Genomic DNA, 54,937 nt, shown 5'->3' with positions numbered 1-54,937 from the left:
TCACGCCGTTCCGGATCTGGGCGCCGAAAGCCGCGTTCGGCCCGGTCATGGGCGCGGCGACGCCGATCTTCACCGGCGCGCCGCCCTCCTGACCTTGCGCCGCGGTCATGAACAGCAGCCCGGCCAGGCCGGCCATCAATAGTCGCGTCATCTTTCCCCCAAGATGTGGCCGGACAGATCGCCGACGAACGCTGAATTCGGATAGATCAACGCGGATCCCCGCGCGTCGAGTCGCAGATCACCCGGCGCGATCCTGTCGCTCACCTTCACCGGGGTCAAGGTTTGGGGGTGGGCCGAGACGGTCGCCGGCGCGGGCGCGCGATCGGCCGGCGGGCGTTCACGGAGCCGTGCGGCGGCCCGAAGGCCCGACGGGTCGGGATGGCGCCGATGATGCATCGGGCCGGCGCATCCGCAGCAGCCCGCCGTGACCGATGACCGCCTCCCGTCCCCGCCGCACCCCCAGCCCCGGCCGACCGGGCCCGCGTCCGGGACGCGGCTGATGGGGCCGCGCGCGGACGAGGATCGGGACGAGGATCGGGACGAGGATCGGGACGAGGATCTGGACAGGGATCGGGGCGAGGGTCGAGACGCGTCGGTGGACTGGGCCGAGCGCCGCCGGATCGCCGAGCAGGGACGGGGCGACCGGGCGTGGTCGCTCTGGGGCCCCTACCTCAGCGAGCGGCAATGGGGGACCGTGCGGGAGGATTACAGCCCCTGCGGCAACGCCTGGGCCGCCCTGACGCACGAGGACGCCCGCTCGCGCGCCTATCGCTGGGGCGAGGATGGGCTGGCCGGCATCTGCGACGAGCGCGGCAACCTGTGCCTGGCCCTCGCCCTCTGGAACGGGCGCGACCGCATCCTCAAGGAGCGGCTGTTCGGCCTGACCAACCAGGAGGGCAACCACGGCGAGGACGTGAAGGAGGTCTACCACTACCTCGACGCGGTCCCGAGCCACGCCTACCTGAAGATGCTGTACCGCTACCCGCAGGCGGCTTTCCCCTACGCGGACCTCGTCGACGAGAACGGGCGGCGCGGGCGGGAGCAGCCCGAGTACGAGATCGAGGAGACGGGCGTCTTCGACGGGGACCGGTTCTTCGACGTCACCGTGGAGTACGCCAAGGCCGACGCCGACGACGTCCACGCGGTGATCACCGCGCTGAACCGGGGGCCCGAGCCCGCCGACCTCCACCTCGTCCCGCAGCTCTGGTTCCGCAACACGTGGTCGTGGGAGGCCGGGCAGGCGCGCCCGCGGATCGCCCGCGCGCCCGACGGGGGCGCCGTCTGCACCCACGAGCGGCTCGGGCCGTACCGGCTCGCCTTCGACGGGGCGCCGGACCTGCTGTTCTGCGAGAACGACACCAACCTGCGGCTGCACGGCGGGCAGCCGGACGCCGCGGGGCCGTTCAAGGACGGTCTCCACGCGGCGATCGTCGACGGCGATCCCGCTTCGGTGCGCCGGGACGCGGGCACCAAGCTCGGCCTGCACTACGCGCTGCGGCTGGCGCCCGGGGAGACCGCCCGGATCCGCCTGCGGCTGTCGGCGGGCCTGCGCGCCCAGGCCGTCGACGACGGGTCCCTGGTCCGCCGCCGGGTGGCCGAGGCGGACGCGTTCTACGAGGAATTGCAGGACGGCATCGCGAGCGCGGATTCCCGCGCGATCTTCCGCCAGGCCGCCGCCGGCCTGATCTGGTCGAAGCAGCTCTACAGCTACGACGTGCGGCGCTGGCTGGAGGGCGACCCGCTCCAGCCGCCGCCGCCCCGGGGGCGCGCGGGCGGCCGCAACGGCCAGTGGCGCCACTTCGCGGCGGCCGACGTGCTGTCGATGCCCGACACCTGGGAATATCCCTGGTTCGCCGCCTGGGACCTCGCCTTCCACTGCCTGCCGCTCGCCCTGCTGGACCCGGACTTCGCCAAGAAGCAGCTACTGCTGCTCACCCGCGAATGGTACATGCACCCGAACGGCCAGCTCCCGGCTTACGAGTGGGAGTTCGGCGACGCCAACCCGCCGGTCCACGCCTGGGCAGCCTACCGGGTGTTCGAGATCGACCGGGACCGGCGGGGCGGGCGGGGCGACCTCGCCTTCCTGGAAGGCGTGTTCCACAAGCTACTGATCAACTTCTCCTGGTGGGTGAACCGCAAGGACGCGCAGGGCCGTAACGTGTTCCAGGGCGGCTTCCTGGGGCTCGACAATGTCGGCGTGTTCGATCGCTCGCGCCCGCCCCCGGGCTTCGGGGTGGTGCACCAGGCCGACGGCACCGCCTGGATGGCGATGTACGCGCTCAACATGATGCGCATCGCCCTGGAGCTCGCCCTCCACAACGACGTCTACGAGAGCACCGCCTCCAAGTTCTTCGAGCACTTCCTGCTGATCGCCGAGGCCATGACCGACATGGGCGGGTCGGGCGGAGACGGGCAGGGCTACGGCCTGTGGGACGAAATCGACGAATTCTACTACGACGAGGTCGACATCCCCGGCGGCGGGATGCTGCCGCTGCGGGTCCGCTCGATGGTCGGGCTGGTCCCGCTCTTCGCCGTCGAGGTGATCGAGCCCTCCGTGCTCCACCGGCTGCCGGACTTCGCCCGGCGCCTGAACTGGGTGCTGGAGAACCGGCCCCACCTCGCCCGCTTGGTCTCCCGCTGGACCGAGGGGGGCGTGAAGGACCGCAAGCTGCTGTCGCTGCTGCGCGGCCACCGGATGAAGGCGCTGCTGCGCCGCATGCTCGACGAGGCCGAGTTCCTCTCGCCCTACGGCGTGCGCTCCCTGTCGAAGGTGCACCGCGACGCGCCCTACGTGCTCAACGAGCTCGGAGCCTCTTTCACGGTCCGGTACGACCCGGCCGATTCCACCTCGAACATGTTCGGCGGCAACTCGAACTGGCGCGGCCCGGTCTGGATGCCGATGAACTTCCTCATCGTCGAGGCGCTGCGGCGCTTCCACACCTATTACGGCGACGACTTCCTAGTGGAGTATCCGACGGGCTCGGGCGCGATGCTGACGCTCAGCGCCATCGCGGACTCCCTCGAGGACCGCCTGATCGCGCTGTTCGCCAAGGACGGGACCGGGCGCCGGCCGGCCTTCGGGACCCGGCCGCCGATCGCCCCGGCGCCGGGTGCCGAGGAGGCGCTGCTGTTCCACGAGTTCTTCGACGGGGATACGGGGCGGGGCCTCGGCGCCGCGCACCAGACCGGCTGGACGGCCCTGATCATCAACCTGCTGCGTGACCGGGCACGCCCGCGATAGGCGCGCCCGGCCGGGAGCCGGCCGATCCGGTCAGCAGCTCAGCCGCCGGCCCTCGCGACGCCCGAACACTTTGTAGTGGGCGGCGCCCGATTCCATCTGGCCGTTGGCCACGGCGCGGCGGACATCCGGATTGCAGCGCAGGTACTCGCGCTCGTCGAACCCGTAATTGGCGCGGCCGCGGTAATCGTCCCGGTCGCGGTAGCCGCGGTCCCGGTAATCGTAGTCGCCGCGGTCGCGGTAGCCCCGGCCGCCGTAATCGTCGTAGTCGGGGCGCGGCTGCGCGGAGACCGGGCCGACCACGCCCAGAATGCCGAGGCTCACCGCGGCCGCTGCCAGAATCGCCTTCATCGTACCAATCCTCCCTTGTCGGTGGCCAGAAACGCGTCGGGGCGCGGATGGTTCGATCGCCTCGGACGTGGCACCCCCGGCCAGCCCGAGCCCAGCCCCCGCGATGCGGGAAGCCCGCCTCGCGGCTCTGCCCCGGCCCGCGCCGGGGCGGACGCAGCCCCGGCGCGGATGCGCGTCACATGCGGCGCATCATCTCGCGACGCATCTCGCGGTGGCGCATCTCGCGGCGCATCTCCCGATGCATCATGTGGCGCTCCATCCGGTGGCGCATCATCCGGCGCTCCATGCGACGGCGCATCATGTGGCGCTCGACGGGATCCATCTGGACCGTCGAGACCATGCCGGCGGGCGCCGACACGCCCGTGCCGGGGCCGATCGGCGCGGCGGAGGCCGGGATCGCGACGGCGGAACCGAGGGCCGCCAGCAGGGCAGCGGCAATGATCGTTGAACGCACGTGAGGTTTCCTCTCTCGCCGCCCGGGAAGACGGGCGGGCGTTTCCAGGGGACTCGCGGCCGGATCCGCCCGCAATCCCGCCCAGGAAGGCTCGGGCCGCCCGGATGGTTCCCCGGACCGGGCCGCCCCGCCAGGAACGCGCCGGAGCGGTATCGCGACGGGCATCGCGTCGGGCCGGCGGCCGGGCCCCGTGGCCGCCCTGGGTTGGACCGGGCAGGGCACAGGTGATGCACGAACGCATCACCCGGCCGCAAAAGCGAACGGAACCAAGCCGCGGCACGACCGAAGATCAGAGCAACATCTCCGCCCACAATGACTCGAATACAACCTCAAAATACTCATTCTATGAAATCCGTGATATCTATAAAATATCATTCTCGTCTCAACGATTGCATAACCAGTCAAATTTGAGGAAACATCTCGAAAATTCACGCTTCAGAATCGAGACATCATGACCTAATCATAAGAACGCATCATGCGAACCGCGCGAGATCAGCAGAAGCTCCGCTTCGGCATCCGAAGCCTTACCGGCGAAGAGACCTTGACGCTCATGCCTTCGACGACGCGCGGCGGGGGACACTACATGTACCGCATCTCGAGTTCCGGACTTCTCCTGTGCCTGCTGTCGCAGGCCGCGATGGCGGCGGACCTCCCGCGGCGGGCCCTTCCGCCGGCGGCGACGGCCGTGCCGATCTTCTCCTGGACCGGAGCGCATGCCGGCCTGTTCGCCGGTTACGGGACCCTCGATCGGGCCACGCAGTTCGTCTGCACAGGTCCGGACGGGCAGCCCGGAGCCCGGAACTGCCCGGTCATTCCATCGAAGCGGGCCTCGGACGGGAGCTTCGTCGGCGGCGCCGAGGTCGGCTACGATTGGCAGGTGAATTCCGGCTTCGTCGCCGGCGCCGCCGCGGATTACCAATTCACCCGGCTGTGGGGCTACGATCGCCGCGAGGGCGCCTTTCCGGCCGCGGGCGGCGGCTTCTATCGCCGCAGCGTCGCTCATTCCGGCCAGAGGCTGGACGAACTCGCCACCCTGCGCGGCAGGATCGGCTTCGCCGTCGATCGCACCCTCGTCTACGCCACGGGCGGCCTCGCCGCGGGCACGGTCCGGACCGACAACAACCTGTCGTTGGCCGGTTTCCCGCTGTTCGACGGGCGCCAGGGCGCGGTGCGCCTGGGCTACGTGGCCGGCGCCGGCATCGAGCACGCCTTCAGCGAGCACCTCTCCGCCAAGGTCGAGGGTCTCTACTACGATCTCGGCTCCCGGGCGGTCCTCCCGGCTCCGTCGTACCCCGTGCTGACCGGCTACCACGCCGGCACGCGGGTCGCGACGGACGGCTTCCTGGCCCGCGTCGGCCTCAACTACCGGTTCGGAGCCGGGCTTCCCACCCTGGCCCCGATCGCGTCGGCAGGCCCGGCCACCTGGGATTTCGAGGGCGGCCTGCGCTACTTCTTCAGCGCCGGGACACCGCGCGAGAAGCTCGGCGACCCCGACGCGCCCGGCCAGCTCAATTCGCGCCTGACCTACAACAACACCCAGGCGCATGCCGGCGAGAGCTTCGCACGGCTCGAGCACAACCCCACCGGCCTGTTCGCCAAGGGCTTCCTCGGCTCGGGCGGCGTCACCGGCGGCCGCCTCGCCGACGAGGACTTCCCGCCCGCCCTGCGCCGCTATTCGAAGACGCTGTCGCCGATCAAGGACGGCGACATCGGCTACGGCGTGATCGATCTCGGCTACGACGTGCTGCGCCGGGACGGGTACAAGCTCGGCGGCTTCCTCGGCTACCAGTTCGCGTCCGAACTGTATAACGGCTACGGCTGCCGTCAGGTGGCGGGCGGGGCTCCCTGCGCCAGACCCTACCCGACCAGCATGAAGACGCTGGGCGAGAGCATGCAGTGGAACGCGCTGCGCGTCGGCGTGATCGGCGAAGCGCGGTTCGACCGGGTCCGGCTGAGCCTGGAAGGCGCCTACTTGCCGGTCGTGAGCCTGAGCGGCGTCGACCGGCACTGGCTGCGGCCCGACATCAATCCGGGGCCGGAAGGCGGCCGCGGCGACGGCTACTTCCTGGAGGGGATCATCTCGTACGACCTGACGCCGTCCGTCAGCGTCGGCGTCGGCGGCCGCTACTGGCAGCTCCAGGCCGACAAGGCGCACACGACGGCCTTCCCGTTCTCGCCGCCCAGCCCGATGAAGTTCGAGACCGGTCGCTACGGCGGCTTCGCGCAGCTCTCCTACCGGCTGGCCGATTTCGGCTTCGGCGAGACAGGCGCTCCGGCGGCCCCGATCCGCAAGGACTGATCCAGCCGCCACGCCGCGCCCGAACGCGGGCGCGGCAGGCCAGGGGACGGGCCGCGCCGGCCGTTCGATTCCGGTGCCTCGATATCCCGGTGCCTCGATCCCGGCATCGCCCCCCCGGCCCGCGGCAGCGACGCCGCGGGGCCGCTCAGCTTGGCCGCGCGGCCGCGTGAACCGGCCGCGACCGGTCGTCGGCGTCCCCGGCAGGTCCGGCCCGGACGGGAGTTCCGGCCCGGACGGGAGTTCCGGCCCGGACGGGAGCGCCGGCACGCTCGACGGAGGGCCGACGCGGCCGGACCGCTTCCGCACGGAGCGCGTGCCCCGCGCGCGCGCCACTCACGGCCGCGGCCGGGCCGGGTTCCCCACCACGGTGGCGCCGGCCGGGACGTCGCGCGTCACCACGCTGCCCGCCCCGACGATCGCGTCGTCGCCGATCGTGACCCCGGGGAGGATGATCGCGCCGCTGCCGATCCAGACATTGGCGCCGATCACCACCGGGCGGGCGAATTCCAGCATCTGCCGGCGCTGGGCCGGGTCGCGCGGATGATCGGGGGTCAGGATCTGCACGGCCGTGCCGATCTGCGTCAGGTCGCCGATCGTGACCGACATCACGTCGAGGATGCTGCACCCGAAGTTCAGGAACACGCCGCGGCCCAGGCTGATGTTGTAGCCGTAGTCGCAGTGGAACGGCGGCCGGATGTTGCAGCCCGGGCCGACCCGCGCGAAGGCCTCCTCCAGGAGCGCCTGCCGCTCGGGCTGGCTCCGCGTCTGCGCGGCGTTATACCGGTCCATCCATTCCGAGATGCGCCGGTTGTCGGCGGCCAGTTCCGGGTCGTCGGCGCAGTACAGCTCGCCCGCCAGCATCCTCTGCTTCTGGGTCTTCACGAACTCTGTGTTCATGGTGGGGACCTCCCTCCGGCCGCGTCGGACCCTAGCTATGCGTACAGATGTACATATCAAGGCCGCGCGCGTCACGGCCCGGCTGCCCTGAACCGGATCCGAGGAGGTCCCCTTGCCCGCCGCCCAGCGCCGTTTCGACCCGGATCGCCGGGCGCGCATCATCCGGGCGACCCTCGACGTCGTCGCCGAGCACGGCGTCGCCGGCACGACCCACCGCCGGGTCGCGGCGGCGGCCGACGTGCCGCTGGGCTCCATGACCTACCATTTCGACAGCCTCGACGCGCTTCTGACCGAGGCGTTCACCGGGCTCGCCGACACGGTCTCGGCGCGGTTCGCCGACCGGCTCGCCGCGGCCGCGACCGTCGACGAGGCCTGCGAGGCCGTGGTCGACCTGATCGTGAGCGACCTCTGGGCGAGCCCGCGCACGATGCTGCTGAGCTACGAACTCTACGCCTTCGCGGCCCGGAACCCGCCGCTGCGCCGGGTCATGCAGGACTGGATGGCCAAGAGCCGGGCCGCCCTGGAACGGCACTTCGCGCCGGAGACCGCCAAGGCCCTCGACGCCATGATCGAGGGCCTGACGATCCACCGCTCGGTCGACCCGCAGCCGGCGGATCGGGCGCAGGTGCGGGCGATCGTGGAGCGGCTGGTGCGGTAGGGTCGCACCCGTCCCCGCACCCGTCCCCGCACCCGGCCGGGGACGCCGCGCGCCGGCCCCTCAAGCGATCGTGATCGCCGGCCGGACAGGTGCCGAATGCCGCACGGTGCCGGCAAGGAATCAGCAACCGTCGCGCGAGCAGGTTCGCCCCGATGCGTGCCGAGGGCGCGCCCGGGCGCGGTCCGCGCCGGTGGTGGGGAACCCTGGGGCCGATGCAGACTGACGCGACCCGCCCGGCCGCGCCGCCGGATCCCGCTCCGCACCGGGCCGCGGGCGAGCCTGCACCCTGGGACGGGGGCCCCGGCTTCGGGCAGTGGCGTCTCGATCCGCGGACCCGCCGGGTGACCCGATCGGCGAGTCTCGCGCGACTGCTCGGGACGCCCGGCGCGTGCGACCTGCCGCTCGCCGAGCACGTCGCGTGCTATCATCCGGACGACCGCGCCGCCCTGGTCGCGCGGCTCGAGGGGATCCTGGGAGGAAGCCGGCCGGCAATCCCCTACCAGGCGCGGGCCCGCATCGTCCGCCCGGACGGGACCGTGCTGGACGCGATCATCCAGGGGCTGCCCGAGTTCGGGCCCGAGGGCGCGCTCGTCGCCCTGCACGGCCTCATCCTCGACGTGACCGACCTCGTCCGGTCGGAGCGGCGGGCGCGCGAGACCGACATGATCCTGCGCGGCACGCTGGACAGCTTGGACCAGGGACTCGTCGTCCTCGACGCCGACCAGCGGGTGCGCGCGTTCAACCGGAGCGCCGCGGACCTGCTCGACCTGCCGGACGACGTCCTGCGGGCGGGCGTCGCCCTCCCGGACATCCGCGCCTACCAGCGGGCCCGCGGCGACTGCGCGGCGGCCGGGTCCGATCCGGGTCTCGGAACGGGCGCGCGCGCCGGGCTGCCGCCGCTGTTCGACTGGCGCCTGCCCGGCGGCCCGATCCTGGAGGTCCGGTGCGCGGCCCTGCCGGACGGCGGCACGGTCCTGACCTTCGGCGACGTGACCCAGAACCGGATCGCCGAGCGGGACCTGGAGGAGAGCGAGCGCCGCTACCGGCTGCTGGCCGAGAACGCCACCGACATCATCATCTGGTCCGACCTGACCGCCCGCCGCCGCTACGTCTCGCCGGCGGTGCGCGCCGTCCTGGGCTACGACCCGCAGGAGCTGATCGGCACCCATCCCCTCGACTTCGTCCATCCCGACGAGGTCGGCGCGTACCGCCGCGTCCTCGACGACCTCACCGGCGGCCGCGCGTCCCGCGCCCTGACCTCCCAGCGCTACCGGCACCGGGACGGGCACTGGGTCTGGGTGGAGATCTCGTTCAGCCTGACTCACGATCGGGCGACCGGCGCCCCGGACGGCTACGTGGCGACCCTGCGCGACGTGAGCGCCCGCAAGGCCGCGGAGGACGCCCTGCGGTTGAGCGAGGCCCGCTACCGCGCCCTGGCCGACGCGCTGCCGCAGCTCGTCTGGATCGCCAGCACGGAGACCGGCGACGCCTCCTACGTCAACCGGCGCTTCGAGGATTACTACGGCCCGATCGGCCCGACGCGCGCCGCCCGGATCGCCCGGACGCATCCCGACGACACGGAGCGGATGGAGCGGCTGTGGTCGGAGGCGCCCGCCCGCCGCGCGCCCTACGAGGTCGAGGGCCGCCTGCAGCGGCACGACGGCGCCTACCGCTGGCACAAGATCGTGCTCCTGCCGATCTGGCAGGGCGAGAGCATGGTGGGCATGCTCGGCACCGCCCTCGACATCGACGAGATCGTCACCGCCCGGCGCGCCGTGGAGGATGCCAGCAGCCTGCTGCACCTCGCCCAGCAGGCCGCCCATGCCGGGACGTGGCACCTCGACCTCGACAGCGGCCGGATCGAGTGGTCCCCCGAGAGCGCGCGGCTCCACGGCATCGAGACCGACCGGAACCACGCCCTCGACACCCGGGACTGGCTCGCCCTGATCGACCGCACCGACGGCGAGCGGGCGCTGCGGATCGCGGCCGCGGCCGCGGCCGCCGGGCAGACCTTCTCGATCGAGTTCCGGGTCCCCACCGCGGACGGCGGGGTGCGCTGGATCAACGGCGTCGGGCGCGGCGCGCCCGGGCAGGCGCGGCGGATGATCGGCCTCAACATCGACGTCACCGCCCGCAAGGCCGCCGAGGCGGCGCTCCTCGCCGCCAAGGCGGCGGCCGACGCCGCGCGCCTGGAGGCGGAGCGGGCGAGCGCGGCCAAGAGCGAGTTCCTCGCCGCCATGAGCCACGAGATCCGCACGCCGCTCAACGGGGTGATCGGCTACGCCGACCTGCTCCTCGACGGGACGGATCTCGGACCGTCGGCGCGCCGGAACGCCGACCGCATCCGCACCGCCGGGGCCGCGCTCCTGACCGTGGTCAACGACGTCCTCGACTTCTCGAAGGTCGAGGCCGGGCAGATCGAGATCGTGCCCCGGCCCTTCGCCCTGGAGGCGCTGATCGACAACGCGGTGTCGATCGTGCGCCCCTCCGCGGAGCGCAAGGGGCTCGCCCTCACGCTCGCCCAAGGCCCGGGCCTGCCCGACTGGGTCGAGGGCGACGAGGACCGCCTCCGGCAGATCCTGCTCAACCTGCTCAACAACGCCGTGAAGTTCACCGCGTCGGGCGGCATCGACCTGTCGGTCCGGGTCAGCCCGGACGCGATCGGCGGGACACGGCTGCGCTTCGCGGTCCGCGACACCGGCATCGGGATCCCGACCGACAAGTGCGACCGCCTGTTCCGGCGCTTCTCGCAGGTCGACGGCTCGATCAGCCGCGAGTACGGCGGCACCGGGCTGGGGCTCGCCATCTCGAAATCCCTCGTCACGCTGATGGGCGGGACGATCGGCGTCGCGAGCACGGTCGGGCACGGCTCGACCTTCTGGTTCGAGGCCGACCTGCCCGCCGCCGTCCCGCCGGCCCGCGCGACCGCGCCGGCCTCGGCGATCGCCCGCGCGACCGGCCGCCGCCTGCTCCTGGCCGAGGACGTGCCGCTCAACCAGGACCTCGCCCGGATGATCCTGGAGCGCGCCGGGCACGCGGTGGACGTGGTGGCCGACGGGGTCGCCGCGGTGGCGGCCGTCCAGGCGCGGTCCTACGACGTCGTCCTGATGGACGTGCAGATGCCCGTGATGGACGGCATCGCGGCGACCCGGCGGATCCGCGCCCTGGGCGGCGCCGCCGGCCGCCTGCCGATCCTCGCGATGACGGCGAACGTCCTGCCGCAGCAGGTGGCCGAGCTGCGCGCCGCCGGGCTCGACGACCATATCGGCAAGCCGTTCCGCGCGGACGCGCTGCTCGCCGCGATCGACCGGTGGGCGGCCCCTCGCGCCGAGCCGCCGCGCCGCGCGGGGACGATCGACCGGGCCACCCTGGACGAGATGACCGCGATGGTCGGCCAGGCGCGCATGGGCGACCTCCTGGCGATGCTGGCGAAGGAGCTCGCCGAGCGGTTCGGGCCGGCGGCGACCGACGGCGACCGGACGCGGCTGATGGGGGACGCGCACGCCATGGTGTCGGCGGCCAGCATGATCGGCTTCCTGGATCTGGCCGCGACCTGCCGGGCCTTCGAGACGGCCTGCCGCGCGGGCGAGGACGTCACCGCGCTGCTGGCCGCGCTCCGGGCCCAGGCGGCCGCCACGATCGACGAGATCGCCGCGCTGCGCGCGGCCTGAGCGGGGGCGCCGCCGGAGCCGGCCCGCGGGTTTTGCACGCCCAAATTCTCGTCTCCCAGGCACGCGGCGGCGAGGAACGATCTTCCAGCCGGCGGTCCCGCGGCGGCGGGCGCCCGCCGGGCCGCGACTCCGGGACGACGATGGCGGGCGCCTCCGGCGAGGGCGGTTCGGAGAACGGCACCGGGTATCGCGCGCGTCCGGGGAGATGGATATTCCGGCGCGCGCGGTCCGCGCACCGCCGCGGGCGGCTGCCCGGGACCCGCGCACCGCCGCGGGGGCCGCGGCGCGAGGCGGATCCCGGGCGCGACCCGGGCAGGGCGCGGGCCCTTGCCTTCGTGGCCGAGCTCGGTCGACCCTGCGCCCGGCCGCCCGAGTCGCCCCCGCACCGGGCCGGCCGAATGGGGGACATCTCATGACATCTGCCGGTCCGCACCGCCGCGCCGTCGCGCTGGCCGCCCTGGCCGCCCTGGTTCTCGGCGCGCCGTTCCCCGGCACCGCCCGCGCGGCCGACCGGGAGGTCACCTTCGCCCACCAGGACATGGTGGTGCCGTTCCGCGCCCTGATGGCCTCCGGGGCGATCGAGAAGGCGACCGGCTACACGATCCACTGGCGCAAGTTCGGCGGCGGCGGCGACGTGATCCGCGCCATGGCCTCGGGCAGCGTCCAGATCGGCGAGGCGGGGTCGAGCCCGATCGCGGCGGCCGCCTCGCAGGGGCTCGACATCCAGCTGTTCTGGATCCTCGACGAGATCGCCGACGCCGAGCAGCTCGTGGCCCGCGCCGGCAGCGGCGTGACGGGCGTGGCCGACCTGCGCGGCAAGACGGTCGCGGTGCCGTTCGTGTCGACCGCGCATTACCAGCTGATCGCCGCCCTGGCGGAGGCCGGGCTCACGCAGGCCGATGTCCGGATCCTCAACATGCGGCCGCCCGAGATCGCCGCCGCCTGGGAGCGGGGCGACATCGACGCGACCTTCATCTGGGACCCGGTGCTCGCCCGGGTGAAGAAGTCCGGCACCGTGGTGGTCTCGGCCGGCGACCTCGCCCGCCGGGGCAAGGCGACCTTCGACGGCCTCGTGGTCGACCGGGCCTGGGCGGCGCGGAACCGGGACTTCCTGGTGACGCTCATCCGGCTGATCGCCGCCCAGGACGCGGCCTACGCCGCCAGGCCCTGGGGCGCCGACGCGCCGGAGGTGGCGGCGGTGGCCCGGATCAGCGGCTCGGCGCCCGCCGAGGTGCCCGCGAGCCTCGCGGCCTACCGGTTCCCGACCCTGGAGGCGCAGGCCTCCCCGGCCTGGCTCGGCGGCGGCGCCGCCAAGGCCCTCACCGAGACCGCCGCCTTCCTGAAGGCGCAGGGGCGCGTGCAGGCGCTGGCGCCCGACTACGCCCGGTTCGTCACGACGGAGGTCGTGGACGCGGCCCGGAAATAGCCTGTCCCCGGACCGGAGGGCCCATGATCGAGATCCGCAACCTGAGCGTCCGCTACGGGCAGGGCGCCGACGCGGTCGCCGCGCTGTCGGGGATCGACCTGACCATCGGTCCCGGGGAGTTCGTGGTGGCGCTCGGCGCCTCGGGCTGCGGCAAGACCACCCTGCTCTCGGCGATCGCGGGATTCCTGGCGCCCACCGAGGGCCGCATCCTCCTCGACGGCGCGCCGGTCCGGGGTCCGGGAGCCGAGCGGGGCGTGGTGTTCCAGCGCCACGCCCTGATGCCCTGGCTGGACGTCGCCGAGAACGTGGCCTTCGGACCGAAGATGCGGGGCGTGCCCCGGGCGGAGCGGCGGCGGATCGCCCTGGCGACGCTCGACCTCGTCGGCCTGCCCGACTGCGCCGACCGGAAGGTCTACGCGCTCTCGGGCGGTATGCAGCAGCGGGTCGGCCTCGCCCGGGCGCTCGCCGGAGACCCGCGCGCCCTGCTGATGGACGAGCCGCTCGGCGCGCTGGACGCCTTCACCCGCGAGCAGATCCAGGAGCTGATCCTCCGGATCTGGCACCGGACCGGCAAGATGGCCTTCTTCATCACCCACGACGTCGAGGAAGCGGTGTTCCTCGCCACCCGGCTGGTGATCATGAGCCCGCGGCCCGGCCGCATCGTCGAGACGCTGGACCTGCCCTTCTCCCGGGCGTTCGTCGAGGGCCGCGACGCCCGGGCCGTGAAGTCGGACCCCGCCTTCATCGCCGTGCGCGAGCGCGTGCTCGCGCGCATCCGGAGCGGCGCCGCCGCGGCACCGGAGGCCGTCCGATGAGCGGTCTGCCCCGCGCCGCGCCGGACGCGGTCCCGGACGCGGTCCCGGACGTGATCCCGGACACGGCCCCGGCCCCGGCTCCGGCGGCGGCCCCGCTGGCGCGCACCGGAATCCGCCGCCGCGGTGGGATCCTGGTGCCGACGGTCAGCGCCGCCACGGTGCTGGCAGCCCTCGGCCTCTGGCTGGTCGCCACCCGTGCCGGCTGGGTGAAGCCGCTGTTCCTGCCGCCGCCGGAGGCGGTCCTGGCGGCCTTCGGTCAGGCCTGGCGCGGGGAGATCGACGGCGCCCCGCTCGGGCTCCACATCGGCGACAGTCTCCTGCGCGTCCTCGGCGCCTTCGCGCTCGCCGCCCTGGTGGGCATCCCGGCCGGGCTCGCCATGGGCACGAGCCGGATCGCCCGGGGCATCCTCGACCCGCCGATCGAGTTCTACCGGCCGCTGCCGCCGCTCGCCTACCTGCCCCTGATGATCATCTGGTTCGGGATCGGCGAGCTGTCGAAGGTGCTGCTGATCTTCCTCGCCTGCCTCGCCCCGGTGGCGCTCGCCGCGCGGGCGGGGGTGCGCTCCGCCTCGGTCGACCAGATCAACGCCGCGCGCGCCCTCGGGGCGAGCCGCTGGCAGGTCCTGCGCCACGTGGTCTTCCCGGCGGCGCTGCCGGAGATCCTGATCGGCCTGCGGATCGGCATGGGCGTGGGCTGGACCACCCTGGTGGCCGCCGAGATGGTGGCGGCCCAGGCCGGGCTCGGCCAGCTCGTCCTCAACGCCTCCAATTTCCTGCGCACCGACGTGGTGGTGATGGGCATCCTGCTGATCGGCCTGTTCGCGGGCCTGTTCGAGCTCGGGATGCGGGGCCTGGAGCGCGTGCTGGTGCCCTGGAAGGGAAAACAATAGATCCACGAAGGTCCACTGCATGTTGCTGAGGTTCAACGGCTAGCTCACTGAAATCCTCTCTTGTTCACCTGAGTCCACGGCTACATATTGGACGGAAATTGGACAGGATGAGATCCATGGCCAAGCGCGTCCGCGACGCCGTTCTCGACTCCCCGACGGCGCGTGCGAAACTCAAGCAGCAGACGAAACCTTACTTCCGATCGATCGATCGCGGCCTTCATCTCGGCTACCGCAAGGGCAAGACCGGCGGCACCTGGGTGGCGCGGCGCTACCTCGGCGACGAGCGATATGCTGTCGAAGCGCTCGGCCGGGCGGATGATCGGCAGGCCGCGAACGGCACGACGATCCTCACCTTTCAGCAGGCGCAGGACCGCGCGCGCGGCAGGGTGAAGGAGGTTGAGGAGGCCGAGCGGATCGCCGCGCTCGGACCGACCATCACGGTGCGGAACGCTATCACAGCGTACATCGAGGCCTGCGAGGTACGGGAAGCGAAGAACAGGAGTGGCTTGGCTCTCCGGCGGCACACCCGCTCCCGTCTTACCAAGCACGTGCTGCGGGGAGACCTCGCCGAGAAGGCTCTTCAGGCACTCACGGTCGACGACCTTCAGACCTGGCGGGCGGCTGCAGCCACGACAATGGCGGACGGCGGCGTCCGCCGGGTCACCAATGATTTCCGCGCGGCGCTGAACGCCTCAGTGCGTCGCCATGCGGCTCAGTTGCCGGCGACAATCAGCACGACGATCCGCAACGGCCTCGCGGCTCAGGCAGCGTCTGCGCCCGTCGCTCGGGAAGCCCAGATCCTGCCGGACGCCGACGTCCGACGCCTCGTCGCCGCAGCGGCAGAGGCGGACGCCGACGGCGATTGGGATGGCGATCTCCACCGCTTGGTTGTGGTGCTGGCGGCCACGGGGCTGCGGTTCTCGCAGGTCACTCGCATGACGGTCGCGGACGTCCAGGTCGAGCAGAACCGGCTCATGGTGCCGGTGAGCCGGAAGGGGACGGGTACCCGCCACACGTCGCACATCGGCGTGCGCGTCGCCCCGGATGTGATCACCGCTCTGCGTCCGGCCTTGGTCGGCCGCCGCGGGCAGGAACCGCTTCTGATGCGCCCACGCTGGCAGAAGGTGACGGTGCGGGACCATCGGAAAGTTGGCCGCGTTCGTTGGGGCGAGGCCTCCGAGATGCTGCGTCCGTGGGCGGAGGTCCTGAAGAAGGCCGGGGTCTCCAGCAACCTCGTTCCCTACGCGCTGCGCCATAGCAGCATTGTCCGCGGCCTGCGGGCCAACCTGCCGGTCCGGCTCGTGGCCGCGCTCCACGACACGTCCACCGCGATGATTGAGGCGCACTACTCCGCCTACATCGTCACGGCCTTGGACGAGTTGGCAGCACTCGCGGCCGTCTCTCTGGTCACGCCAGTCCCGGCGCAGCTCCGGAGCGTCGGATGAGCCGACCGTCTGGGATCCCATCCTGGGCGCCCCGTGGAACCGTCCTGATGCAGGAAGCCGCGGGCCTCACCAATGAAGTGGCCGATCGGCTCCTGCGGGATCCGAGAATGGAGCAAGCCTGGAAGGATCTGCAGAGGCTGCCTGAGCCAGCTGATCTGCAAGAGAGGATCGAAAGGATCCGTGCCGGCTTCTCGCCAGATGCCTACACGCAAGAGAAACTGGACCTAACGGCATTTGATAGACAATCGGCTGCGCTCTTCTATCAAGTTATGGTCGAAGTTTATCAGCCCGAGAGAACATACTGGACGAAGGGTGAGGCCGACAAATTAGCAATGCCCTTCCTCGATGCGGCAAGGCTTTGCGAGGAAAGTGCTCGAAACGACAGCACGATCCGAATGCGTAGCGATCTGCTGGAAGCGCTCAAGCTGGTGGGCAGCTACTTCCAATCTCAGGGCGACATGAGGCAGATGCGCAGCAACCCGCGCGTTCTCGGTCGGCGCCTCCCTGGCGTCTCGGATGAGAAGCGAGGGCACGCGAGAATGGTCGCGACGATGATCCGCGATCTATTCGGCCCTCCGCCAGGCAATTTCCCGCACTCGGCAGTCGCGCGCTTCGTGACCGTCAGCCTGGGAACCGATGACGAAATTGATGAGCTGAAGGAAAGCGTCCGCGATTGGTGCAAAGGCCTCCCGCTGGAAGGTGCAGCCCTATAGCCGAGGGGCTCCAATAAGGAATTTCGTTGCTTCCGTTCCGGCAGCAGCGGGGGCATGGCTAGCTCAACTCCACCACGTATCTCGTGGACTCACGGAGTTAGCCAGATGCCTCGCAAGAGTGTTCAGGCCCGGGCGAATGAGACTGCAACCGCAGCTCTCCGCCCAATCCAAATCCTTCATTCCGACGAAACCAGCGCGTTCAGCGTTCCGGAGTTCTGCGCTCGGAACAAGATCGGCGAGAGTTCTTATTTCTACCTGAAGGCCATCGGCCGAGCGCCCAAGTCAACACGCGTCGGACGGCGCGTGATCATCTTCCCGCAGGATGAGGCTGCTTGGCGCCAGAGCATCCAGGATAACCCGCTGCCGGCCTCACTGCGCCGCGCGGCTGAAGCCGTCGCCAAGAAGGAGGCCGCTTAGCACGATGGCCCATAGAAAAGGTGAACCCCGCCGCGACGGCAATCGCGGGCGGGGCTCGGAATTCTCGGTGGGCACCGATGGTTCTGAGATAGCACCCACCCCGCTCGAAATCCAGACCGCTCGCCTCCGCGCGCAGTACGTTTTCAGCCCGGCGCTCGCGGCGGTTATCGCGGCCCACGCCTACAGCGTGGCGGATCGTTGGGGGCGCACATGAACGCCCTCTCTCATACCAGATCCGTCACGCCGCTCGCGTTCGATGCGATCGCAGAACGCGCCGGGCTTGCCGCCCGGTACGCGGAAGCCGCCGCCTACCTCGCCGCTGCGCAAGACGGTCCTGGCATGGCCCACGCCCTTGGATGCGCCGGTCGGGCGCTCCTGGCCGCCAGTCAGGCCGCCGCGGCCCTCCGCCCCGCAGCACAGGAGGCGTCGCGATGAGCATCGCCAACATTAGGCGCATCATGGACGACACGGACGCCCGCCTTCATCGCGCGAAGGATGAAGATGAGGTCCGGCAGATCGGGATCGATCACGTCCGCGCGCTCGGCGCGGATCTGGCCACCACGGCCTACCTGAGGCTCATCTCCGAGCCGGAACGCACCGTTCAGCAGCAGGCCGAGTTTCTGCAAGAACTCATCGCGGGGCTGTTCCAGTCCATCGAAGAGACGTTCGCCCATCATGGCGTGCGAGACGTCGCCCTGCTCTCTGATCACCTTGAGGCGGCGGATGTCGGGTTCGTCTGCCGCCTCGACGAGCTGTTCTCCGTGGTGCGGATCGGAGGGCACGCCTGATGGATCTCCGCTCCGCGGCGCGCGCGCTCGGGGGCGAGGTGGTCGGCCGGGGCATCCTCTGCCCCGGTCCGCACCACAGCCGCCAGGATCGCTCCCTCTCCGTCCTCTTTGACGCCTCGGCGCCGGGCGGGTTCACCCTGCACAGCCATGCCGGCGATGACTTCGGTATCTGCCGCGATCACGTCCGCGATCGGCTCGGCATGGGTGCGAATTATTCCGCACCTTCAGAGCGGCTGATCAAGCATGGCAATGTCAGCCATGATCCAAGTTTGGATTGTGAGTGCGAAGGGGGTGGGTATTCACCACCCCCTCCTTCCGGCTCGGACCGGACTGGGCTCGCGCTTCGGATCTGGCGCGAGGCTCGGGAGCCGGCTGAGACGCCGGTCGCCCGATACCTCTCCCGCCGCGGCCTCGACCTCGTCGACGATGTGCACGGAGTTCTGCGGTTTCATCCGAACTGTCCGTTCGCGGGCGGGCGGACGCCGGCCATGGTCGCGCTGGTCCGGAACATCGTCACCAACCAGCCGCAGGCGATCCATCGCTCAGCTTTGAGCCATGAAGGGCGGAAGGTTGAGGTCGACGGGAAGGACCGGCTCGCCCTCGGGAGCATTCGCGGCGGCGCCGTGAAACTCACGCCGGACGAGGAGGTCACAACCTGCCTCGGGATTGCCGAAGGTGTTGAAACGGCACTGTCGTTCCGCCGCCTGCCCGAATTCGGGGCCTCGCCCGTCTGGTCCGTCCTGAACGCGGGCGGGATCACCAGCTTCCCGGTTCTGCCCGGCATCGAATGCCTCTGGATCGCGGTCGACAACGATCCGGCCGGGCGGGGCGCATCTGAATTGTGTGCCGACCGCTGGCGCCGCGCAGGCCGTGAGGTGCTGCTCGTGCACCCCACCGGCGACGGCGCTGATCTCAACGACATCCCGGAGGTGCGGCATGGCTGAGCCTGCCTATACCATCGAGCATCTGCGCCCGCGGGCCGAACGTCGGGACACCGGAGCAGGCCGTGCAGGCTCCGCGATCAGCATCCGCTGGCACGGCGACGCAGACCCCAACGCCGATCGAGCTTGGCTCGTGCGGGATCTCGTCTTCGAGACCGGCAAGGGCCTGCTCGCCGGCCAGTGGGGCGGCGGCAAGACGTTCGGCGCCCTCGACCTCAGCGCGTCCGTGATGACTGGGAGCCCCTTCGCAGGGAAGCGTGTGATGCGGCAGGGCGGCGTCCTGTTCATCGCACCGGAGGGATCCTTCGAGATCCCGATCCGCCTGAAAGGCATCGTTCACGGCAAGCTCGGGCCGGACGCACCGGAGCGGTTGCCGTTCGCTTGGATCGAGGAATGCCCGCGCCTGCTCGATGCCGATGCCGTGCCGCAGCTCGTCATGGTGGCGAAGATGGCGGCCGAGCACCTGGCTGAGGCCTTTGACCTGCCGCTCGCCCTGATCGTGATCGACACCGTCGCGGCCGGCGCCGGCTTCATGGACGAGAACTCAGCCGCGGAGGCGCAGCGGGTGATGAACGCCATGGAGGCCTTGAGCCACCACACCGGGGCTTTCGTGCTCGGCGTCGATCACTTCGGCAAGGCCGTGGAGACCGGCACCCGGGGCTCGTCCGCGAAGGAAGCCGCAGCCGACGTGGTGCTGGCCATGCTTGCCAGCCGCGACGAGGCCGGCACGATCAGCAACACCCGCATGGCGATCCGGAAGGTGAGGGGAGGGCGCTGCGGGTACGAAATCCCCTACGCGCTGGAGGTCATCACCGTCGGCGAGACCTACGACCGCGAGCCGATCACCACGTGCATCGTGAACTGGCAGACGGACCGGATCTCGGCCTCGGCCGTCGCGGTAGCCAAGGAGCGCTGGCCGACTTCCCTCAAGGTCTTTCGGGAAGCTCTGCTCTCCAGCCTCGCCGATCATGGCCTTCGCGCTTGGCCCTACGGTGCCGATCAGGCCGAAGTGCAGGCCGTGCCGCTCCAGACCGTCAGGGCGGCGTTCAGCGCGATCTACCCGGCGGACGGAGATGACGAGGCCAAGCGGTCGGAAGCCAAGCGCAAGGCGTTCAAGCGCGCCGTTGAGACCTGCCTCGGTCGGAGCCTGATCGGTTCGGTCGCCCTCGGTGGCGTCGATCACCTCTGGTTGAAGCCGGACACGGACTAACCGGACATCCGAGACCGGACAGACAGGACACTTCCTAGTGTCCTTGTCCTGTCCGTCCGGAAACGGACAGCGGACATCCGGGACATTTGTCCGTTTTGTCCGGTTTGTCCGGGTCTTGGAAGGGGCAGGGGACAGGGTTCGGATTGCGGGCGCCGAACCCAGTCATAATTGCAGATTTAATCTGCGGAAGCCGAGCATTTGCTGTCTTTGGGCAAAGAAACAGTTCAGTGGGGCGCAGTGAACCGTTACGCGCCAATGACTTAGCGGTCGATCTACACTATCTTATCCAACCGATGTCCAATAAGGCGCGCGGATCGGTGGCAGATAGCCCGAGCATTGCAGTTCAGAAGCCGTCGCACCGGAGCCGCGTCACGAACGGCAGCACCTTGCTGCAGAACGTGGACGGGCGTTCGGGCTGGGCGCGGCGCATGCGGGACCTCATGGCGCTGCACTTGTCCGACCTGGGCGGGGAGGGCGCCGTGTCCGCCGCGGAGAAGTCCATCATCCGCCGGGCGGCGACGCTAACCGTCGAACTGGAGCGGATGGAAGAGCGGTTCGCCACGGACGGTGAGGCCGACGCGGACGCCCTGGACCTCTACAGCCGCACCTCCGGAAACCTGCGCCGGTTGCTGGAGGCCATCGGCCTGCGACGCCGCCCCCGCGACGTGACCCCCGACCTCCGCGACTACATCGATGCGAGGCCGGCGGCATGAACCTGCTTGAGGCCATGTCCGACCCGAAGCTGTTCGGGCCCTGGTTCAAGGATGCCGACACCTGGGCGGCCTGGAGGGGCTTCGTAGGCTCCCTGTTCGGCCTGCCGCTGTCCGAGGCCGAGGCAACCACCTTCCGGGCCTGTACGGGCCGCTCTGAGGCTCCTGAGGCCGCCAGCACCGAGGCATGGCTCATCTGCGGGCGCCGTGCCGGCAAGAGCTTCGTGCTGGCCCTAATCGCGGTCTACCTCGCCACCTTCCGCGAGTACCGTCAGCACCTCGCTCCGGGCGAGCGGGCGACCATCCTGATCATCGCCACCGACCGCCGGCAGGCGCGGACCATCTTCCGGTACATCCGCGGCCTGCTGACCGAAGTGCCGATGCTGGCCCGCATGATCGAGCGGGAGACGGCGGATGAGTTCGACCTCACCAACCGCGTCACCATCGAGGTCGGCACCTCCTCCTATCGCGCCGTCCGCGGGCGCACGCTGGCGGCGGCCTTGTGCGACGAGCTGGCGTTCTGGCCGTCCGACACCTCCGCGAGCCCCGACTATGAAATCCTGGACGCCCTACGCCCGGCGATGGCGACGATCCCGAACGGGATGATGCTGTGCGCCTCCTCGCCCTACGCGCGGCGTGGCGCCCTCTACGATGCCTTCCAGCGCTACCACGGCCGGGACGATGCTCCCGCGCTGGTGTGGCGTGCTGCGACGCGGACGATGAACCCCAGCGTGCCGCAGCGGGTGATCGACGAGGCCCTGGAGCGGGACCTCCCGAGCGCGTCGGCCGAGTACCTGGCCGAGTTCCGCAGCGATGTTGAGAGCTTCATCACCCGCGAGGTGGTGGAGGCTGCGATCTCCCGCGGCGTGGTCGAGCGGGCGCCGCTGTCGAAGGAGTCCTACTTCGCCTTCGCGGATCCGTCCGGCGGCGCCTCGGACTCCATGACGATGGCGATCGTCCACCGGGAGGGCGACCGCATCGTTCTGGACGCTGTACGCGAGCGGAAGGCCCCGTTCAGCCCCGAGGCGGTGGTCTCGGAGTTCTCGGACCTCCTGAAGCGCTACCACCTCAGGAAGGTGGTCGGCGACCGGTACGCGGGCGAGTGGCCTCGGGAGGCGTTCCAGCGCCACGGGATCACCTACGAGCCGGCTGAGAAGCCCAAGAGCGCGCTCTACCTCGACCTGCTGCCGAAGCTGAACAGCGGCGAGGTCGACCTCCTCGACGTGCCGCTGCTGACGACGCAGCTCATCACCCTTGAGCGCCGCACGGCTCGCGGCGGCCGGGACAGCATCGACCACGCCCCGGGGGCGCACGACGACCTCGCGAACGCGGTGGCGGGAGCGGTGGTCGGCATCGGCAGCAAGCCCAAGCCCCTCATCGTCACGCCCGAGCAGGCTGCGTCCTTCGCGCGCCCCGGCAGCGCCATGCGCTCCCGCGCCCGCCTCCGCTACGGGAGCCTGCGCTGATGCCGATGACCTCGAAGCTCGCGGTGAAGAGCGGCCCGCTGGACCCGTTCGCCCGCGCGGTACTGCGGGAGCTGAACAAGCGCGTCGCCATTGGGATCCCGGCGTCGAGCAAGCATCCCGCCGAGAAGGGCGAGGCGCCGATCTCGAACGCCGTGCTCGGCTACCTCTTCGAGCATGGCCAGCCGGAGAAGAACCTGCCCGCCCGCGCGCACCTCGTGCCGGGCGTGGAGAGCATCCGCGATCAGGCCGCCGAACGGCTGCTCAAGGCTGCCAAGGCCGCGTTCCTGGGCGACCTGGATGCGCCGGAGAAGGCCCTGCACGCCATCGGGCTCATGGGTGTCGCGGCCGTCCAGCAGCAGATCGCGGACGGCGCTTTCGCGCCCCTCGCCGAGCGTACCGTGAAGGCCCGGATCCGTCGCGGTCGAACCGGCACCAAGCCGCTGATCGACACGGGCGCCTACCGCCGGTCGTTCACCTACACCGTCATGAGCCGAAATATTCGAGAGTGAGGGACAGCCTATGAGCTACCGCGTCTGCTTGTATTCGGCCCAGTCTCTACTGATCGACGGCCGCCCGTGCCGCCGTTGGCCTGCTGCGGCCTACACCGGCATTGCGAATGACCAGCGATACTTCGCCATCGTCCAGCCGGTGAACCTGATGTCCGCGTCCTGGGCGCCGGCCTCGGCGGTCACCGGCAACCCGGCGGACGGCGGCGTGATCGAGCTGCACGCGCCGACGGAGAAGCCCTCCGACGTGCCGCTGTCCAACTTCATCCCCTGGAACCCGCCAAGCAACTGAAGGAGAGGCTGATGCCCGAAAGTCCCATGAAGTTTTGTGCCTCGATGACGAAGTGCAGCAAGGCCTACACGGTCGGCGCACCCGGCACTGTGAAGATCGCGCACGACAGCGCTCCGATCGACGAAAGCAAGATCAACGGCATTCTCACGTTCCTGTCGAGCAAGCTGTCGGAAGGCGACTTCGCGACCATCACCGACATGCTGGACGACGTGATCGACAAGGCCGAGGATCTGAACCCGACCAAGCGCATGGCTGCGGACGCCCTGCCGGCCGCGACGCGCCGCATCGTGCGCCGTGCCGTCCGCGCGCCGCTTCTCGGCTACGACGCCCGCCCGGACGGCATGGGCATGGCGCTGGACGCGCAGCGCGAGGCCACAACTAAGGCCGTGCTCCCGAACCACGGTCGGCTGAAGGATGCCGGTTCGTTCGGCTACGCAGCGCCGATGCCGAGGAAGCCCTCGCGTCCGATGACGGAGGCGGAGAGAGCCGAAACCGCCCGGGCGTTCCCGAACATGTTCAAGGGGAGCTGAGCACCATGGCGAAAGCAGCCCTCACCCTGATCCCGCCCGCCCGCACGCCCGAGCGGCAGCGGCTCGCCGACGCCATCGCTGAGCGCGACCGTCGAGACGCCCTGGTCGAAGCCAAGCGCGCCGAGATCAAGGCCATTGAGGAACGGCGCTGGTCGATCTGGTCCCGTCGCGATGAGCTTGAGGAGACAGTTCGGCGCCTAGAAACCGGACACAGCGAGGCCGAGCGCCGCGATGCTCTGTTGCGTGGTGAAACCCTCGCACCGGACCAAGACATCGACGTCGTGCGGACGCAGTTGGCCGCAGTGAACGACGAGCTGACCGGCTCGAAGAAGAATGAGGCCGAGCTGCTGAACGATATTCAGCTGCTCAACATGCCGCGCGATCTCGCGCGATCGGACGTGGACAGTGCGATCGAGGCAGTTCTCCTCGCCGACCCCGTGCGGGCCGCACTGATCGACGAACTGCAGCGGCTGGAGCCACGGGTGACGAGGCTGCGGCAGGCCGTGGGCAACACTTTCGGGCTTTGGAGCGTCGTTGACGAGTATAAGCCCGGCGCCGTGTTGGCTGCGCCGTGCCCCTGGCAGGCCGCGCGCGACCGCCTCGCCTCCGATCCCGATGCCCGGCTACCCATGCCGGAGGACGTGTTCGCCGAGCCGCCCCCGCGCTCGGCAGCCTGATGCTGCGCAGTCACCGGCATAGCTGACAGGGCGGGTGCCGGACGCGCAGCAAGTGCGGGGCTTTCGAGCTTCACCCGCACGGCGCCCAGCCGCAGAGTGGCGCTCTCCAAGTAACCACGGCATCGGGCCGGATGCTCAGCCAAGATCCCGCGCCCGTCGAGACTGTCCCCGGCGCCAATGACGTGCCGGGGACGCCAGTGGATAGGCGGACATGACCGAACAATACCTGCGCAATATGTCCGTCGAGATCCAGGGCGGAAAGACGTTCACCTATCGTGGTGACGAGAACGGCGGGCAGGGCCTGCGCATGACGTTCGAGATCACCATGCGCGACATCAGCGCACCGAATGTCGCACGGATCGGAGTCTTCAACCTCGCGGACAGCAGCACCCAGCCTGCGTTCTTCGTGGGCAAGCGGGTGAAGGTGAGCGCCGGCTACGTCACCGGGCAGAGCTACGTCCTATTCGACGGCGAGATCATCCAGGCCCGCAATCTCCGCGTGGATGTGACCGACAAGGTCCTCGCGATCCTGGCGACGGATAGCAGCACGCCTCGGAATTATGCCGTCGTGAACAAGACGCTCTCTGCGGGGCACACACACAATGACAGGGTGATGGCCTGCTATGAGCCGATGAAAGCCATGGGCGTGGGGCTCGGCTTCATCGACACAGAAGCTTTGACGAAGGTCAAGTTTCCCCGTGGGGCCGCGCTCTTCGGCAATGCGAAGGACTGGCTGCGGCAGACCTGCCAGGCCACGCGCACGTCATGGTCAATTCAGAACGGCAAGCTCCAGGTTCTATCGAACGACAAAGCGTTGCCGAACGGCGATATCGTCCTGAACAGCAAAACCGGGTTGGTCGGTCTGCCGGTGCAGACCATCCAGGGCATCGAAGGTGTGTGCCTGCTCAACGGCAACATGGTCCCCGGTTGCGTCGTGCGGATCGACCAGAAGTCTATCCAGCAAGCCGAGTTCGACCCGAGCCTAGCCGGAGCCCCGAACAACAAGTTGCTGGAACAGACCGGCGTGTCGGCGGATGGCAGGTACAAGGTTCTGTACGTCGGACATGTCGGCGATAGCCGGGGCGAACCGTTCTTCACCAACTTTATCTGCGTGAAGATTGAGAACGGTCGGGTGCCCTACGCAGTGGCGCAACGTGGAATTGGGATGCCCGCCAATGGACAGTGAGAACAACCTTGAGCCGTCGGTTTTTCATGGGGCCATGAATGGCGCGCGTGTTGGCTTGGCTCACTTCGGCATCTCCGCTGACGACGAGATTTGCGCTCAGGTCGCGGTCGCTGTCCTGACGGGATTTGTCATGTGCCGGGGACTTGAACCCGAAAGCCTGGAACGGCTGCGCGACATCACCCTGCGAGCCTGGGAAGCATCGGAGAAGCGCAGCCATGACGCCTGAGTTCGAGATCGCCGGCAACCGCTATCGGTTCGACCGGATGCCCGCACAGACGGAGACCCGCATCCTGCGCCGGTTCGCCCCCATGATCGCGGAGGCGGTACCGCTCGTCTTGGCCCCTGGCCCCCGCATCGCGCTGCGCTCCAACATGGACGTGCAGAAGGTCATCCAGACCGTGTTCCGCGCCTGGGGCAGGCTGTCGGACGACGACACGGACATGATTGAGCGCGCGAGCTGCGGAAGCCTCACGCGTGAGCACGGCGGCGCATGGGTGCCGGTCTGGCCGAAGGGCGACCCGGAACCGGCCTTCCCCGACATCGACGGCGCCACGCTGGAGCACATGGTCGGCTACGCGCTCGGCTTCACGGTCAAGCGGTGGCTGGAGGGCGGCGGCGAGATGGTGCCGGCCGAGATCCGCGCCGTCATCGGCAAGCTGCACTGAGGGGGGAATGACCATGGACGACTGGCTGAAATCCTTCTCCGTCGCGCTCGGCTTTCAGGTCGACACTGGCTCGCTCAACACGGCGAAGAAGTCGATCGCCGACTACGAGGCCGCCGTGAAGGCCGCCGAGAAGCGCATCGAAGATGCCCGGTGGGCCGGGGCGAAGTCCGAGCAGGAAATCGCCAAGCTCACTATGGACACGAACCTCAAGGAGGCGCGTGCCGCATTGGCCGCCGCCGAGCAGAGGGAGAAGGCCGAGCAGGAAGCCGCCCGCAAGCGGGATGCCCGGCACAAGGAGTTCATGGCCGGCATGTCGAAGCTGGCTCTGGCCGCGACGGCGATGGCGACGGCCGTGAGCTACGCCGCCAACGCGGTCACGCGCTCGTTCGACAACCTCGGCTTCATCTCGCAGCGGACGGGCGCGTCCGTTCAGGCTCTCAACTCGCTCGGCTACGCCTTCAAGCAGTTGGGCGGCTCGTCCGACCAGGCTGTCGGTGCCGTGGAGAGCTTCGCGAAGGCGATCCGCGAGAACAGCGGCGTCAAGTCGTTCGTGGAGGGGCTTGGCGTCGACACGACGAAGGACACGGCCCAACAGCTCCTCGACACGGTAGAGGCGCTGAACAAGCGACCCTACGATGTAGGCTTCCGGGAAGCTGGATTGGCCGGCATCTCCGAGGAGAACTACAATCTCATCTCTCGCCAGCTAGCCCAGATCAAAGCCTATCGCGCCGAGTACGATGCGATGACGAAATCGCTCGGCGTGAACAGCAAGGACGCGACCGACGCGTCTATGGCGTTCCAGCGGTCGCTCAACCGTCTGCAGGCGACCGCATCCGCGCTGAGCGACAAGCTACTCGTCAGCCTCGCGCCAGCCCTCAAGAGCATCGTCGACCACTTCCAGGACTGGATCCGCTCGAACCCCGAGAAGGTCGAGCGGATCATGGACGGCATCTCCAGGGCCGTCGTGTGGGTGGCTGAGAAGATCGGCGCCTTGGTGCAGTCGTTCACCGGGTCGAGCGGCGACGAGTTCATGAAGCGGTGGGAGGCCTTCGGCACGCGCGTCCGGCAGTTCGCCGACAACATCGAGCGCATCGCCAACGGGATTGAGAAGATCGCCCGGTTCCTCAACTGGGCCTCCGGCACGCGGTCCCCACTCGGTGATCCTCAGCGCACGGCCGACATCCTCAACCAGATGCGACGGGATCGCGGCGACACGGACGTGCCCGCTGTCGTCGTCACGCCTGGCGCGTCGCCGGGCCCGGTTCGCGACCGTCGCACGCCTTGGCAGCGGCACGCCCCGACGTGGCTCGGCGGCCAGCCCGATCCCAACGCGCCTGCGGTTGAGCGTACCGGCCTGCGGCGACGCGGCGACCGCAACGCCGAGGCGATTGGTAGGCTTAACCCGCGGGCTGCCGAAGGGCCCGGACGCTATCGGCCGGAGTACAAGCTGAGCGACGCCGATCTGAGCCAGCGCACGGCGGACATCATCGCGGGCGAGGCCATCCGCAGAAACCCCGAGAGCATCGATGCTGTCATCAACAACATGCTCAACCGCGTCGGGTCGAAGGGGTGGGGACCGAGCCGCAATCTGCAGGAGGTAGCGACGGCGCCTGGGCAGTATGAGGCCGCTTGGAAGGGGGCGGGGGCCAGCCCTTCCGAAACCGAATTCATCCGCTCCCGCATCAAGGCTATCGCGTCCGGCGGCATTCCCGACAACACCAACGGATCCAACGCCTTCAGGGCCTCAGGGTATCGAGGGCCTTGGTTCCAGAGGAATGCGAACGCACCCGTCGTCGGGGGCAATCGGTTCGGCTACGAACCCGGCGTGCCGAACGGACCTTACGCGCCGTACAGCACCCCGAAGGACGTGCCCCCGCCGAAGCCTGCCGACGCGAGCACGTTCCCGATCAAGGTCACTGCGCCCAAGATCGAGATCAGGGGTGCGGAGGGTGCGAGCGCGCTGCCTCAGATCCGCATTCCGCACCGGATGGATCCCGGCGGGTTCGACGTGAACGCGTTGTTGCGGCCGGATCCTGCCATCTCGTCAGCCGTGCAGAACAGCACGGTCACGAACAACCGAGCGGTGCATCAGACGTTCAACACCAAGACCACGATCACGGGCGCCGACCGGCCGCAGGAGTCTGCGCGCGTCATGGAGAAAGCGTTCAGCCGGATGCACGACCTGGCCCTGATGAACGCGCAGTCTGCGACGGTCTAGCGGTGTTCGCGGCAGATGGGCGTGCGGGGATTGGCTTTGCAGTAGGCCGCATCCCCGCCCGCACTGGAGCCGAACCCGACGATGGCCGGCGGCTTGTCGCCGAGGCACATCAAGGACAGGCGAAGCGCTCCTACCTCGGGCAGGTACTTCCCGCTTTCCATGACGCCCCACATCTCGCGAGCTTCCTCGCCCTGAGCGGCCGCCCATCGCTGGCACGCCTCAGCGGTCGCAGGTGACGGCAGGGGCGTGAGCATGGGCATGTTCGCCATCGCCGGCTCGACAGCGAAGGCGAGGATCATGGCGGCGAAGGCGTAGCGCATCCTAGCAAAATAACTCTCAGAGAGGCGGTGTCGAGCCAAGATGCTGCCAGCCAAGGGGCTGATGCTGCTCATGGTATACCGGGCGATTAAACCAGAGGGCCGCACCTGCGAGGCTATGGCGATCAGAGGACAGGCAACTGACCACACTCTGCCTCGCACTGAGGAGAGCGCTCGAAGGCAGGTGACAACCCAAATTTATTGGGACTGCTGCAGCCAACCTAAGCTTGACGCTCCGACCTGGCTGATGCGCATAGTGCGCGGGGGCCAAAAAATCAGGGCAAACGAGATGGGCGTCGAAGCTGCGCGTTTGGCTTCAGGAACTATCAAAAGCAACCATTTCGGTAGCGCAAACACAACTGTCATAGGGCAGCTGTATACGACCAATGAGCCAGACATAAAGGCGGTTGTAAAGGCGCTCAGTCCGCGGCAAATTGCTAACGAACTCATTGCGGCTGCTTTAGCGGAAGCGCTGGGGCTTCCCGCCCCGCGCTCATTTCTAGTTTTCGCAGATCCTGCTGACTCCTTCAGTACGAATAACTATAGTCATTCTTCTGGAGAGATTATATATTACGGAAGTGAATTATCCGCCAATCAGACCCTTATTGCATATTTCAATTCCGTCGACATCTTGGCCTTCAAGATGATACACAGTTATGCTGAATGGGGCAATTTGTTAGCTTTTGACGAATGGACCGCGAACTCAGATCGACATCTAAAAAATTACATGTACGATGGCTCGAAGATCATCCTGTTTGACCACGATCAATGCTTAACAGGACCACAGTGGACCCCATCGCAGCTAGTAGCCAATCACATATACCAATGTCACGCGCGCATACTTCAGATCCATAGCTCAATGCCCCAAGACAAAAAGGACCAAGCAGCAGCGTTGGCCGGCAAGCTTGAAACTTTGGCCGCTCAGCTAGATGTTTCTTCTCTCATAACAAGCAGCTTAGCATCAGAGGTGCAGAACAATATCCCGAATGATTTGCCAGCCGCAGAGAAATTCTTGAAAGAAAGAATACCGTTTATACAGAAACTCTGCAAAAGCCGCTTGGCTTGAGGATAGGGCCGATGAGCAATTTTATTCTTCCGCCACGGCACACCTACAAAGCCACGTGGTCGCCTGTATACTACTATCCGGTGATAGGATCCAATGATTGCTACACCGTTGGAGTCGTCGCATTCGGGGATAATGGCGAAAGCATAGTCTTAGAAGCCAACAGGCTCGCCAGCTTAAACTGTCTGTTTGGCACGGCCGCCGAACAACATGTTCAGTTTATTAGGATGAGCTTGGATTGTCTCCGCGATGAAATCAAAGATCGCGGGCCCGCCTTTTTTGAGCAAGAAATGAACTTGGGTGGACTTGTTCGTCTGGGCCAATCAAGTCGAGGGTCGGGCTTTGATCTGAGATCTATAGCACTGTCGTGGTTGTCGAAAATCTCTACACTGCACTTTTCCGATACATTAGACATCGCTCTATTGCGCGAGGAAAGAGTGCTAGCAGACACCGCCACCAAGAAAGAACCAAAACTTGTCCCGGCAATCCGAGAAGAGATAACTGTCATCAATCCAAAGTTGGCCGTAAATTTCAACGCTGAGTTTCACCCGAAGGGCCGTCTGTTGCCAGTACGCCTTGGATACAGCGGGGAGAAAATTGTAGCAAATTTCGATCGTATACCTCAGCGCAATCTTGGCGCAGCGCTCGAAAGAATTCGATCGAAACTCTGGCTGCTAGCAGAACACCGAGATCAAACATTGCACGAAACTTCTAAATCCCATGAAATGCTAGTCGTACCCGCTGCGTCGATTGATCGACAGACTGGAGAACACGACATGGATTTCATTGGCAAAGCTTGCGCCGACATGGAGAAAGAAGCAGACCGGCGAGAAATTCGGTTTCGTCAATTTGCATCTGCGCAGTTAGCCGCCCAGCACATATTTAGCGTTGAGGCTACTGGACGACCTCTCCATGCCTAACGTTGAAACCACGATTTGGAGAAAAATTCACTTCAGATAGCCCTTAGCCTTCAGATGCTCCGCGAGGATCTGGCGGATCGCCTCAGCACGCGATGGCGGTGGGACTGGCTGTTCCTCCCGCCAACTTTCGACGGCGGCAACAAGCTCCGGTGGCATCCGGATACCTTGGTGGGGCGTCACGCCGGTCGCTGGGCGGCCGCGCTTTTTCTGGGTATCAGGAATTGACATCCACATGATTTCCTGGGTATCAGAAAAGCGGGCCGAGAGGAAGAGGCAACTTCCGTCTCGGCCCTGACCACGAACTGAAGGGGTCTACAGTTATGGCTATCCACCACCCTACACCGCCCATCGGCGGCGGTGAACGCCCGCGCTTGCCTTCAGCACAGGTAGGTCCGGTCACACAGGCCATCCGCACGATGCGGGCGGCTCATGCTGTCGCAAATCTTGCGACTGCATTCGTGGCCGCCGCGCCTTCTCTCAAGGGAGGCCAGGCATGACGTCCGTCGTCGACGCCGACAAGCTCGTGAGGGACATGAGCAACGCCGAGATTGCGGCAATGGATTTCAAGCCCTGGGATCGGAACGGAGCGTGCCCGGTTCCAACCTCCGATCAATTCGACCAGTTCAAGCGCATCGCGCCCTGGCTGCGCATCGCGTGGCTCTATCTGACGCTGCCGCGGGAGGATCTTGCCGACGCCATTGGAGAGATGGACGCGCCGGACCTTGATACCTTGGAGGGCGTGCTGCGCACCACCAAGGAGAACTGCCAGGCGATCGCAGACATGTGCGCCTGCGCGGAGTCGCGGATGATGATCGCCTATGCGGTCCTCACCCTTCGAAGTGAAAGCGCGGGAGGCGAGGTATGAGCACCGCCTCCACCCGTCGCGCCGCCTTGGGCGCCATCCTCGCGGCTCCGCTGGCATCTGTGCCGGCCACTGCCTCCGCTGCGTCGGCCACCCCGGCTTTGGTGCGACTGATTGCGAAGAATGACCGTATCAACGACCTGCTGAACGCCTCGGATGGCGCGTCTGGCTTCGATCCCGGTCTCGTTCGAGCCGCAGGGGTGATCCGGTCGCGCGTCGCAGCTTTCCCATCCCGTGGGCTGCCGGACATCCTCGCTAAGGCTTCGTGCCTCGCTAGGCTTTACCCTCTCGCAGACGCCGAGGAGCAGGTGCGAGAGTCGCTCAATGGTTATGCGTTCTTGGACGAGATGTCGGTGGCGCTCGCCGTTGAGGTGATGAAGCTGGCGGAGGGCACGCTATGCGCCTGATCTACGCCTTCCTCGCGGTCCGGATGCTCCGGCTCGCCCGCTTCGACCTGTTCCGGCACGAGCTGCTGATGGCAGACGCAGACGCGGCCCTCGCCCGTTCGCGGGACCGGGTGCGGCTGGCTGAAGCTCTGGCTGCGCGGGCGGACCTGCCGTCGCTGGCGGCCGGGCGGTGAGATGTCTCCGCGCTTTTGCGGTTGCGTATCTCGCCAGGTTGGCGACTCACGGGAGGGGGTCGCGCTTCGCGATCCCCTTGGCATCCACGCCCGCCCACGACGATCGGGGGTTGAGAAGGGCGGGCGGGCGCGGAGGTCGATCCAGGGTCGACCAGTAGACGATACTGCAACCTGCCCGGGTCGTCCTCAACCCGAGCGACAGATCCCCACGAACGTCGCTCGCGCACCCGGTGCGGGCGGCAAACTCCACCCCGCTCCATGAGAGCTTATTGGACAACGCTTTGACGGGCGAGGGCTCAGAGTCGAGCAAGCCACTGACTAATAACAGCAATTTTTGCAGTGTGTTCGTGCGATCTGTGCCCTGGAAGGGCCGACACTAGCGCCGCCGCAGCACCCGCTTGAGCCGGCTGCCCGCGTGCGGATCGACGTAGTGCAGCAGGGCCGTGGCCCGGATCGCGTCGGACGCGCAGGGCTCGTTCGTGTGCAGCGAGCGGTAGCCCCAGAAGAAGTAAAGGCTTCCCGGCTTCAGCGACAGGCGGATCACGCGGTCGCTGCCGCGGTCGTAGGCGCGGGTCAGGAGCTTCTGCGCGAGCGGATTGTCGACCAGCGCCTTGTCGACGAGGTTGCGGAGGTAGCTCCGACGCAGTGCGCGGGTGTTCGGGTGGATGATCAGGCGCCCCGGAGTACCGTGGTCCGGCATCGTGACGGGGACGAGGGCCGTGAGCACGTACGAGTCGAAGTGGAAGCGCATCGAGTGCGTCCTGGCGCCATGTCCCGCCAGACAGCGCAGGATCTGGTAGTAGCCGACATCCGGCGCGGGCCGTCCCACGGCGCTCTCGTAGATGCCGCGGCACAGGGCGTTGAAGGTCGGGTCGTCCGGCAGGGCGGCCAGGAACGTGCCGCCGAGATCCTTCGTCCCGGTGAAACCCGCGTACTCACCGCCCTTCGCGGCGACCGCCCGCGCGACGAAAGCCTGCGCCACGCGCAGGTCCTCCGGGCTCACGTAGTCCTCGAGAACCGCGTAGCCCTGTGACGTGATCTGCTGCGCGATCGCCCCCGCCACGGCGCCGGAGGGGACCTTGAACATGTAGCTCATGGGACCGAACCTTGCCGACCCGAGCCAGACGACACCTGAGAGCCGGTTCGAACGCCATCAGGCGCATTATCTGAGCCGATAGAGTCGGATTCGTCAATCATTCATCTGGATAAATAGCTGCACAAGATGGCGCAAGTTGCGCCATTACTGCACAGGCCGCCGGGACGAAGGGGGCTATGGGTTCACGGCGCGGCGGCGGATGGGTCCGCGCGGAGACCCTGCGGATCGGAGGAACGGGCCGGCCCGCGCGCGGCTCTGCATCCACGTCCGCGTCCCGACAAGATGTGGGGCCCACCAGGCAGCGGACGTGGAGGTCGGCAGAACCAACCCGTCCTTGATCGCGTCGGCCCGCTCGCCGGTCGCCCTCATTTGATGCGCTCGCTGCGCTGACGAACCGCGTCCAGCGCTCACGCGGACGCGCAGGGCGCGCAAGCTCCGGCCCGGACCGGGACGTCCCGGGCCCCTCGGCCAGGACGCGGGGCCTGCATGCGGGGCTTGGACGCGGGGCGTCGCGCCGTCCCCGCCGGCGGAGTCAGGTGTCGGCCAGTGGAGGGACGGCACGTCGCGGCGGCCAGCAGAAGAAAATTCCCTTCGAGTCCGCCGCTCAACTCTGATGGAAGCCTAGGTCGGGCGAACCGGGCACGGCGAGACAACACATATATTTGAATACAAGATCTTTACGGGAATTTGTATTAGGCTATAACGGATTTTGCAGGATCACAATCGTCGCGCAGCGTCGCCTCTGGTTGCGGTGAGATCGGGGAGGTCTCGGATGGACCACGCGGACGACGTCGTATCCGAGGCGGCGCTCGTCGCGGCGCTCGAAGCCTCGGGCGGCGTCGGCTTCTGGATGTGGGACATCCTCCGGGACGAGGCGCGGGCCGATCCGGTGAGCGCCCTGCTGTTCAACATCAGCCCGGCCCGGTCGCGGGTCGGGGTCAGCCTCGCGGAGCTCTTGAAGGCCGTCCATCCGGACGATCAGCCCCACATCTCGCAGGTCATTCTGGACTGCGTCCGGACCGGCGGCTCCTACACGGCGGAGTACCGCGTCTGCTCGCCGGAAGGGCGGCTGCGGTGGCTGTTCACCCGCGGGCACTTCTACCTGGACCAGGACGGGCGACCGACCACCGGACGGGGCGTGATCGTCGAGATCTCGGACAGCAAGGCGGCCGGCGCGGCTTTCGCGGAGCGCGACGGGGACACGATCGACGACGCCCTCAGCCGCACCGCCGACCTCTGCCTGTCGCTGCACAACACGGTCTCGGTGGTCGGCGACACCGCCCTCGTGGCGCTGACCGAGACGCTGCTCCTCGAGATCGGCAAGCGCCTCGCGGAGCGCCAGCGCGCCGAGCGCAGCGGCGGCCTGCACTGAGCGGGGCAGCTGCCGGAGGTCGCGGATCGTCCGCTCGATGCGCGCCGCCCCGGCCTCGTCGACCGGCACCGGCCGGCCGGTCTCGTGCGGCCCGTCCGGGAGCGGCGGCCCCCCGCCTGCGACCTTCCGACCGGAACTTGGCCGTGCGGCACCCGTGTTTGCCGGTTGAATGAGCCCCGCGCTCGCAACTGCTGAGAGGTGAACGCCATGACCATGGACGCCCGCGAGATCTACGTCACGGCCCTGAAGAACACCCATGCTGTGGAGATGCAGGCGCTGCAGATCATGGAGCGGCAGGTCGAGCGCCTGGAGCGCTATCCTGAGATGGAGCAGGCCCTGCGCCGCCACATCGAGGAGACGCACGGGCAGCGCCACCGGCTGGAGGAGGCGCTCCAGAGCCTGGGCGACAGCCCCTCGACCCTCAAGGAGGGCTTCCTGGGCTTCGTCGGCAACATGATGGCCCTGGGTCACACGCCGGCCCAGGACGAGATCCTGAAGAACACCTACGCCAACCACGCCTTCGAGAATTTCGAGATCGCCGCCTACGAGTCGCTGCTCACCATCGGCGACGCCGCCGGCAAGCAGGGCCACCGGACGGCGTTCGAGCAGTCCCTCAAGGAGGAGCAGGCCATGGCGGAGGCGGTGCGCAAGCTGATCCGCCCGACCACCGAGCGCTATCTCTCCCTGACGGTATCCGGCGCCAAGGCCGACCGCTGAGGTCCCGCCGTCCCCGCCCCGAGACCGGGCGGGGACGGCCTCCCGTACCACTTTCGCCCGCTACCCGAGCCACGCTGACCCAGTCTGATCGCGCGCCCATGGACATCGGAAGCCGCCCATCGACGGACAGTCCCCGGCCGGAGCCGGAAACCGCCGGCGGGGCCCTGGGGAGGGGATGCGTCCACCTCTGCGTGGACATGCAGCGCATGTTCGCCGAGCCCACCGACTGGCAGACCCCGTGGATGAATCGCGTCCTGCCCCATGTCTGCCGCCTCGCGGCGGCGCATCCGGAGCGGACCCTCTTCACCCGCTTCATCCCGGCCGCCCGGCCGGGCGAGGGCCGCGGGACCTGGGCGACCTACTCGCGGCGCTGGGCCGGCATGACCCGGGAGCGCCTCGACCCGGGCCTGATCGACCTCGTCCCGGACCTCGCCCGACTGGCTCCGCCCGCCGAGATCGTCGACAAGACCGTCTACTCGCCCTGGCTCGAGACGGGTCTCGACGCGCGCCTGCGCGCGCGGGGGGTCGACACGCTGATCGTCACAGGCGCCGAGACTGACGTCTGCGTGCTGGCCGCCGTGCTCGGCGGGGTCGATCTCGGCTACCGGATCGTGCTGGCCACCGACGGCCTGTGCAGTTCCTGCGACGAGGCGCACGACGCCCTCCTGCTGATGTACCGGATGCGGTACGGCCACCAGGTCGAGACGATGACGACCGCCGAGATCCTCGACCGCTGGCACTGAGCCGGCCACGCGCCCTCCCGCCGCGCCCGAGCATCCGATCTGTAATGGCCAAGCTCAAGGCGAGTTCTCGGCCCGGCTCCGCCGGCCACCCCGGCTCACGAACACTCGATCCGTGCGGCCGCGCACGCGAAAAACAGTCGCGGCGCATGAACCGGTGGCCGGTGAGACCGTTATGTTCCTGAACAGGGTTCCGGAGGAAAGGTTATGGCCAAGCACGAGATCCTCGGCTACTTCGAGCACCGCCGCGACGGGGCCTGGGTCTGCGTCCGTCCCTTCACCCTGACCACGCGGGACGCGAGCGTCGACATCCGCCAGGGCATGCGCTTCGACTACGGCAAGCGCGTCGGGGGCGTCGATCTGGCCGAGTACCTCGAGCGCCTGGGTTCGCAGTTCGGTTCCTGAGGCGCGGTCACGCGCGAGCCGCAGATCGCAGACCCTTCGACGCGGCGCCGGGGGTGACCCCTGCGCCGCGCTTCGTCGTTTTGAGCGCCGCTCAGGCGCCGCCCCACTGCATCGTCAGGCCGCCATCGACCACCAGGGTGTGGCCGGTGACGTAGGCGGCGTCCTCCGAGGCGAGGTAGAGGATCGCCCGGGCGATCTCCTCGGGCTGGCCGGCCCGGTGCCACGGGATCCGCTCCAGGGACTCGTCGAGAACCTCCGGCTTCTCGAACCGGTCGGCGGTCATCGGCGTCTCGATCAGGCCCGGGGCGACGCTGTTGACGTTGATCCGGTCCTCCGCGAGTTCGCGCGACAGGGACCGGCAGAGGGAGCCGAGCCCGGCCTTCGACATGCCGTAGGGGGCGCTCTCCGGCGTGGGCAGGTGCTGGGCCACGGAGGAGACGAACACGATCTTTCCGTTGCCGCCCTGGGCCCGGCGCATCCGGATGAAGGGGCGGGCGCAGAACAGCGGCCCCATGAGGTTCACCCGCAGGATCCGCTCCAGCACCGCGTCGTCCATCTCGGCGACCGGCATCCCGCTCATGGCCTGCCCGGCATTGGCCACGAGGATGTCGAGGGTGCCGAACTCGCTGCCGATGCGGTCGAAGGCCGCCGTGACCGCCGCCGGGTCGCCGACGTCGAGCTGGAGCACCAGCGCCCGCCGGCCCGCGGCCTCCACCCGCGCGGCGGTCTCGCGGATGCCCTCCGCGTCGCTGTGATAGGTGATGGCCACGTCGGCGCCCGCGCGGGCGAGCAGTTCCGCGGTCGCCTGCCCGATGCCGGAATCGGCCCCGGTGACCAGGGCGCGGGTGTCGGTGAAGCGCATCGCGGATCTCTCGCTGACGCCGCCGTCGCGGCGGGGTGCCTGGGCAATGGGCGCCGCCCGGGCTGGTTCCGGGCGCGCGCAGCCGCCGCAGGGGAACCCGATCCGGGTTCGCGTCTTTGACGCCCCGCCGCCGCATGGCCTAGTGAGGTCGCATGTCCCTCGAAGATACGACCCGCTCGCTCGCGGAGGAGTGCGCGCCCGACACGCGGAGCCGCATCCTCGCGACGGCGGGCACGTATTTCCGCGAGATCGGCTACCAGAAGACGACCGTGGCCGACATCGCCCGGACGCTGAAGATGAGCCCGGCCAACGTCTACCGCTTCTTCGAGTCGAAGAAGGCGATCAACGAGGCGGTGCTGGAGCGGCTGATCGGCGAGAGCGAGGCGGTGATCCTCGGCATCGCCGACCGGCCGGGCCTCGACGCCACCGCGCGCCTCGCGGCGGCGATCGAGGCCCTGCATCGCGACTCCACCCGGCGCTGCGAGACGTTTCCCCGCCTGCACGAGATGATCGAGGCGGCGATGGCGGAGAGCTGGGACGTCTGCCGCCACCACGTCGCCCGGATCACCGCCGGGTTCGAGCGGATCATCCGCGACGGGGTGGCGCGGGGCGAGTTCGAGGCGGCCGATCCCGCCGAGGCGGCCGCCTGCGTCCACGTCGCCATCGCCCGCTACACCCACCCGCTGCTGGTGGGCTGCTCCACCCTCCAGCCGGTGCCGCCCATGGCGGCGATGACGGCGTTCCTGCTGCGGAGCCTCGCGCCGCGCGGGTCGCTCCCGTAGCGCGCCGCCTACTCGGAGGCCGGTCCCGCCTCCGGCGCCGGCTCGGAGGCGCTGGGCTGCGGCCCGTCATAGCCCTCGATCACCAGGATCTCGGCCTCGACGCCGCCGCGCTGCTTGGCCTTGGCGGCCTGGTAGAGGTCGGAGTTCCAGCAGGCGAGGGCGTCGGCGTAGCTCGGGAACTCGATCACCACGTTGCGGGACCGGGCCGGGCCCATCACCGCCTCGTGGGCGCCGCCGCGCACGAGGAACCGGCCGCCGAACTTGGCGAAGGCCGCGCCGTTGGCCGCCACGTAGTCCTTGTAGGCCTCCGCGTCGCGGACATCGACCCGCGCGATCCAGTAGCCCTTGGTCATGCTGCGTCTCCTGCCCTGCGGAGCGAAGTGGGACCGCTCCGCCCGAAGGCAATCCCGCTCGGATCAGGCGAGGTCCGCCACGATCGCCCGCGCCACCGCGCGGGGGTCGGCGGCGCCGGTGATCGGGCGGCCGACCACCACGTGGTCGATCCCGGCCCGGCGGGCATCGCCCGGCGTCATGACCCGCTTCTGGTCGCCGGCCGCGGCGCCCGCCGGGCGGATGCCCGGGGTGACGATCAGCCGGTCCGGACCGACGACGTGCCGGACCGCGCCCGCCTCGGCGGCCGAGCAGACGAGGCCGTCGATGCCGATCTCGGCCGCCTGGGCGGCGCGCTTGGCGACGAGCTCCGCCACCGGCAGGCCGTAGCCGGCCTCCGCGGCGTCGGCGTCGTCGTAGGAGGTGAGCACCGTCACGGCGAGGATCCTGAGTCCCGCGCCCCGGCCGCGGACCGCCGCCCGCATGGTCTGCGGGTAGGCGTGGACGGTGAGGAAGGTGGCGCCGGAGCCCGAGGCCGAGCGCACGCCCTCCTCGACGGTGTTGCCGATGTCGTGGAGCTTCAGGTCGAGGAAGACCTTGAGCCCGCGGGCCGCCAGCCGCTCGGCCAGGGCGAGGCCTCCCGCGTATCCGAGCTGGTAGCCGATCTTGTAGAAGGTCGCGGCGTCGCCGATCCGGTCGATCAGCGCCTCGGCGGCCTGCACGCTCGGCAGGTCGAGGGCCACGATCAGGCGGTCGCGGGGGTCGGCAATCTCGGTCATCGGCGCGTCCTTCGGGGGTCGCGGCACGGATCACGCGCCGGCGATGCCTGTCAATGCGGGCGGGTCCGGGCGACGCCGTCCCCGACCTCCCGTGCGCGCCCCGCCTCGCGCGCCGTCCTTGCGAGCGCAGCGAAGCAATCCAGGGCGGCGCGCCGGTCTCGGATTTGATGTGTCGCTGGATTGCTTCGCTGCGCTCGCAAAGACGGGCGCGACCCTTCAGTCCCGAGGGATATGGGATGCGCATGTCGTCGCTGCCTGGACGAGGCCCCTCATCCCGCCATCACCCCGCCATCACCCGCGCCACCTCGGCGCGCAGCACCGGCAGCAGCTCCGCCTCGAACCAGGGCTCGCGCTTCAGCCAGCCGTTGTTGCGCCAGGACGGGTGGGGCAGGGGGAGCACCCGGGGGCGGCGCGGCTCGGCCAGGATCTCCCGCCAGCGCCGCACCGTCCCGGTGAGGCCGCCCTCCATCCGCCCGAGGTGCCAGCCCTGCGCGTACTGGCCGATCACCAGGATCAGCTCCAGATCCGGCAGGCCGGAGAAGAGTTCCGCCCGCCAGCGCTCGGCGCATTCCCGGCGGGGCGGCCGGTCGCCGCCCTTGGCGTCGAGGCCGGGGAAGCACGACCCCATCGGCACGATGGCCACCCGGGCGGGATCGTAGAACCGCGCCGCGTCGAGGCCGAGCCAGGCGCGCAGCCGCACGCCCGACGGGTCGGTGAAGGGCTGCCCGGTGCGGTGGGCGCGGGTGCCGGGGGCCTGGCTGGCGATGCAGAGGCGGGCCGTGGCCGAGCCCTGGACGATCGGCCGGGGCTCCTGGGGCAGGTGCGGCCCGTAGCGCGGCGTGTCGCGGCAGAGGCGGCAGGCGCGCAGGCGCGCGGCGGTGTCGTCGAAGGCGGGCATGGCCCGGAGATGGCGTCGCGGCGCGCGAAAAAGAAACGGCGCGGTGTCGCGCCGCGCCGTCGTCAGTCGGGTCTCTTGCCTTGGGGGGAAGGCCCACCCTTCCTACGCCGATCCGGGCCGGCGGAACGTGCGTTTCCTCACGCGCCCTTCACGCCGGAGAGGTCGAGCGGCAGCGAGCGCAGGCGCCGGCCGGTCGCGGCGAAGACCGCGTTGGCGATCGACGGCCCGAGCACGGGCACGCCCGGCTCACCGATCCCGGTGGGCGCCGCCTGGCTCGGCACGATGTGCACCTCCACCTTCGGCATCTCGCTCATCCGGGTCGGCTCGTAGGCGTCGAAATTGTGCTCCTGCACCTGCCCGTCCTTGAGGGTGATGCGGTTGCGCAGCACCGCCGACAGGGCGAAGCCCACCGCGCCCTCGACCTGCGCGCGGATCACGTCCGGGTTGACCGGAACGCCGACATCCACCGCCGCCACGATCCGGTTGACGCGGATCGCGGCGTCGTGCGCCGTGACGTCGGCCACCATGGCGACGTAGGAGCCGAAGGATTCGTGGACCGCCACCCCGAGGCCGCGGCCCTGGTCCTGCGGCTTGGCGCTCCAGCCGGCCTTCTCGGCGGCGAGCTTGAGCACGCCGGACAGCCGCGGCGCCTGGGTCAGGAGGGAGAGCCGGTAGGCGACCGGATCGACGTTGGCGGCGTGGGCCAGCTCGTCGATCATCACCTCCATCACGTGGGCCGTGTGGGTGTGGCCGACCGAGCGCCACCACAGGACCGGCACGCCCTCGCGGCCGTTATGGACGCCGAACCGGTAGGCCGGCAGCGCGTAGGCGGTGTCGGAGGCGCCCTCCACGGTGGTGGCGTCGATGCCGTTCTTGACGATCATCGCCTCGAAGGGCGAGCCGATCATGATCGACTTGCCGACCATCACGTGGTCCCAGCCGACCACCGCGCCCTTGCCGTCGATGCCGGCCCGGACCCTGTGCAGCACGGTCGGGCGGTAATAGCCGCCGGCCATGTCGTCCTCGCGGGTCCAGACGAGGTGGAGCGGGGCCTTCTCGCCGGACGCCTTGAAGACGGTGGCGGCTTCCGCGAGGTAGTCGGCGGTGGGCGTCGCCCGGCGCCCGAACGAGCCGCCGGCCCAGTTGCTGTGCAGCCGGACCCGGTCGGCCGTCACGCCGAGGATCGCCGCCATCGTGGCCTGCTCGACGGTCTGGAACTGGAAGCCCGCGTAGACGTCGTAGCCGCCGTCGGCCCCCTTCTCGATCGTGGCGTTCAGGGGCTCCATCGCCGCGTGGGCGAGGTAGGGGAAGGTGAACTCGGCCTCGACGACCTTGGCGGCGCCCTTGAGCGCCGCCTGCGGGTCGCCGCGCTCGGAGGCCGTCAGGCCGGGACCCTTGGCGCGCTCGCGGTACTCGGCCAGGATCGCGTCGGACGAGCGGGTCTCGGCGGTGCTGTCGTCCCAGGCGACGGTCAGCGCCTCGCGGCCCTTCATGGCCGACCACGTGTCGCGGGCGATCACCGCCACGCCGGTCGGCACCTGCACCACGTCGAGGACGCCCGCGACCTTCCGGGCGGCCGCGGCGTCGAAGCTCTTCACGGTGGCGCCGAAGCGCGGGGCCCGGGCGACGAGGGCCGTGACCTGGTTCGGGCGGCGGATGTCGAGGGAGTAGACCGCCGTGCCATTGGTCTTGGCGACGGAATCGAGGCGCGGCACCTTCTGGCCGATCAGCGTCCACTCGCTCGGGTCCTTGAGCCGCGGCTCGGACGGCACCGGCAGCGAGGCGGCCGAGGCCGCGAGCTCCCCGAACCGGGCCTGCCGGCCGGACGGAGCGTGGCGCACGAGACTGTCGGCGACCGTGATCTCGGAGACCGGCACCTTCCAGCGGAAGGCGGCCTCGGCCATCAGCATCTCGCGGGCGGCCGCGCCCGCCTTGCGCAGCTGGAACCAGGAATTGGCCACCGCGGTCGAGCCGCCGGTGCCCTGGATCGGGCCCATCAGGCTGTTGTTGTAGAGCGCCGCGTCGGCGGGCGCGAACTCGGTGCGGACGTGTCGCCAGTCGGCGCCGAGTTCGTCGGCCAGGATCGTGGCGAGCCCGGTCGTGTTCCCCTGGCCCATGTCGAGGTGCTTGATCACCACCGTGACGGTGTCGTCCGCGCCGATCCGCACGAAGGCGTTGGGCTGCGCCTTCACGTCGGCGAGGTTCGGGCCGGCGGCGGCGCGGGCGGGTTTCGGGTCGAGCCGGAACGCGACCACGAGGGCGCCGGCGCCCGCGAGCAGGCCGCGGCGGCTCGGACGGACGGGGAGGGGGTTCGGTCGACGGGCGTTCAGCATGGCGGCGAGGCTCCGGTCGGGACCGCGGGGGAGGGCGGGAAGGTGGGCGCCGGGACGGATCAGGCGAGGCTGCGCGCGGCTTCGTGAATCGCCGCGCGGATGCGCTGATAGGTGCCGCAGCGGCAGATGTTGCCGTCCATGGCGCCGTCGATATCGGCGTCGGTGGGCTTGGCGTTGCCCGAGAGCAGGCCGATCGCCGACATGATCTGGCCGGACTGGCAGTAGCCGCACTGGACCACGTCGAGCTTGCGCCAGGCCGCCTGGACGGCCTCGGCCACCCGGCCCGACACGCCCTCGATGGTCGTCACCTGCGCCGCGCCGACATCGCCCAGCCGCGTCTGGCAGGCCCGGACCGGCTGGCCGTCGAGGTGGACCGTGCAGGCGCCGCACTGCGCGATGCCGCAGCCGTACTTGGTGCCGGTGGCGTCGAGCCGGTCGCGCAGCACCCAGAGCAGGGGCATGTCGGGATCGGCGTCGATCGCGTGCGCGACGCCGTTGACGGTGAGATTCGGCATGGTCGGCGACCCTCTCTCGACGCGCGTGTCCGGGCGCCCCGGATCGCGGCGTGCGACCGCGCTCGGGCCGGCGGGCCTCCACCCGAGACTAGCGGGCGCGGGCCCCGACACGATGTGCGGCACCGCACGTCGATCCGGCGGCACGACAGTCTCGATACAGCCCGCGATGCTTAAGATTGCAGGGATGTCGGCAGCCGCTTCTTAACATATCCGCCCCATCCTCACGGAGTGCTTCCCCGCCACCGCCGCCCGTCCGCGCATTCGAGCCGAGTTTGAAGACGCGCATGTCCGATCTCACCGTCGAGATGGTCCAGCGCGGTCGCGGCCCCTCGACGGAGGAGGCGGCGCGCCGCCGCGGGGTCGCCCGGGAAATCCGCTCGGCCCGGGAGAAGCTGACCTCGCGGACCGGCCTCGAACGGGCCTTCGACTACGAGCTGCTGCGCCACTACGCCCAGTACCGGGTCGGCGCGGGCATCCCGCTGGTGGGGTTCGCGGCGGTGCTGGCCGCGGCGTCGACCTTCTGGATCGCGCCGCCGGTGGCGGCGATCTGGGCGCTCGGCGTGGTCCTGATGATCTCGCTCAACACGACGTTGAGCCGGCGCTTCCTCCGCGCCGACCCGGCGACGATCCCGCTCGCCCGCTGGCGCCGCCGCTTCCTGGTCGGCGAGGTGCTGCAGAGCCTGTCGTGGGCCGCGATGATCGGGCTCGGAACCACCGGCGGCTGGACCTTCGCGCTGTTCGGCCTCGTCATCGCCTCCGCGGTCACCACCATGCTGGCCGCGACGGTGCCGCTCGCCGCCGTCGCCGCCCTGGTGCCGCTGGCCCTCGCCACCGCCTCGCTCGCGGCCTTCTCCCGCGGGATGGACCTGCTGATGCTGGTGGTCATGGCCGGCGGCGCGCAGGTCTTCTTCCTCGGCCTGTCCCGCCGCCTCTACACCTCGACGGTGGGCGCCCTGCGCTCCCGCGCCGAGAAGGACGCGGTGTTCGGCGAGTTGGAGCAGGCCAAGGCCAATTCGGACGAGGCCCGCCGCCGGGCCGAGGAGGCCAACCTCGCCAAGTCGCGCTTCCTCGCCACGATGAGCCACGAGCTGCGCACGCCGCTCAACGCCATCCTGGGCTTCTCGGAGGTGATGAAGAACGAGGTGTTCGGCACCCATACGGCGCCGTCCTACCGCGAGTACTCGCACGACATCCACGACAGCGGGATGCACCTCCTGAACCTGATCAACGAGATCCTCGACCTGTCGCGGATCGAGGCGGGGCGCTACGAGCTGAACGAGGAGCCGGTGCAGCTCGCCCACGTGGTCGAGGAGTGCCGCCACATGATGGGCCTCCGGGCCAAGGCGAAGAACCAGACCTTCCACGACCTCGTCGACGGCTCGCTGCCGCGGCTCTGGGCCGACGAGCGGGCTCTGCGCCAGATCGTCCTGAACCTCCTGTCGAACGCCGTGAAGTTCACGCCCCCGGGCGGCGAGATCTGGCTGAAGGTCGGCTGGACCGCCTCGGGCGGGCAGTACGTCTCGGTGAAGGACAGCGGCCCGGGCATCCCCGAGGACGAGCTCGGCACGGTCCTGTCCTCGTTCGGGCGCGGCTCGCTCGCGATCAAGACCGCCGAGCAGGGCTCCGGCCTCGGCCTTCCGATCGTGAAGGGCCTCGTGGAGCTGCACGGCGGGCAGTTCCAGCTGTCCTCCAAGCCCCGCGAGGGCACCGAGGTGGTGGTGACCCTGCCGGCCGCCCGGGTCATGGACACGCTGCCGCCGGTCGAGGTCGAGCCGGACTTCGTGGGCCCCGTGCGCGGCCCCCTCAACCGCGCCGCCTGAGCGGCCCGTCGGGCCGCGGGCCCCGGCTCAGCCGAGACCGCCGAGGGCGCAGACCCGCGCCCACTCGGCCTCGGTCACCGGCTGCACCGACAGCCGGGAATTGTTGACCAGCACCATGTCGGCGAGCGCCGCGTCGGCCTTGATCGCCTCGAGCGTGACCGGGCTCGGCAGCGCCCGCACGGCCCTGACGTCGACCATGCCGAAGCGGCCGGTCTCGTCGGTGTGGTCGGGATAGTAGGCGCGGATCACCGCCACGATGCCCACCACCGCCTTGCCCTCGTTCGAGTGGTAGAAGAAGCCCTCCTCGCCGACCTGCATGGCCATCAGCTGCTTCTTGGCGAGGTGGTTGCGCACGCCGTTCCAGTGCGTGCCGGCCTCCCCGGCCGCGACCTGCTGATCCCACGACCAGGTCGCGGGCTCGGATTTGAACAGCCAGTACGCCATCGCTGAAGTCCCAGTAGACCGCCCGGCCGGGCGGCGCGCCCCGCCATAGCCCAGCTTCGCCTCCCGGGAACAGGCCGGTCCGGCCCCGGCCGCGCGCGGGACCGGCGGTCAAGCAGAACCCGCGTAGAACGCCGCAGCTCTGCTATCGCAAGCCTTGGGCAAATATTAAATTCTGCATGCAAATAGCCGTATAGCGCGTCACGCACCAATCGCCGGTTGCATACATGATCTCAGTCATCGGTTGCTTTATCGGTGAACACAACCTGTGGCTGGTAGGCCTCGCGGCCCTGGTCTGCGCGCTGGCGAGCGGCACCGCGATCGAGCTCCTCACCCATGCCGGCCGGACCGGCGGCCGCGGCCGCTACGTCTGGGTCGCGGTGGCCGCCGCCGCCGGGGGATCGGGGATCTGGGCGACGCATTTCCTGGCGATGCTCGCCTTCGAGCCCGGGCTGCCGTCGGGCTACGGCGTCGGGCTGACGCTCCTCTCCTACGTGGACGCCGTCGCGATCACCGGGCTCGGCTTCGCCCTGGCCGTCTCCGGCCGGGCGGTCCAGGCGGGCCTCGGCGGCGCCGTGGTCGGCGGCGGCATCGCGACGATGCACTACACCGGCATGGCCGCCTATCAGGTGGCGGGGCACCTCGCCTGGACCCCCGCGCTGGTCGTGGTCTCGGTCGGCCTCGGGGCGGGGCTCGGCGCCGCCGCCCTGGTGGTCGGCCTGTCGGCCACCACGTTCCGGGGCCGGTACGGCGGCGCCGCGCTGCTGATCCTGGCGATCTGCGGCCACCACTTCGCCGGCATGGGCGCGGTGACCCTGCATCCCGACCCCACCGTGGCGATCCCCTCGGGCGCGATCCGGAGCGGGTGGCTCGCCGCGGCCGTGGCGGTGGCGAGCTGCCTGATCCTGCTGCTCGCCGGCGCCGCCCTCGTGGTCGACCTGCGCGAGCGCCGCCGCGCCGATCTCGAGCGCGAGCGCCTGCGCAGCCTCGCCAACGCGGCCGTGGAGGGCCTCGTCGTCTGCCGCGGCGGCGAGATCGTCAGCGCCAACGAGGCCTTCGCCCGGCTCGCGGGCCTGGAGGCGGCCCTCCTGACGGGCCGGAGCCTCAGCGCCTACCTGCCGGACCTCGTGCCCGGCTCAGGGACGGCCGACCAGCCCCTGGAGACCGAACTCGTCCCGGCGGCGGGCGCCCCCATTCCCGTCGAGGTGATCATGCGCCCGGTCGCCGAGTACGGGCGCCTGCCGCACCACGCCGTGGCGGTGCGCGACCTGCGCGCGCGGCGCCGGGCCGAGAGCGAGATCCACTACCTCGCCCACCACGACGCGCTCACCGGCCTCGCCAACCGCACGAGCTTCCACGCCCGGCTCGAGCGCGCGATGCGCGCCGCGGACGCCCAGGGCGGCCGGCTCGCGGTGCTGTGCCTGGACCTCGACCGCTTCAAGGAGGTCAACGACCTGTTCGGGCACGCCGCCGGCGACGCGATGCTGCGCGACCTCGCGCTGCGGGTCGGCGGTCTCCTCGATGCCGAGCAGCTGATGGCGCGGCTCGGCGGCGACGAGTTCGCCATCCTGACGCCGCAGGCGGAGGGACAGGCGGAGCGGCTGGCCGAGCGGATCCTCGCCACCCTGGCGGCGGTTCCGGCCGCCTCCGGCCCGGTGATCGCCACCAGCATCGGCATCGCGGTCTATCCCGACGACGCCGCGGACCTGCGCGCGCTCCTGAGCCACGCCGACGCCGCCCTCTACCGGGCCAAGAGCGAGGGGCGCGGCACCTGCCGGCGCTACGACGCCAGCATGGGCGCCGAGATCCGCGACAGGCGCCAGCTCGAGCACGACCTCCGCCACGCGGTGGCGCGGGGCGAGCTGGAGCTCGTCTACCAGCCGCAGAGCCAGATCGAGTCCGGCACGGTCACGGGCTTCGAGGCGCTGCTGCGCTGGCACCATCCGGCCAGGGGCGGCATCTCGCCGGCCGTGTTCATCCCGATCGCCGAGGAGACCGGGGCGATCCTCGAGATCGGCGCCTGGGTGCTGCGGGAGGCCTGCCGGGCGGCGGCCGGCTGGCCGAACCCGCTGGCGATCGCCGTCAACGTCTCGGCGGTGCAGCTCCACAACCCGCACTTCGTCCCGTTCGTCCACGGGACCCTGTACGAATCCGGATTGCGGGCGGAGCGCCTGGAGATCGAGATCACCGAGACCGCGCTGATCCGGGATCCGGCCCGGGCGCTCCTCACCCTGCGCCAGCTCAAGGCCCTCGGCGTGCGGATCGCCATGGACGATTTCGGCACCGGCTACTCGTCGCTGTCGAACCTGCGCGCCTTCCCGTTCGACCGGATCAAGATCGACGGCTCGTTCATCAGGGCGGTCCACAGCAACCCGCAGGGGGCCGCGATCGTGCGCTCCGTCCTGGGGCTGGGGCGCGGCCTCGGGCTCGCCGTGGTGGCGGAGGGCGTGGAGACCGCCGAGGAGCTGTCCTTCCTGGCCGGCGAGCAGTGCCACCTCGCCCAGGGCTACCTGCTGGGTCGGCCGGCGCCGATCGCGCGCTTCGCGGCCCACACCCACGGCCACGGCCAAGGACAAGGACAAGGCCACGCTGTGCCGGCGGCCTCGGTGGCGTGACGCGGGTTGCGGGGCGGGGCCGGCGCTCAGTCGGTCTCCCCGCGCAGCGGACGGGCCAGCAGGCCGGCGATCACGTCGTCGACGCTGGCGGTGCCCGCCACGATGGCGGCGACGGCCGCCGCCACCGGCATCTCGATGCCCCTGGCGGCGGCCAGCCCGGCCAGCGCCGCGGCCGTGAACGCCCCCTCGGCGAGCTTGCCGCCCGCGGCCTCGGCCGGGCTCGCCCCGGCGCCGAGGCGCTGGCCGAAGGCGAAGTTGCGCGATTGCGGCGAGGAGGCGGTGAGCACGAGATCGCCGAGGCCGGAGAGCCCCATCAGCGTCTCGGGCCGGCCCCCGAAGGTGCGGGCGAAGCGCATCAGCTCGGCGAAGGCCCGGGCGATCAGCGCCGCCCGGGCGCTCTCGCCGAGCCCGCGCCCGGCCACGATCCCGCAGGCGATGGCGAGCACGTTCTTGCCGGCGCCGCCGATCTCGACGCCGCGCACGTCGTCGGTGTGGTAGAGGCGGAAGCTCGGTCCCGACAGCAGCGCGCTCAGGGCGGCGGCGCGGCCGGCATCGGCCGCCGCCAGGGTCACGGCCGTGGGCAGGCCGCGGGCGACGTCGATCGCGAAGCTCGGGCCGGACAGGACCGCCACGGGCGTCCCCGGCGGCAGGACCTGCTCGGCCACCGCGCTGAGGAAGCTGTCGCTGCCGCGCTCGATCCCCTTGGCGCAGAGGATGACCGGCCCGGCCGTCGCCAGGGGTCCGCGCAGGGATTCCAGCACGCCGCGCACGGTCTGGGCGGGCACGACCAGGAGCGTCGCCCGGGCACGGGCGAGGTCGGCGGCCTCGCCCGTCGCCCGGATCGCCGGGTGGAGCGGCACGCCCGGCAGGTAGCGCGGGTTCTCCCGCTGGGCCTGCAGGGCGGCGGCGGCCCCCGCGTCGCGCAGCCAGAGGGTGACGGGATGGCCGGCCCCGGCGGCGGCGTTGGCCAGCGCCGTGCCCCAGGCCCCGCCGCCGACGACGTTGATCGGGGTCTCGGCGCTCATGCCGCTTCCTCCCTGTCGGCGCAGTCCAGCCGGTAGAGCACGTGGTCGCGCAGCGGCCCCTCCGGCACCGCCGGGTGCGGGAATGTCCCGGCCGTGCGCATGCCGAGGCGCTCCATCACGGCGCGGGAGCGGCCGTTGCCGGCCGCCGTGAAGGCCACGACGCTGCGGATCCCGCAGCGCTCCGCGAGGTCGGCGCGGGCGAGCCGCGCGGCGCGCGTGGCGAGGCCGCGGCCCCAGGAGTCCCGCGCGAGGCGCCAGGCCAGCTCGACCGTCGAACCGGGCCGGTCGCCGCCCGGGAAGGGCAGGGGCCGCAGGATCCGCATCGCGCCGGCGAAGCCGACGAACCGGCCCGCGTGTTCCAGGGCCCAGGGGCCGAACCCGTCCGCCACGAAGCGGCGGTCGAGGAGGCCGGCCTCGGCCTCGCTCTCCGTCGCGGTCCGGGTCCGGGGACAGTGGGCCATCACCGCCGGATCGGCGTTGAGCGCCGCGAACGGCGCCGCGTCCTCCGGGCGCCAGCGGCGCAGGGTCAGGTCGCCGTCGCGGAGAGCCGCGGGCACCGGCGCGAGGGCGATCTTGCCGCGCCACGCGAGCGAGCGGCGGTTGAGGAGGGCGAGATCCGCGCGACCCGCGAGCACCGCCTCGCCGAGCGCGATCGCCAGCTCCAGCTGCGCGAGGGGCATGGTGGCGTGGGCGGGCGGGCGGACATGGTCGCGCCAGGCACCGCCGCAGGCGTGGTCCAGGAGGATGCGGGCGAAGCAATGGTCGAGCCGCACCGGCCAGCCCGGCCGGGCGGCCCCGGGCAGGCGGCGCTCCACCAGGTCCCGCCAGTGGGCGCGCCGGTCCGCCGCGCTCATCCGGCCGGGACCGCCGCGCGGGCCGGGGCGGCCGCCAGCGGCCAGCGGGGCCGCGCCGGGGCGGTGAGGTCGTCCACCAGCCCGAGGCGCAGGCGCTCCAGCCCGGCCCAGGCGATCATCGCGCCGTTGTCGCCGCAGAGGGGCAGGGGCGGGGCCACGAAGCTCAGGCCCGCCTCGCCCGCGAGGGACGCGAGCGCCCGCCGGACGGCGCCGTTGGCCGCCACGCCCCCCGCCGCCACCAGGGCGGTCGGGCGTCCGGCGACGTCCGAGAAGGCGCGCAGGGCGACCCGGGCGCGGTCCACCACCACGTCGACCACGGCGGCCTGGAAGCTCGCGCAGAGATCGGCGACGTCGCGCTCGGCCAGCGGGGCGATCCGCTCGGCCTCGATCCGCACGGCGGTCTTGAGGCCCGAGAGGGAGAAGTCGGCCTCGCGGCGGCCGAGCATCGGCCGGGGCAGGGCGAAGCGCTCGGGATCGCCGGCCTCGGCCACGCGCTCGACCTCGGGGCCGCCGGGATAGCCGAGGCCCAGGAGCTTGGCGACCTTGTCGAAGGCCTCACCGATGGCGTCGTCGACGGTGGAGCCGAGGCGCACGTAGTCGCCGACGCCGCGCACGGCGACGAGCTGGGTGTGGCCGCCCGAGACCAGGAGCAGCAGGTAGGGAAAGGCGATGCCGTCGGTGAGCCGCGCCGTGAGGGCGTGGGCCTCCAGGTGGTTGACGGCGAGCAGGGGCTTCCGGGTCACGAGCGCCAGGGTCTTGGCGGTGACGAGGCCGACCAGCACGCCGCCGATCAGCCCGGGCCCGGCCGCCACCGCGATGCCGTCGAGGTCCCGGAAGCCGGTCCCGGCCCGGTCGAGGGCGCGGGCGATCAGCCGGTCGAGCACCTCGACATGGGCGCGGGCGGCGATCTCCGGCACGACGCCGCCGTAGGCCGCGTGCTCGGCGATCTGACTGAGCACCTCGTTGGCACGGATCTGAGCGCCACCCTCCTCGTCGACCGACACCACCGCGGCGGCGGTCTCATCGCAGGTGGTCTCGATGCCGAGCACGGTCTTCTGCACGCGCGGAACTCCTTGGTCCGGGCTCATCCTATCCGGCGGCGGCGGCGGCGCGAAGGCGGCCGGCCCCCGCCCGGGCCCGGAGCGTGGTGAATGGGCGCCGCCCTCCGTCCAGGAGGGCGGCGCGCGAGCCGTCGTCAGTCGACGGCGACCATGACGTCGGAGGCCTTGATCACCGCGTAGGCGGGACCGCCGGCGACGAGCTTGAGGGCCTCGACGGCCTCGTTGGTGATCGAGGCGGTGACCACCTGGCCGGGGCTGATCTCGATCCTCACGTGGGAGGTGGTCGCCCCCTTCTCCACCGAGACGACCGTACCCTTGAGAACGTTGCGCGCGCTGATCTTCATGGTCTTCTGCCAATCTCCACGAGCGGCACCGGAACGGGCCGCAGGGCGGCCCCGGGCCGGTCTCCTACAGCATGGCGGAGCCCGGCGCGACCGCCTCAGCGCGGATCGGCTCCGGGCGCGCCGGGCTCGTCCTCGGGGACCGGCGCGGCGCCCCAGGCGGCGAGTGCGGCGTTGAGGTCTTCGAGGACGAAGTGCCGGGCGCTGTCCCGGTCGTAGCCTTCCGCGAGGAGTTCGTCGTAATCCGTGAAGACGTGGCGCGCGTAGGCCACGAGGGCGAGGCGGGCCGCCGTCTCGGGGGCGGCCCGACGGAGGCCGGGGCTCGCCAGCGCCCGGTCGAGGGCGGCCTCCGCCTCGAAATCCGGCAGGCGCGGCGCGAGGCGGGCCAGGGCCGCGGCGACGGCCTCCCGGCGGTTCAGGGGCGGACCGGCGCTCACCGGGGATCTGCCGTCGGCATGATTTTAAAGGTGTGATCGGGTAGGATCGCCGCCAGATGAGGCGGGGCCGGCACAGGATCCTCCGCCGGGGAGATCACGTCCATGGCAATTCTTCGTCCCGCGCTGCTTCTCGGCCTCCTGCTCGGGGCGACGCCGGCGCTGGCCCAGAGCCCGGCTCCGGGCGCGGGCCCAGGCCCCGCCGCCCCGGCCGGCCCCATCGTGGGCGGCCGCCGGGTCACCCCCATGAGCCAGACCAAGCCGCCGGGCAACGCCGCGGCCACCGGACTGCCGCAGCCCGTGAGCCAGGCCGAGATGATCAAGGCTCAGAAGGCCGCCGAGGCCCGCTCGAAGGCCTGGGACAGCAAGATGCGGCACACGATGGGCTCGATCTGCCACGGCTGCTGAGGCCCGCGCCCCGTCCCGGGTGCCGGAGGCCGGCCTTCGGGACTGAGGTATCGAAACGCGAAGGGGCCGCCCGAACGGGCAGCCCCTCCATCGGTCGCCGGGGCGACAGGATCAGCGGGAGTAGAACTCGATGACGAGGTTCGGCTCCATCTGCACCGGGTAGGGCACCTCGGACAGGCTGGGGATGCGGGTGACGCGGGCGGTCATCTTGGCGTGGTCGGCCTCGATGTAGTCCGGCACGTCGCGCTCGGAGAGCTGGGTCGCCACGATGACGATCTCCAGCTGGCGGGACGACTCCTTGACCTCGATGAGGTCGCCGGCCTTCACCTGGTAGCTCGGGATGTTGACGCGGACGCCGTTCACCTTGACGTGCCCGTGGTTGACGAACTGGCGCGCGGCGAACGGGGTGGCGACGAACTTCGCCCGGTAGACCACGGCGTCGAGGCGGCGCTCGAGCAGGCCGACGAGGTTCTCGCCGGAATCGCCGCGCAGGCGGATCGCCTCGGCGTAGTAGCGGCGGAACTGCTTCTCGGTGATGTTGCCGTAGTAGCCCTTGAGCTTCTGCTTGGCGCGCAGCTGCGTGCCGAAGTCGCTCATCTTGCCCTTGCGGCGCTGGCCGTGCTGGCCGGGGCCGTACTCGCGGCGGTTGACGGGGCTCTTCGGGCGGCCCCAGATGTTCTGGCCCATGCGGCGGTCGAGCTTGTGCTTCGCCTGAATCCGCTTCGACATATCTTCCGCGTCCTCTCGTGACGAGAATGAGGAACGCGCCCTCCTTTTCCCGGCCCTTCGCGGTCCGGGACGACAGGGCGGGAAGATCCCGCCCACGGGTGCGCGTGAAAACGCGACGGGGCCCCGTGCGGAGCCCCATCGACGGGCGGGTCTTTAGGGGACGGACGCGCCGCGGTCAACCGTGAGAGGTCAGATGAACGAGTCAGTCGCGCTCCGGCGCGGTGCGCCCGCGGACGCGGACGCGATCCGGGCGCTGGTGGAGGCGGCCTACACGAAGTGGATCCCGGTGATCGGCCGCCTGCCGATCCCCATGCGGGCGGACTACGCGCAGGCTCTGCGGGACCACCGCTTCGACCTGCTGGTGGCCGGCCCGGATCTCGCCGGCCTGATCGAGACGCGGACCGAGGCCGATCACCTTCTGGTCGTCAACGTCGCGGTGCATCCGGCCTTCCAGGGCCGGGGCTTCGGCAGCCGGCTGATGGGACGCGCCGACGCCGTCGCGGGCGAGGCCGGGCTGACGCGACTGCGCCTCTACACCAACAAGAAGTACACGGCGAACCTGCGCCTCTACGGGGCACTCGGCTACCGGGTGGAGCGGGAGGAGCTCTACGACGGACCGGGCCGGACCCGCGACGACGACGTCACCGTGCACATGGTGAAGGACCTGGTTTGAGGAAATCGGCGCCGGCCCTGCCGCCATCGCGCGCGCAGCGAAGCGACCCGGAGTCGCGCGCCGCCGTCGAGCGTGGCGCCTCTGGGTCGCTTCGCTCCCCGCGCAGAGACGGGACGTCTCCCGGCTCCCCTCAGGTCACCACGCTCGGCTCAGGCCTTCCGGTGCGCGGCGCGATCTCGGCGATCGCGCGGGCTGCGGCGGCCACCGGGGCCAGCACCTCGGCCACGGCCAAGTCGAGCCGGTCCGGCGCGTTCTCGTAGCGCTCCAGGTAGACCCGCAGCGTCGCCCCGGCGGTGCCGGTGCCCGAGAGCCGGAACACCGCCCGCGCGTCCTCGGCGAAGCCGATCCGGATGCCCTGGCGCTCGGTGAGCGAGCCGTCGACCGGGTCGCGGTAGGCGAACTCGTCGGCCGTCGACACCGTGAGGTCGCCGATCCGCGTGCCCGGCAGCCCGGCGAGCTTCTCGCGGAGCGCGTCCATCAAGCCGTTGGCGGCGTCGGAATCGACCTCCTCGTAATCGTGGCGGGCGTAGTAGTCGCGCCCGTAAGCGCGCCAATGCGCCCGCACCAGCGCGTCGGCGCGCTCGCCGGTGGCGGCCAGGATGTTGAGCCAGAGCAGCACCGCCCAGAGCCCGTCCTTCTCGCGCACGTGGTTCGAGCCGGTGCCGGCGCTCTCCTCGCCGCACAGGGTGATGAGGCCCGCATCCAGCAGGTTTCCGAAGAACTTCCAGCCGGTGGGTGTCTCGTAGGCCTCGATGCCGAGGGCGGCGGCGACCCGGTCGGCGGCGCGGCTCGTGGGCATGGACCGCGCGACACCGGCGAGCCCACCGGCGTAGCCCGGCGCCCGGTGGGCGTGGGCGGCGAGCAGGGCGAGGCTGTCGCTCGGCGTCACGAACAGGCCCGGCGCGACGATCATGTTGCGGTCGCCGTCGCCGTCCGAGGCCGCGCCGAAATCCGGCGCGTCCGGGCCCTGCATCAGGTCGAACAGGTCGTGGCAGTGGACCGGGTTCGGGTCCGGGTGGTGGCCGCCGAAATCCTCTTTCGGAGTCGCGTTCACCACGGTGCCTGCGGGGGCGCCGAGCATCCCTTCGAGGATCGCCGTCGCGTACGGCCCCGTCACCGCGCTCATGGCGTCGAAGCGCATGCGGAAGCCGGAGGCGAACAGCCGCGACACCGCGTCGAAGTCGATCAGCGTGCGCATCAGCTCGGCGTAATCGGCCACCGGGTCGATCACCGTGACCGTCATGGCGCCGAGGCGGGTGTCGCCGAGCGTGTCGAGGTCGAGGTCCGGGGCCTCGACGACGCGGTACTCGGTCAGCGCCTTGGCCCGCGCGAAGATCGCGTCGGTGACGGTTTCCGGCGCCGGGCCGCCGTTAGCGGCGTTGAACTTGATGCCGAAATCGCCCTCCGGGCCGCCCGGGTTGTGGCTCGCCGAGAGGACGATGCCGCCGAGCGCCTTGGCCTTCCGGATCACGCAGGAGGCGGCCGGCGTCGAGAGAAGGCCG

The 54,937-nt window shown here is 70.2% G+C and carries 57 protein-coding genes (2 of these 57 running past the window's edge); 37 read left to right on the top strand and 20 right to left on the bottom strand.

The window, feature by feature from the left end:
* On the bottom strand, nt 1-151 hold the 5' portion of the coding sequence (locus ABIC30_RS14050; protein ID WP_354455499.1) for a branched-chain amino acid ABC transporter substrate-binding protein. It extends 983 nt beyond the left edge of the window; the window shows 151 of its 1,134 coding nt (coding positions 1-151); the start codon lies at nt 149-151; its stop codon lies beyond the left edge, outside the window.
* A 348-nt stretch (nt 152-499) separates the two neighbouring features.
* Between ABIC30_RS14050 and ABIC30_RS14045 the strand changes: the two genes are divergently transcribed.
* Nucleotides 500-3,241 (top strand): MGH1-like glycoside hydrolase domain-containing protein, encoded by a 2,742-nt coding sequence (locus ABIC30_RS14045; RefSeq protein ID WP_354455497.1) that lies wholly within the window; start codon nt 500-502, stop codon nt 3,239-3,241.
* 30 nt (nt 3,242-3,271) lie between these two features.
* Here ABIC30_RS14045 and ABIC30_RS14040 read toward each other — a convergent pair whose 3' ends face one another.
* Complete coding sequence (locus ABIC30_RS14040; RefSeq protein WP_020093199.1) at nt 3,272-3,589, bottom strand: hypothetical protein; 318 nt, start codon at nt 3,587-3,589, stop codon at nt 3,272-3,274.
* 175 nt (nt 3,590-3,764) lie between these two features.
* Nucleotides 3,765-4,043, bottom strand: a complete 279-nt coding sequence (locus ABIC30_RS14035) for a hypothetical protein (protein WP_012318753.1) — start codon at nt 4,041-4,043, stop codon at nt 3,765-3,767.
* Between the two features lie 550 nt (nt 4,044-4,593).
* On the opposite strand from ABIC30_RS14035, the gene ABIC30_RS14030 reads away from it, so the two are divergent.
* Nucleotides 4,594-6,342, top strand: a complete 1,749-nt coding sequence (locus tag ABIC30_RS14030; RefSeq protein ID WP_244435421.1) for an outer membrane beta-barrel protein — start codon at nt 4,594-4,596, stop codon at nt 6,340-6,342.
* Between the two features lie 333 nt (nt 6,343-6,675).
* On the opposite strand, the gene ABIC30_RS14025 is transcribed toward ABIC30_RS14030, so the two are convergent.
* The gene (locus tag ABIC30_RS14025) at nt 6,676-7,239 is read right to left on the bottom strand and encodes a sugar O-acetyltransferase (RefSeq protein ID WP_042675113.1); all 564 of its coding nucleotides are present in this window, start codon (nt 7,237-7,239) and stop codon (nt 6,676-6,678) included.
* 112 nt (nt 7,240-7,351) lie between these two features.
* Here ABIC30_RS14025 and ABIC30_RS14020 point away from each other — a divergent pair, with 112 nt between their 5' ends.
* The 21 genes from ABIC30_RS14020 to ABIC30_RS13920 all read left to right on the top strand — a co-directional run bounded on the left by ABIC30_RS14020 (nt 7,352) and on the right by ABIC30_RS13920 (nt 28,463).
* Nucleotides 7,352-7,897: a TetR/AcrR family transcriptional regulator gene (locus tag ABIC30_RS14020; protein ID WP_020093203.1), complete on the top strand. Its 546-nt coding sequence runs from the start codon at nt 7,352-7,354 to the stop codon at nt 7,895-7,897.
* A 212-nt stretch (nt 7,898-8,109) separates the two neighbouring features.
* Nucleotides 8,110-11,568 carry a PAS domain S-box protein gene (locus ABIC30_RS14015; protein ID WP_354455494.1) on the top strand — a complete coding sequence of 1,153 codons (3,459 nt, stop codon included), beginning with the start codon at nt 8,110-8,112 and terminating at the stop codon, nt 11,566-11,568.
* A gap of 412 nt (nt 11,569-11,980) precedes the next feature.
* Nucleotides 11,981-12,994 (top strand): taurine ABC transporter substrate-binding protein, encoded by a 1,014-nt coding sequence (tauA, locus tag ABIC30_RS14010; RefSeq protein ID WP_020093205.1) that lies wholly within the window; start codon nt 11,981-11,983, stop codon nt 12,992-12,994.
* A gap of 23 nt (nt 12,995-13,017) precedes the next feature.
* A complete protein-coding gene (locus ABIC30_RS14005; RefSeq protein ID WP_020093206.1) occupies nt 13,018-13,809 on the top strand; it encodes a taurine ABC transporter ATP-binding protein in 792 nt (263 codons plus the stop codon).
* Entirely contained in the window at nt 13,806-14,699 is an 894-nt protein-coding gene (locus ABIC30_RS14000; RefSeq protein WP_354455491.1) for an ABC transporter permease subunit, read from the top strand. Before ABIC30_RS14005 ends, ABIC30_RS14000 begins: the two co-directional genes overlap by 4 nt.
* A gap of 116 nt (nt 14,700-14,815) precedes the next feature.
* Nucleotides 14,816-16,144: a tyrosine-type recombinase/integrase gene (locus tag ABIC30_RS13995; protein ID WP_354455489.1), complete on the top strand. Its 1,329-nt coding sequence runs from the start codon at nt 14,816-14,818 to the stop codon at nt 16,142-16,144.
* Between the two features lie 47 nt (nt 16,145-16,191).
* Nucleotides 16,192-16,857 carry a hypothetical protein gene (locus ABIC30_RS13990; protein WP_354455487.1) on the top strand — a complete coding sequence of 222 codons (666 nt, stop codon included), beginning with the start codon at nt 16,192-16,194 and terminating at the stop codon, nt 16,855-16,857.
* A gap of 105 nt (nt 16,858-16,962) precedes the next feature.
* Nucleotides 16,963-17,274 carry a hypothetical protein gene (locus ABIC30_RS13985; RefSeq protein ID WP_354455485.1) on the top strand — a complete coding sequence of 104 codons (312 nt, stop codon included), beginning with the start codon at nt 16,963-16,965 and terminating at the stop codon, nt 17,272-17,274.
* Nucleotides 17,275-17,705: 431 nt separating this feature from the next.
* On the top strand, nt 17,706-18,062 hold the full coding sequence (locus tag ABIC30_RS13980) for a hypothetical protein (protein WP_354455483.1): 357 nt from the start codon (nt 17,706-17,708) through the stop codon (nt 18,060-18,062).
* The gene (locus tag ABIC30_RS13975) at nt 18,062-19,006 is read left to right on the top strand and encodes a DUF7146 domain-containing protein (RefSeq protein WP_354455481.1); all 945 of its coding nucleotides are present in this window, start codon (nt 18,062-18,064) and stop codon (nt 19,004-19,006) included. The genes ABIC30_RS13980 and ABIC30_RS13975 overlap by 1 nt, the downstream gene beginning before the upstream one ends.
* Entirely contained in the window at nt 18,906-20,213 is a 1,308-nt protein-coding gene (locus ABIC30_RS13970) for an ATP-binding protein (protein WP_354455479.1), read from the top strand. Before ABIC30_RS13975 ends, ABIC30_RS13970 begins: the two co-directional genes overlap by 101 nt.
* Before the next feature lie 386 nt (nt 20,214-20,599).
* The gene (locus ABIC30_RS13965) at nt 20,600-20,926 is read left to right on the top strand and encodes a hypothetical protein (RefSeq protein ID WP_279593594.1); all 327 of its coding nucleotides are present in this window, start codon (nt 20,600-20,602) and stop codon (nt 20,924-20,926) included.
* Nucleotides 20,923-22,389, top strand: a complete 1,467-nt coding sequence (locus tag ABIC30_RS13960) for a terminase large subunit domain-containing protein (protein ID WP_354455477.1) — start codon at nt 20,923-20,925, stop codon at nt 22,387-22,389. The genes ABIC30_RS13965 and ABIC30_RS13960 overlap by 4 nt, the downstream gene beginning before the upstream one ends.
* A complete protein-coding gene (locus tag ABIC30_RS13955; RefSeq protein WP_354455475.1) occupies nt 22,389-22,898 on the top strand; it encodes a hypothetical protein in 510 nt (169 codons plus the stop codon). The genes ABIC30_RS13960 and ABIC30_RS13955 overlap by 1 nt, the downstream gene beginning before the upstream one ends.
* Before the next feature lie 10 nt (nt 22,899-22,908).
* Nucleotides 22,909-23,187, top strand: a complete 279-nt coding sequence (locus ABIC30_RS13950; RefSeq protein WP_354455473.1) for a hypothetical protein — start codon at nt 22,909-22,911, stop codon at nt 23,185-23,187.
* Between the two features lie 89 nt (nt 23,188-23,276).
* A complete protein-coding gene (locus ABIC30_RS13945) occupies nt 23,277-23,717 on the top strand; it encodes a hypothetical protein (protein WP_354455471.1) in 441 nt (146 codons plus the stop codon).
* 5 nt (nt 23,718-23,722) lie between these two features.
* Nucleotides 23,723-24,394: a hypothetical protein gene (locus ABIC30_RS13940; protein WP_354455469.1), complete on the top strand. Its 672-nt coding sequence runs from the start codon at nt 23,723-23,725 to the stop codon at nt 24,392-24,394.
* A 211-nt stretch (nt 24,395-24,605) separates the two neighbouring features.
* Complete coding sequence (locus tag ABIC30_RS13935) at nt 24,606-25,580, top strand: hypothetical protein (protein ID WP_354455467.1); 975 nt, start codon at nt 24,606-24,608, stop codon at nt 25,578-25,580.
* Complete coding sequence (locus ABIC30_RS13930) at nt 25,570-25,806, top strand: hypothetical protein (RefSeq protein ID WP_354455465.1); 237 nt, start codon at nt 25,570-25,572, stop codon at nt 25,804-25,806. The genes ABIC30_RS13935 and ABIC30_RS13930 overlap by 11 nt, the downstream gene beginning before the upstream one ends.
* The gene (locus ABIC30_RS13925; RefSeq protein ID WP_354455463.1) at nt 25,796-26,245 is read left to right on the top strand and encodes a phage tail assembly chaperone; all 450 of its coding nucleotides are present in this window, start codon (nt 25,796-25,798) and stop codon (nt 26,243-26,245) included. Before ABIC30_RS13930 ends, ABIC30_RS13925 begins: the two co-directional genes overlap by 11 nt.
* A gap of 7 nt (nt 26,246-26,252) precedes the next feature.
* A complete protein-coding gene (locus tag ABIC30_RS13920; protein WP_354455461.1) occupies nt 26,253-28,463 on the top strand; it encodes a phage tail tape measure protein in 2,211 nt (736 codons plus the stop codon).
* Here ABIC30_RS13920 and ABIC30_RS13915 read toward each other — a convergent pair.
* Entirely contained in the window at nt 28,460-28,783 is a 324-nt protein-coding gene (locus tag ABIC30_RS13915) for a hypothetical protein (protein WP_354455459.1), read from the bottom strand. The genes ABIC30_RS13920 and ABIC30_RS13915 overlap by 4 nt on opposite strands.
* Nucleotides 28,784-28,823: 40 nt before the next feature.
* Here ABIC30_RS13915 and ABIC30_RS13910 point away from each other — a divergent pair, with 40 nt between their 5' ends.
* The 5 genes from ABIC30_RS13910 to ABIC30_RS13890 all read left to right on the top strand — a co-directional run bounded on the left by ABIC30_RS13910 (nt 28,824) and on the right by ABIC30_RS13890 (nt 32,205).
* The gene (locus ABIC30_RS13910) at nt 28,824-29,846 is read left to right on the top strand and encodes a HipA family kinase (RefSeq protein ID WP_354455457.1); all 1,023 of its coding nucleotides are present in this window, start codon (nt 28,824-28,826) and stop codon (nt 29,844-29,846) included.
* 11 nt (nt 29,847-29,857) lie between these two features.
* On the top strand, nt 29,858-30,763 hold the full coding sequence (locus ABIC30_RS13905; protein WP_354455455.1) for a hypothetical protein: 906 nt from the start codon (nt 29,858-29,860) through the stop codon (nt 30,761-30,763).
* Between the two features lie 493 nt (nt 30,764-31,256).
* Nucleotides 31,257-31,628 (top strand): hypothetical protein, encoded by a 372-nt coding sequence (locus ABIC30_RS13900; RefSeq protein ID WP_354455453.1) that lies wholly within the window; start codon nt 31,257-31,259, stop codon nt 31,626-31,628.
* Nucleotides 31,625-32,032 carry a hypothetical protein gene (locus ABIC30_RS13895; protein ID WP_354455451.1) on the top strand — a complete coding sequence of 136 codons (408 nt, stop codon included), beginning with the start codon at nt 31,625-31,627 and terminating at the stop codon, nt 32,030-32,032. The genes ABIC30_RS13900 and ABIC30_RS13895 overlap by 4 nt, the downstream gene beginning before the upstream one ends.
* Nucleotides 32,023-32,205, top strand: coding sequence for a hypothetical protein (locus ABIC30_RS13890; RefSeq protein ID WP_056532220.1), 183 nt, complete (start codon nt 32,023-32,025; stop codon nt 32,203-32,205). The genes ABIC30_RS13895 and ABIC30_RS13890 overlap by 10 nt, the downstream gene beginning before the upstream one ends.
* Before the next feature lie 376 nt (nt 32,206-32,581).
* Here ABIC30_RS13890 and ABIC30_RS13885 read toward each other — a convergent pair whose 3' ends face one another.
* A complete protein-coding gene (locus ABIC30_RS13885) occupies nt 32,582-33,301 on the bottom strand; it encodes a phytanoyl-CoA dioxygenase family protein (RefSeq protein ID WP_020093208.1) in 720 nt (239 codons plus the stop codon).
* Nucleotides 33,302-34,073: 772 nt separating this feature from the next.
* Between ABIC30_RS13885 and ABIC30_RS13880 the strand changes: the two genes are divergently transcribed.
* The 4 genes from ABIC30_RS13880 (at nt 34,074) to ABIC30_RS13865 (ending at nt 36,535) form a co-directional block, all read left to right on the top strand.
* The gene (locus ABIC30_RS13880) at nt 34,074-34,673 is read left to right on the top strand and encodes a PAS domain-containing protein (RefSeq protein WP_020093209.1); all 600 of its coding nucleotides are present in this window, start codon (nt 34,074-34,076) and stop codon (nt 34,671-34,673) included.
* Nucleotides 34,674-34,880: 207 nt separating this feature from the next.
* The gene (locus ABIC30_RS13875; protein ID WP_020093210.1) at nt 34,881-35,390 is read left to right on the top strand and encodes a ferritin-like domain-containing protein; all 510 of its coding nucleotides are present in this window, start codon (nt 34,881-34,883) and stop codon (nt 35,388-35,390) included.
* A gap of 98 nt (nt 35,391-35,488) precedes the next feature.
* Nucleotides 35,489-36,133 carry a cysteine hydrolase family protein gene (locus ABIC30_RS13870; protein ID WP_081636479.1) on the top strand — a complete coding sequence of 215 codons (645 nt, stop codon included), beginning with the start codon at nt 35,489-35,491 and terminating at the stop codon, nt 36,131-36,133.
* A 204-nt stretch (nt 36,134-36,337) separates the two neighbouring features.
* Entirely contained in the window at nt 36,338-36,535 is a 198-nt protein-coding gene (locus tag ABIC30_RS13865) for a hypothetical protein (protein WP_012318739.1), read from the top strand.
* Nucleotides 36,536-36,626: 91 nt separating this feature from the next.
* Here ABIC30_RS13865 and ABIC30_RS13860 read toward each other — a convergent pair whose 3' ends face one another.
* Complete coding sequence (locus ABIC30_RS13860) at nt 36,627-37,397, bottom strand: SDR family NAD(P)-dependent oxidoreductase (protein WP_020093212.1); 771 nt, start codon at nt 37,395-37,397, stop codon at nt 36,627-36,629.
* A gap of 152 nt (nt 37,398-37,549) precedes the next feature.
* Here ABIC30_RS13860 and ABIC30_RS13855 point away from each other — a divergent pair, with 152 nt between their 5' ends.
* Nucleotides 37,550-38,179: a TetR/AcrR family transcriptional regulator gene (locus tag ABIC30_RS13855; RefSeq protein ID WP_020093213.1), complete on the top strand. Its 630-nt coding sequence runs from the start codon at nt 37,550-37,552 to the stop codon at nt 38,177-38,179.
* An 8-nt stretch (nt 38,180-38,187) separates the two neighbouring features.
* Here ABIC30_RS13855 and ABIC30_RS13850 read toward each other — a convergent pair whose 3' ends face one another.
* The 5 genes from ABIC30_RS13850 to ABIC30_RS13830 form a co-directional block, all read right to left on the bottom strand.
* Nucleotides 38,188-38,532 carry a DUF1330 domain-containing protein gene (locus tag ABIC30_RS13850; protein WP_020093214.1) on the bottom strand — a complete coding sequence of 115 codons (345 nt, stop codon included), beginning with the start codon at nt 38,530-38,532 and terminating at the stop codon, nt 38,188-38,190.
* Between the two features lie 63 nt (nt 38,533-38,595).
* Entirely contained in the window at nt 38,596-39,288 is a 693-nt protein-coding gene (gene pyrF / locus ABIC30_RS13845) for an orotidine-5'-phosphate decarboxylase (protein WP_020093215.1), read from the bottom strand.
* 280 nt (nt 39,289-39,568) lie between these two features.
* On the bottom strand, nt 39,569-40,186 hold the full coding sequence (locus tag ABIC30_RS13840) for a uracil-DNA glycosylase family protein (protein WP_020093216.1): 618 nt from the start codon (nt 40,184-40,186) through the stop codon (nt 39,569-39,571).
* 137 nt (nt 40,187-40,323) lie between these two features.
* Nucleotides 40,324-42,519 (bottom strand): xanthine dehydrogenase family protein molybdopterin-binding subunit, encoded by a 2,196-nt coding sequence (locus ABIC30_RS13835; RefSeq protein WP_020093217.1) that lies wholly within the window; start codon nt 42,517-42,519, stop codon nt 40,324-40,326.
* A gap of 59 nt (nt 42,520-42,578) precedes the next feature.
* Nucleotides 42,579-43,034, bottom strand: a complete 456-nt coding sequence (locus ABIC30_RS13830; protein ID WP_020093218.1) for a (2Fe-2S)-binding protein — start codon at nt 43,032-43,034, stop codon at nt 42,579-42,581.
* Nucleotides 43,035-43,318: 284 nt separating this feature from the next.
* On the opposite strand from ABIC30_RS13830, the gene ABIC30_RS13825 reads away from it, so the two are divergent.
* On the top strand, nt 43,319-44,854 hold the full coding sequence (locus ABIC30_RS13825) for a sensor histidine kinase (RefSeq protein WP_020093219.1): 1,536 nt from the start codon (nt 43,319-43,321) through the stop codon (nt 44,852-44,854).
* Between the two features lie 27 nt (nt 44,855-44,881).
* Here ABIC30_RS13825 and ABIC30_RS13820 read toward each other — a convergent pair whose 3' ends face one another.
* The gene (locus ABIC30_RS13820) at nt 44,882-45,298 is read right to left on the bottom strand and encodes an EVE domain-containing protein (RefSeq protein WP_020093220.1); all 417 of its coding nucleotides are present in this window, start codon (nt 45,296-45,298) and stop codon (nt 44,882-44,884) included.
* Between the two features lie 224 nt (nt 45,299-45,522).
* Between ABIC30_RS13820 and ABIC30_RS13815 the strand changes: the two genes are divergently transcribed.
* The gene (locus tag ABIC30_RS13815) at nt 45,523-47,910 is read left to right on the top strand and encodes a bifunctional diguanylate cyclase/phosphodiesterase (protein WP_042670847.1); all 2,388 of its coding nucleotides are present in this window, start codon (nt 45,523-45,525) and stop codon (nt 47,908-47,910) included.
* 26 nt (nt 47,911-47,936) lie between these two features.
* Here the strand turns inward: ABIC30_RS13815 and ABIC30_RS13810 are convergent, their stop codons facing one another.
* From ABIC30_RS13810 to ABIC30_RS13790, 5 genes are all read right to left on the bottom strand, one after another.
* Nucleotides 47,937-48,935: an NAD(P)H-dependent glycerol-3-phosphate dehydrogenase gene (locus ABIC30_RS13810; RefSeq protein WP_042670844.1), complete on the bottom strand. Its 999-nt coding sequence runs from the start codon at nt 48,933-48,935 to the stop codon at nt 47,937-47,939.
* Complete coding sequence (locus ABIC30_RS13805; protein ID WP_042670842.1) at nt 48,932-49,789, bottom strand: GNAT family N-acetyltransferase; 858 nt, start codon at nt 49,787-49,789, stop codon at nt 48,932-48,934. Before ABIC30_RS13805 ends, ABIC30_RS13810 begins: the two co-directional genes overlap by 4 nt.
* Nucleotides 49,786-50,877: a tRNA (adenosine(37)-N6)-threonylcarbamoyltransferase complex transferase subunit TsaD gene (tsaD, locus tag ABIC30_RS13800; protein WP_042670840.1), complete on the bottom strand. Its 1,092-nt coding sequence runs from the start codon at nt 50,875-50,877 to the stop codon at nt 49,786-49,788. The genes ABIC30_RS13805 and tsaD overlap by 4 nt, the downstream gene beginning before the upstream one ends.
* 107 nt (nt 50,878-50,984) lie before the next feature.
* A complete protein-coding gene (locus ABIC30_RS13795) occupies nt 50,985-51,194 on the bottom strand; it encodes a TOBE domain-containing protein (protein ID WP_020093225.1) in 210 nt (69 codons plus the stop codon).
* 95 nt (nt 51,195-51,289) lie between these two features.
* On the bottom strand, nt 51,290-51,628 hold the full coding sequence (locus tag ABIC30_RS13790; protein WP_042670839.1) for a DUF2293 domain-containing protein: 339 nt from the start codon (nt 51,626-51,628) through the stop codon (nt 51,290-51,292).
* A gap of 102 nt (nt 51,629-51,730) precedes the next feature.
* Here ABIC30_RS13790 and ABIC30_RS13785 point away from each other — a divergent pair, with 102 nt between their 5' ends.
* Nucleotides 51,731-52,033, top strand: a complete 303-nt coding sequence (locus ABIC30_RS13785) for a hypothetical protein (RefSeq protein ID WP_042670838.1) — start codon at nt 51,731-51,733, stop codon at nt 52,031-52,033.
* Nucleotides 52,034-52,144: 111 nt separating this feature from the next.
* Here the strand turns inward: ABIC30_RS13785 and rpsD are convergent, their stop codons facing one another.
* The gene (rpsD, locus tag ABIC30_RS13780; RefSeq protein WP_010686187.1) at nt 52,145-52,762 is read right to left on the bottom strand and encodes a 30S ribosomal protein S4; all 618 of its coding nucleotides are present in this window, start codon (nt 52,760-52,762) and stop codon (nt 52,145-52,147) included.
* A gap of 193 nt (nt 52,763-52,955) precedes the next feature.
* Between rpsD and ABIC30_RS13775 the strand changes: the two genes are divergently transcribed.
* Nucleotides 52,956-53,435 carry a GNAT family N-acetyltransferase gene (locus ABIC30_RS13775; RefSeq protein WP_020093228.1) on the top strand — a complete coding sequence of 160 codons (480 nt, stop codon included), beginning with the start codon at nt 52,956-52,958 and terminating at the stop codon, nt 53,433-53,435.
* A gap of 130 nt (nt 53,436-53,565) precedes the next feature.
* Here ABIC30_RS13775 and ABIC30_RS13770 read toward each other — a convergent pair whose 3' ends face one another.
* Nucleotides 53,566-54,937, bottom strand: partial view of an alpha-D-glucose phosphate-specific phosphoglucomutase gene (locus tag ABIC30_RS13770; RefSeq protein WP_103985000.1) — the 3' portion only. Its footprint extends 263 nt past the window's final position; only the last 1,372 of its 1,635 coding nucleotides appear in the window; its start codon lies off the right edge, out of view; the stop codon is at nt 53,566-53,568.

Origin of the sequence: Methylobacterium sp. 1030 (assembly GCF_040544715.1) — a bacterium.
Classification (GTDB): Bacteria; Pseudomonadota; Alphaproteobacteria; order Rhizobiales; family Beijerinckiaceae; genus Methylobacterium.
This window is presented reverse-complemented; position numbering and strand designations above follow the sequence as displayed.

Bases quoted from the DNA above. Each gene is read 5' to 3' on its own strand.
- ABIC30_RS14045 (WP_354455497.1), top strand. From the start codon at position 500: ATGGGGCCGCGCGCGGACGAGGATCGGGACGAGGATCGGGACGAGGAT.
- ABIC30_RS14040 (WP_020093199.1), bottom strand. From the start codon at position 3,589: ATGAAGGCGATTCTGGCAGCGGCCGCGGTGAGCCTCGGCATTCTGGGC.
- ABIC30_RS14030 (WP_244435421.1), top strand. From the start codon at position 4,594: ATGCCTTCGACGACGCGCGGCGGGGGACACTACATGTACCGCATCTCG.
- ABIC30_RS14025 (WP_042675113.1), bottom strand. From the start codon at position 7,239: ATGAACACAGAGTTCGTGAAGACCCAGAAGCAGAGGATGCTGGCGGGC.
- ABIC30_RS14015 (WP_354455494.1), top strand. From the start codon at position 8,110: ATGCAGACTGACGCGACCCGCCCGGCCGCGCCGCCGGATCCCGCTCCG.
- tauA (WP_020093205.1), top strand. From the start codon at position 11,981: ATGACATCTGCCGGTCCGCACCGCCGCGCCGTCGCGCTGGCCGCCCTG.
- ABIC30_RS14005 (WP_020093206.1), top strand. From the start codon at position 13,018: ATGATCGAGATCCGCAACCTGAGCGTCCGCTACGGGCAGGGCGCCGAC.
- ABIC30_RS14000 (WP_354455491.1), top strand. From the start codon at position 13,806: ATGAGCGGTCTGCCCCGCGCCGCGCCGGACGCGGTCCCGGACGCGGTC.
- ABIC30_RS13995 (WP_354455489.1), top strand. From the start codon at position 14,816: ATGGCCAAGCGCGTCCGCGACGCCGTTCTCGACTCCCCGACGGCGCGT.
- ABIC30_RS13990 (WP_354455487.1), top strand. From the start codon at position 16,192: ATGCAGGAAGCCGCGGGCCTCACCAATGAAGTGGCCGATCGGCTCCTG.
- ABIC30_RS13985 (WP_354455485.1), top strand. From the start codon at position 16,963: ATGCCTCGCAAGAGTGTTCAGGCCCGGGCGAATGAGACTGCAACCGCA.
- ABIC30_RS13980 (WP_354455483.1), top strand. From the start codon at position 17,706: ATGAGCATCGCCAACATTAGGCGCATCATGGACGACACGGACGCCCGC.
- ABIC30_RS13975 (WP_354455481.1), top strand. From the start codon at position 18,062: ATGGATCTCCGCTCCGCGGCGCGCGCGCTCGGGGGCGAGGTGGTCGGC.
- ABIC30_RS13960 (WP_354455477.1), top strand. From the start codon at position 20,923: ATGAACCTGCTTGAGGCCATGTCCGACCCGAAGCTGTTCGGGCCCTGG.
- ABIC30_RS13955 (WP_354455475.1), top strand. From the start codon at position 22,389: ATGCCGATGACCTCGAAGCTCGCGGTGAAGAGCGGCCCGCTGGACCCG.
- ABIC30_RS13950 (WP_354455473.1), top strand. From the start codon at position 22,909: ATGAGCTACCGCGTCTGCTTGTATTCGGCCCAGTCTCTACTGATCGAC.
- ABIC30_RS13940 (WP_354455469.1), top strand. From the start codon at position 23,723: ATGGCGAAAGCAGCCCTCACCCTGATCCCGCCCGCCCGCACGCCCGAG.
- ABIC30_RS13935 (WP_354455467.1), top strand. From the start codon at position 24,606: ATGACCGAACAATACCTGCGCAATATGTCCGTCGAGATCCAGGGCGGA.
- ABIC30_RS13930 (WP_354455465.1), top strand. From the start codon at position 25,570: ATGGACAGTGAGAACAACCTTGAGCCGTCGGTTTTTCATGGGGCCATG.
- ABIC30_RS13925 (WP_354455463.1), top strand. From the start codon at position 25,796: ATGACGCCTGAGTTCGAGATCGCCGGCAACCGCTATCGGTTCGACCGG.
- ABIC30_RS13920 (WP_354455461.1), top strand. From the start codon at position 26,253: ATGACCATGGACGACTGGCTGAAATCCTTCTCCGTCGCGCTCGGCTTT.
- ABIC30_RS13915 (WP_354455459.1), bottom strand. From the start codon at position 28,783: ATGCGCTACGCCTTCGCCGCCATGATCCTCGCCTTCGCTGTCGAGCCG.
- ABIC30_RS13910 (WP_354455457.1), top strand. From the start codon at position 28,824: ATGCTGCCAGCCAAGGGGCTGATGCTGCTCATGGTATACCGGGCGATT.
- ABIC30_RS13905 (WP_354455455.1), top strand. From the start codon at position 29,858: ATGAGCAATTTTATTCTTCCGCCACGGCACACCTACAAAGCCACGTGG.
- ABIC30_RS13900 (WP_354455453.1), top strand. From the start codon at position 31,257: ATGACGTCCGTCGTCGACGCCGACAAGCTCGTGAGGGACATGAGCAAC.
- ABIC30_RS13895 (WP_354455451.1), top strand. From the start codon at position 31,625: ATGAGCACCGCCTCCACCCGTCGCGCCGCCTTGGGCGCCATCCTCGCG.
- ABIC30_RS13890 (WP_056532220.1), top strand. From the start codon at position 32,023: ATGCGCCTGATCTACGCCTTCCTCGCGGTCCGGATGCTCCGGCTCGCC.
- ABIC30_RS13885 (WP_020093208.1), bottom strand. From the start codon at position 33,301: ATGAGCTACATGTTCAAGGTCCCCTCCGGCGCCGTGGCGGGGGCGATC.
- ABIC30_RS13880 (WP_020093209.1), top strand. From the start codon at position 34,074: ATGGACCACGCGGACGACGTCGTATCCGAGGCGGCGCTCGTCGCGGCG.
- ABIC30_RS13875 (WP_020093210.1), top strand. From the start codon at position 34,881: ATGACCATGGACGCCCGCGAGATCTACGTCACGGCCCTGAAGAACACC.
- ABIC30_RS13870 (WP_081636479.1), top strand. From the start codon at position 35,489: ATGGACATCGGAAGCCGCCCATCGACGGACAGTCCCCGGCCGGAGCCG.
- ABIC30_RS13865 (WP_012318739.1), top strand. From the start codon at position 36,338: ATGGCCAAGCACGAGATCCTCGGCTACTTCGAGCACCGCCGCGACGGG.
- ABIC30_RS13860 (WP_020093212.1), bottom strand. From the start codon at position 37,397: ATGCGCTTCACCGACACCCGCGCCCTGGTCACCGGGGCCGATTCCGGC.
- ABIC30_RS13855 (WP_020093213.1), top strand. From the start codon at position 37,550: ATGTCCCTCGAAGATACGACCCGCTCGCTCGCGGAGGAGTGCGCGCCC.
- ABIC30_RS13850 (WP_020093214.1), bottom strand. From the start codon at position 38,532: ATGACCAAGGGCTACTGGATCGCGCGGGTCGATGTCCGCGACGCGGAG.
- pyrF (WP_020093215.1), bottom strand. From the start codon at position 39,288: ATGACCGAGATTGCCGACCCCCGCGACCGCCTGATCGTGGCCCTCGAC.
- ABIC30_RS13840 (WP_020093216.1), bottom strand. From the start codon at position 40,186: ATGCCCGCCTTCGACGACACCGCCGCGCGCCTGCGCGCCTGCCGCCTC.
- ABIC30_RS13835 (WP_020093217.1), bottom strand. From the start codon at position 42,519: ATGCTGAACGCCCGTCGACCGAACCCCCTCCCCGTCCGTCCGAGCCGC.
- ABIC30_RS13830 (WP_020093218.1), bottom strand. From the start codon at position 43,034: ATGCCGAATCTCACCGTCAACGGCGTCGCGCACGCGATCGACGCCGAT.
- ABIC30_RS13825 (WP_020093219.1), top strand. From the start codon at position 43,319: ATGTCCGATCTCACCGTCGAGATGGTCCAGCGCGGTCGCGGCCCCTCG.
- ABIC30_RS13820 (WP_020093220.1), bottom strand. From the start codon at position 45,298: ATGGCGTACTGGCTGTTCAAATCCGAGCCCGCGACCTGGTCGTGGGAT.
- ABIC30_RS13815 (WP_042670847.1), top strand. From the start codon at position 45,523: ATGATCTCAGTCATCGGTTGCTTTATCGGTGAACACAACCTGTGGCTG.
- ABIC30_RS13810 (WP_042670844.1), bottom strand. From the start codon at position 48,935: ATGAGCGCCGAGACCCCGATCAACGTCGTCGGCGGCGGGGCCTGGGGC.
- ABIC30_RS13805 (WP_042670842.1), bottom strand. From the start codon at position 49,789: ATGAGCGCGGCGGACCGGCGCGCCCACTGGCGGGACCTGGTGGAGCGC.
- tsaD (WP_042670840.1), bottom strand. From the start codon at position 50,877: ATGAGCCCGGACCAAGGAGTTCCGCGCGTGCAGAAGACCGTGCTCGGC.
- ABIC30_RS13795 (WP_020093225.1), bottom strand. From the start codon at position 51,194: ATGAAGATCAGCGCGCGCAACGTTCTCAAGGGTACGGTCGTCTCGGTG.
- ABIC30_RS13785 (WP_042670838.1), top strand. From the start codon at position 51,731: ATGGCAATTCTTCGTCCCGCGCTGCTTCTCGGCCTCCTGCTCGGGGCG.
- rpsD (WP_010686187.1), bottom strand. From the start codon at position 52,762: ATGTCGAAGCGGATTCAGGCGAAGCACAAGCTCGACCGCCGCATGGGC.
- ABIC30_RS13775 (WP_020093228.1), top strand. From the start codon at position 52,956: ATGAACGAGTCAGTCGCGCTCCGGCGCGGTGCGCCCGCGGACGCGGAC.